This is a genomic window from Chitinophaga oryzae (genome assembly GCF_012516375.2).
In the GTDB taxonomy this organism is placed as follows: Bacteria; Bacteroidota; Bacteroidia; order Chitinophagales; family Chitinophagaceae; genus Chitinophaga; species Chitinophaga oryzae.
In genome coordinates this window covers 5,535,479-5,593,149 of the sequence record NZ_CP051204.2, presented here as the reverse complement: position 1 = coordinate 5,593,149, position 57,671 = coordinate 5,535,479, and the positions used below count along the sequence as shown (strand labels likewise).

At 51.4% G+C, this 57,671-nt stretch carries 9 protein-coding genes and 2 pseudogenes (2 of these 11 running past the window's edge); 4 read left to right on the top strand and 7 right to left on the bottom strand.

The window, feature by feature from the left end:
* The 7 genes and pseudogenes from HF324_RS22015 to HF324_RS21985 form a co-directional block, all read right to left on the bottom strand.
* On the bottom strand, nt 1-282 hold the 5' portion of the coding sequence (locus HF324_RS22015) for an IS256 family transposase (protein WP_168860844.1). It extends 930 nt beyond the left edge of the window; only the first 282 of its 1,212 coding nucleotides appear in the window; its start codon is at nt 280-282; its stop codon lies off the left edge, out of view.
* 113 nt (nt 283-395) lie between these two features.
* Nucleotides 396-1,169, bottom strand: a complete 774-nt coding sequence (locus HF324_RS22010; RefSeq protein ID WP_168860843.1) for a hypothetical protein — start codon at nt 1,167-1,169, stop codon at nt 396-398.
* Nucleotides 1,170-1,356: 187 nt separating this feature from the next.
* A pseudogene (locus HF324_RS33425) lies at nt 1,357-1,443 on the bottom strand (hypothetical protein); the annotation flags it as partial.
* A 193-nt stretch (nt 1,444-1,636) separates the two neighbouring features.
* Nucleotides 1,637-2,290: a hypothetical protein gene (locus HF324_RS22000; protein ID WP_168860841.1), complete on the bottom strand. Its 654-nt coding sequence runs from the start codon at nt 2,288-2,290 to the stop codon at nt 1,637-1,639.
* 12 nt (nt 2,291-2,302) lie between these two features.
* On the bottom strand, nt 2,303-3,289 hold the full coding sequence (locus HF324_RS21995; protein WP_220101220.1) for a thrombospondin type 3 repeat-containing protein: 987 nt from the start codon (nt 3,287-3,289) through the stop codon (nt 2,303-2,305).
* 931 nt (nt 3,290-4,220) lie between these two features.
* Nucleotides 4,221-5,323 (bottom strand): IS3 family transposase gene (locus HF324_RS21990; protein ID WP_168802981.1). Its coding sequence is split into 2 segments (ribosomal slippage): nt 4,221-5,057 and nt 5,060-5,323, totalling 1,101 coding nucleotides; the frame shifts between segments, so codons are not numbered across the junction.
* A gap of 83 nt (nt 5,324-5,406) precedes the next feature.
* Nucleotides 5,407-5,937 (bottom strand): annotated as a pseudogene (locus HF324_RS21985) (transposase); the annotation flags it as partial.
* Between the two features lie 727 nt (nt 5,938-6,664).
* Between HF324_RS21985 and HF324_RS21980 the strand changes: the two are divergent.
* The 4 genes from HF324_RS21980 to HF324_RS21965 all read left to right on the top strand — a co-directional run.
* Entirely contained in the window at nt 6,665-32,767 is a 26,103-nt protein-coding gene (locus HF324_RS21980) for a non-ribosomal peptide synthase/polyketide synthase (RefSeq protein ID WP_168860840.1), read from the top strand.
* 17 nt (nt 32,768-32,784) lie between these two features.
* Nucleotides 32,785-40,086 carry a non-ribosomal peptide synthetase gene (locus HF324_RS21975; RefSeq protein WP_168860839.1) on the top strand — a complete coding sequence of 2,434 codons (7,302 nt, stop codon included), beginning with the start codon at nt 32,785-32,787 and terminating at the stop codon, nt 40,084-40,086.
* Between the two features lie 5 nt (nt 40,087-40,091).
* The gene (locus HF324_RS21970) at nt 40,092-42,161 is read left to right on the top strand and encodes a penicillin acylase family protein (protein ID WP_168860838.1); all 2,070 of its coding nucleotides are present in this window, start codon (nt 40,092-40,094) and stop codon (nt 42,159-42,161) included.
* A gap of 744 nt (nt 42,162-42,905) precedes the next feature.
* Nucleotides 42,906-57,671 carry the 5' portion of a non-ribosomal peptide synthase/polyketide synthase gene (locus tag HF324_RS21965; RefSeq protein ID WP_168860837.1) on the top strand. It continues 3,684 nt past the right edge of the window, so the window shows 14,766 of its 18,450 coding nt (coding positions 1-14,766); it begins with the start codon at nt 42,906-42,908; the stop codon falls past the right edge of the window.

Genomic DNA, 57,671 nt, shown 5'->3' with positions numbered 1-57,671 from the left:
GGGAATTATCTCAGGCTCGAATGTCCCATTACGATCGCGTGGCGGGTTAATATCTACCGACCCAACGGCGGTCTTTACCTGTTTACGCCCTTTGCCGTTCTTACGGTTGGCATCTCCTTCATCTTCAATATGCGCTTCCAACTCACCATCCAGGGCGCCTTCAAGAAACTCCTTTAGTAACGGCGTTAGCACGCCGTCCTTACCTAAAAGCGTATCCCCGTTCTTCAAACGGCTCGCCGCTTGCTTCTTGAAGGCTTCGAAATCAAAGTTTTGCTTTTCCATATTGTCAGTTTAAAGTTAAAAAACTTTTTACTGACACACTTTATGTAATAGTCTCGATATTGTAAGTTCCGAAAAACTCTTTGAGTGTAAATTGCGAAAAAAGGAAATTATTTTTACGGACTAATGACCTGTTTATAGTAATTGGATAACCCATAACTTATTTGTGGCGGCATTCCTGAAGCTGAACGCACTCTCCAAGATAATATTCTTACTGAAGGAGGAAAGTCATCAGGTATTCGCTCTTCTGTAGGATAAGTCATTAAATACCTTAAAAGCGATGGTTCCATCCACAATACAAACGTGTAAATATCGTCCAGGTTGCGTTTTACACCAATGGTTCTTTCAAATCGAGGTTTTGCAATTTCAGCTCTTAGGAACTGAGTAAGGTTACCTCTATCCTTCAATACTTGTATAGTTAGAAATAAATTGCTTACTGTAACAAAACGTCGGCATTCTGTGTTTGGCTTTTCTAACACTAATTCAACTTCGTTGTGGCTCCATCCAGTTGGTGGTTCCATACAAATACAATTGTAAGACTCACAACTTGTCATATAATTCAACGTGATTAGTTGACCTACCAATCCACAAACATTTTTTCCCTTTCCTTTCAAAAAGGAGCAAAATGCTTTATCTACAATTGTAAATTTATCAGGATCGAGATTTTTCTGGGCATCGAATAGCAGTCTATTTAATAGTATGAGTATTTTAAAACAAAGCTTGTCTCCATCTCGCCAACCAGTGAAAAGATCCATAATTGACATTTCAGACAAAACAGGCTTGTTTCGATACCGTGGGAAAACCTTTGGAAACTGGAACCCTTGTTTACGAAGATAGTAAAAGAGGGTTCCAAGTTCATTAAAGAATAAATGTGAATTAAGAGATTGCATAGGAGAAGTTATAAAACACCATATACTGCCTGACTATATGATGATCAAAAGGATTGCGTAGAAACTAACGCATTGGGCAACCATTTGTATTCACCGGGGTACCCAGAGGAGTATTAGGGCATATATCGTACCATTCTGGCACTCCATCATGATCACTATCAACCCAACCATTCTCTTCTGGGTCTAATGGACATCCATTTGCATCTACAATAACGTTTGCGGGTGTGTCGGGACATTTGTCAACATTATCTTCTACGCCGTCTCCGTCTCTGTCAAAACCAATTCTTTTAATTGAAGACTTTTCAAAATTAGATAGAGACATCGGATGTCTTAATGCTAAATCGGCAAATGTTAGCTTTTGAGTATTTTCCAACATTTCCGGAAAATTATTCATAAACCAGGCCATAATCAGTAAAAGAAAGAACACCGCGAGACGTATAATAAATTTAGTTTTCATGTGTTTTTATTTAGCTGAGAATTTCTAAATTTTTATAGTTTATCGAATCGTCGAACAAATAAGAGAAAATAGGATATGGGCCAGGCACAAGCGCACCTTCTAGTTGTAGTTCGTTTTCTGAAATTATATGTGAAAATGGAATTCTGTGATGTAAAAAAGTATGACTTCCAAAATGGGAATTAGTCGTTTGCTGTATAAATGAAAATAGTTCCTCCTGGCCAAAGGAAAATTCCGGCAGTAATTTTTGGTAAAATATTCTGAATTTCGGCCCTATTTGTCTAACCTCAGTCTTAACATTATTTACTGTATACTCATTCTCAAAGAAAATTGTATAGAATGGACAAAGAAGAGAAACAATTAAAATAAGATGTCTGGAAAAACTAATGTTTTCAAAAGGATTACCTATTTCCTGAATTTTAATTTTTAACATAAAACTTGGAAATTGTGTATATGCCATATCAAATATCTCAAGTTCTTTTCTCTTGAGGTCATTAATCAATTCCATCCATGGGGTACGTACATCATTGATTATATCACTAATTTTTTTTTCAACGATCAAATCTCTTTCAAGTTTTATTCGGGGATGATTGTATACAGAAGGCATTCCAATCGGGTAATATTTATGAACATAATGTAATAATTCGTAAGGAATGTTAGCGCTCATTTTGAATTCAATTTATTCACAATTACCGGTAAGAGGATTATATAGTTTTGCTGCAGTTACTGGAACGGTAACGCCTAATAAACATGGCCCGTCTGTAAATTTACTTCCTGGACAACTTCTTTCCAGTTCTTCGACTGTATATTGTCTAAGCTTTTCCTTCACTATTGAGGGTACAGGTGACAACACTCCGTCATTGAGATTTTGGACAACTCGCCAGGCTGCATAATTAAAGGCATCGACAAATTCGTTTGATGATGCAATTGCCGTATTCTTAAGAGTAACAGTAATGCAAGCATTAGGCCAACTAATAATGAAATTTTGGCCAGTTGTTGGATTTACAAAACCCTCTCTTAGATTGGTAATTTGTCCTGTAAAAGCATTGCCTACTTTAGCCATGCCATAAGTACCACAAAGATCTCCAAAAGGTCCTACTGATCTATTATTATAAGTGACAGTATATCCACCGGCCGGGGGAGGGTCTACGGGATATGATTCCAGCTCTATTGGGCCAGGAGGTGTCGGCGATAAGGTATAGAACTGGGGAAATCCTACAAATCCACTATTAAAATTTGCAGTAACTGTAACCACGTCAATATCCATAGTCAATATACAGCCATCAGGACCAACCCACAAATTTGCAGGTGTACCAGGGCACTTATCCACCCCATTTGGTACTCCATCGTTGTCATCGTCTTTATCTTTCCATTCGGGATCGGATTCTCCTGCTAAGGTTGATTGGAGAGGTTTGGACGAAGAAGTTTTTTGTAAGGGCTTTGAGGATGTACTCTTTTGTGCTATAGATGTTCCTCCTCCAACAGGAATTTCACTAATTGCTAGTCCGTTTTGTACATTGTAAGCTTTAAATAAGGTGCCATAGGAATTAAAAATTCTTAATGTACCTGTCATTTCATCATAGTTGCCATTTCCGCTGGTTTGAAACCAAGCTGCAGTAGGTTCTTTCTCAACAAAGGCAATTTTTTTGTATTTGTTTTCTTTCAATACAACCATTTTTAAAATTCGACCGCTCATCCGATCTATCCCCACAGGTACAGTTAGCTGAACTCTTTGATCATTTAGGAAATATAGTTGAGCTAAGTCATATTTGGGCCTTATAAAATTATATCGATTACTTAGGGCATTTGTCATGCCTCGACCTACTGAAACTTGAAATAGGGAATCAGCCTCCCTTATGTGAACTGTGTCCCATTCCGGATCATAGTTTAGCGTATGGGTAAATGATTTAGCATTTTTTAAATTTGACAAATTGGCCTTGTCTAAGGCTTGTAACTTTGGATCATTTTCTTTTTTCTGGCATGAAAATATAAATAAAACAATGAAGAGAATAGAGAAAGTGCCTCCTATAAAAAAAGCTTTTTCATTTTGATGGGTTAAATCTAGGTGAAAGAATATTTATATTTTGGGTTTTATTTTAAACGTAAAATTTTTTTACGGCTAGCACTCTCGAGGCAGGGCGATTCTCGCTAAATATATAAAAAAATAATGAATAAACAATATTAATTTTTTTTTTACGGCTGTGTTCGCCTTTGCGTTCTTTTGCCTAATGAAGAATAAAAAAAAATAGAGTTGGCGGGAAGTTTAAATCCTACATATACTACAGTACTGAACTTTCGTAATTACAGAAAAACTTTAGGTCTGAATCCTTCTGGAACGCTAGTCCAAAATGAAACAGTTCGTTGTTTGGCTGCTTTTGTAATAATAATCTCCTTAACACCGGTCTGCACTCTGTGAATCGTCCTTCCGTGGAAGTTGATTTTACTAACCTGACTATTTCTGCCATGACCTTGTACCGAAAAATCGGGCAGTTTAAAATTAGAGAAAATGGGCAATTGAGCTTGTACCCAATCCTGGACACGGTAAATTAGAGATTTTGGGCGTTTTTGAGCTTGTACCCAATCCTGGACACGGTAAATTAGAGATTTTGGGCGTTTTTATGTCTTTCAACGACCTCGTTCGGCGTTAGGTTATTAAGCGAACTGTGGGGGCGAAAATTGTTATACTCCCAGCGCCAATGTTCGATTTTCTCCTGGGCATCCTCAAGGGATAAGAACCAGTTCACATTCAGACACTCATCCCGGAAGCTACCATTGAACGATTCTATAAAAGCATTATCAGTGGGCTTTCCGGGCCGGGAGAAATCCAAAGTTACGTTATTTTCATAAGCCCATTTGTCAAAATCCTTGCTGATAAATTCACTCCCGTTATCAACCTGGATTCGCCGGGGAATGATATTTTTTTGACGTTTTAAATCTTCCAGAATTTTCACCACATCGATGCCTTTTATCGATTGCCCAACCCCGATTGTCAGGCATTCGCGACTAAAATTATCCACTAAAGTTAAGGTCCTGAATTTCCGTCCGTCAAACAGCTGATCTGCCACAAAATCCATCGAACAGCACTGGTATATTCCAGTTAAGCCAGGCCGTTCCAACCGATGTGCTGCTGCTTTACTTCTGCGCGGACGCTTACTTCTGAGATTAAGCCCCTCTTCCTTGTAGATACGATGTACGCGCTTACGATTGTCTTTCCAGCCTTCTCTACGCAACAGTATATGAATCCGGTTATAACCATATCTTACCCGGGTCGCGGCAATCTCCCTGATTCGCTGTCTGACCGGCAAATCACTCTTCCGTTTCGATTTGTAATACCACTTCGAACGGGCATACTTCACCACCGAGCACGCACGCTTTACAGCCACCTTATAACTGGATATCAGGTACTGCGCATGTTTCTTTATCTGAATACGCGTTAAACACTTTTTTTTAGCACATCCTGTAACATTTGCTTGTCCAGGCTTAGATCTGCGACAATCTGTTTCAGCTTGAAGTTTTCCTCCTCCAGCTGACGCAATCTCTTAAGCTCGGTGATGCCAAGCCCTCCGTACTTCTTTTTCCAGTTGTAAAAGGTAGCTTCACTCACTCCCATCTTTCGACAAACCTCTTGTACCGCTACCCCTGTTTCTGCCTGCTTCAGCGCAAAAACGATCTGTGCCTCCGTAAATTTGGATTTTTTCATGGCAATTACCTCCTTTTTAAAGTTATCAATAATTGCCCATTTTCTCTAATTTTAAACTGCCCGATTTTTCGGTACAAGGTCACTTTGACTTTATAAAACATGGCGTCCAGCCAGACAATGCAATACAGTGGTTCCAAAGGACGGGCCTGCCACTCTTTGACCAGAGGGATAACTTTATCGGTTATGGAAGATAATGTCGCAGCTGAAATCTCTGTATCGTACATATCTTTGATATGAGCAGAGATGTCCCGTAAGCTCATGCCATGCCCATACATACCGATGATTTTGCTCTCCAGACTCTCTGCAAGAATAGTCTCCCGCTTTTTAATGATCTGCGGCTCAAAGCTGCTCGCCCGGTCACGGGGTGTCTCCAGGTCAATAGTACCATCTGCCGTTTTAAGCTGTTTACGGTTTTTACCGTTCTTTCGGTTCCCATTTGCCCTCTCTTCATCGTCTAAATGAACTTCCATCTCACCCTCCAGGGCTGCTTCGAGAATATCTTTCAGCAGAGGCGCAAAAGCACCATCTTTGCCAAACAGGGACTTACCAGAGCGCAGTTGCTCCAATGTCTTCCGTTTGAGTTCTTCGTAGTCAAATTTTCCTTTTTGTTCCATAAAAAACTGTGTTAAAGGTCTTGATTTTTTAGCCTTTGACACAGTTTATTTTACAGTCTCAAAAAATAAAATATACGGCCGGTTCAAACTCCGGCCATACACACAAAATCCCACACCCGCCCAGCCGCTCCATCGTACTAATCCCCGCAATAGTTCACCGCCATCATCCCCCCAACACCGAAATTTATCATGAAACTTTCCCCGCTGATGTTACATTGCATTTCGAATAATTTATTTTGCAGGAAAGTCAGGGATTATGCACCAGCCACCGGTGTCACTGAAGAGGATGGCGAACTAAATCTAAATTCTATATGCTTTACCATAGTCTTATGAAAGATATACCCATTACGGAAATAGATCGTACCTGCAACGTTCAATGCTGTTGTATGAGCGCAGCTTTCTGATAAGTGCATTTATTTAGCAGTTGAAATTGAATAAGACCCTTTTTTGAACCACCATGCGGAGGTTACTATTCCTATGTTGACGATAACTGTCAGGGAGCCCCGGAAACTTTCTTATTCAGTCGACTGACTGAAATACTTGCAGACACTTATGAAAGCTGCTGTGAGAGCTGTATTGCTTCGATGAAGCAATTAATTTTATTTACCATCAACTCAAAATAACCATTCTGCTGCTGCGGATTATATACCGCATTTGCCGCTACTTCCTATCTGTCACAGGTTTCAATTACATTTTTACACCCATTTAGATAGTAAAAAGAAAGACTATGTCAAGAGTATTATGCCCATTACATCCGTCTCAGTACGATGTATACAAGGATCAGCTGATTAATACAGATAGTACTTATTATAACATTGGTGGTTATACGAAAATAACCGGATGTCTTGATGTTGAAAAATTCACCGCCGTTGTTTGTTCCTTGCCTGAAGTATTTGACGCATTCCGTATGCGTTTTGATCCCTCGCAGGAAGCGTCCGGTGTATATTTTGCGGATGACTTCCGTAAGGCGGACCTGCCTGCATTGGATTTTAGCGATAAAGGTGCTGCCGCCGCTATGCAGTGGATGGAAGCACGTACCCATGAGCCTTTCATTATTAATAAGGATAGCCTGCTGTTCGAGCAATATCTCCTCAAGATATCCGGGGAAGAATACTGGTACTATTTTAAATACCATCACCTAATCACGGATGGTTTCGGTATCTCCGCGAAGCATCAGTACATCAGTAGCCGGTATAATGCATTGATATCAGGCAAAGAGAGATCGTTTAATTACCCTTCCTACAGGGAGGAGGCCATCAATGCGGACACTTATTATCACAGTGCCGCTTATCAAAAGGATGCCGCCTACTGGAAAAACAAAATAGCCGAAGCTCCGCGGAAATTATTTCAGCCACGATATCAGCAGCCGGCGACAGCCGGCAGTAGAAGTGGTACTTTGATAACAGACCCCGATGCCGGTATGATGGCAGTATTGGAGAGCTTGCTCGCACAAACCGGCTGCAGCCTGCAACAGCTCAGCATCGCGGCCTTAATGGTGTATTTCGCGCGTACCTCCGGCGCCACAGAATTGCTTGTCGGTACACCGCTGCATAAACGCAGGAACAAACAGCTGCGAAGCATTGTAGGCATGTTTACCAGTATATTGCCTTATAAGGGAACGTATAATCCCGAGCTTACCGTCCTGGAAATGATCAAAGAGATTGCGGTTGCACAGCGGGAAGACTACCGCCACCAGCAATACCTGATAGGTGACCTGAGCCGTCATTTTAAAATCAATGCTGCCGATGACCACCTGCTGGAAGTGGTGGTCAACTATGCGGCGCTGGACCTGGGGCTTGATCTGGGAGAGGAGGTGCAGGCAGCTACCTATGACATACCGGTGGGTTACGGCAGGTACCCGCTCGAGCTCTGGTGGCGGGATTATGGCAAACAACAGGCATTACAACTCAGGATAGATTTTAACAGGCAGTACTTTACTGCAGAAGATATAGAACTACTGACGGAACGTTTGTTCTTTATTCTCCGGCAATTCAACGATCATCTGCACGGGAAGGTCGCTGACATAAATGTGGTACCGGAAGCGGAACACCGGTTATTGGATAGTTTTAACGCCACTACCGTACCTTATGAAGATGTTACCCTGGTAGACCTGATCGCTGCACAGGTATTGCGGACGCCTGAAGCCTCCGCAGTATTGCTGGATGATGAATTGCTGACTTACAGGGAACTGGATAAACGTACTAACCAGCTGGCGCATTACCTGCGCACAAAAGGCGTAGGGCCGGACGTATTGGTGCCTGTCTGCCTGGAACGCTCACTGGATATGATCATCAGCATAGTAGGTATCCTTAAGGCCGGCGGCGCTTACGTGCCCGTGGACCCGGACTACCCGGCTGAACGCATCCGGTTCATGATAACCGACACGGGAGCCGGTTTGTTACTAACGCATCGTAAGCATGAGGGAGTGCTCACGGAGATGAACATATCGCCGGAAATACTGTTGCTGGATGAATCGGCGGAGATACTGGACCGTTTCCCATCAACAGCCGTGGATGCAGGACTTCAGCCCCATCATCTGGCTTACGTGATATATACGTCAGGATCTACCGGCCAGCCCAAAGGAGTAATGAATGAACACAGGGGTATCGTTAACAGGTTACTGTGGAAACAGTCCCGCTTTGGTTTGAATAAAGGGGAAGGGGTGCTGCAGAAAACCACCTTCAGTTTTGACGTATCTGTATGGGAACTGTTATGGCCGCTGATCACAGGCGCGCGTCTGGTGTTTGCACGTCCTCAGGGACAAAAAGATACGGACTACCTGAAAGACGTGATCCGGCATTATAATATCAGTACGGTCCATTTTGTACCGTCGATGTTGCAGGTATTCCTGGACAGCCTGGCTGATGGGGAATCATTACCCCTCACCAGGATTATATGCAGTGGCGAAGCCCTGAAGCCTCAACAGGTGCAGGACCTGCAGTTAAAGTTGCCTGGTGCGGAGTTGTATAACCTTTATGGCCCCACGGAGGCCGCGATAGACGTTACCTGCTGGCATGCTCCCCATCATTATAAAAACAACATCGTACCGATAGGTCAACCGGTATCGAATACACAGATACATATACTCAACAGTGAGGGCGCGCTGCTGCCGGTGGGCATTGCCGGTGAACTGCATATAGGCGGCGTGCAGGTGGCACGGGGCTACCTGAACCGCCCGGAACTCACGGAAGAAAGATTTATTAACGGACCACGCGGCCGGCTGTACAAAACCGGCGACCTGGCACGCTGGCTCCCTGATGGCAACATCGAATATCTGGGCCGTATAGACGACCAGGTGAAGATCCGTGGTTTCCGTGTGGAGCTGGGTGAGATCGAAAATACCCTGCTGCGTTATCCGGGTATCCGCCAGGCGGCCGTGGTGCTAAACGAAGACCGGCAGGGCAATAAACGTATTGTCGCTTACATAGTGCCGCTAACCCTGGTTGATAAGGATGCGTTGACGACTTTCCTCAAAAAGCTGCTGCCGGAATATATGGTGCCGGTATTGTTTGTGGAAATAGCGGAGATTCCGCTGACTGTCAATGGTAAAACAGACAGAAAAGCCCTCCCGGACCCGCATATCGAAGCCCTGCAAATCAATGATTATGTAGCGCCACGGAATGACGTGGAAACAACACTGGTAAGCATCTGGCAGGAGCTGCTGGGCATACAACGGGTGGGCATATACGATAATTTCTTCGAATTGGGGGGTGACTCCATCAATACATTGCAGATCGTCAGCCGGCTGAAACGCCTTGGTTATGAGCTGCAGCCCAAAGATATATTTGCCGCCCAGCATATTTCAGCGCTGGCGGCTATTGTAAGCAGCCGCCGTCAACAGGCATCGACTGCGGAGCAGGGCGTGCTTGCCGGTGAAAGCGGATTATTGCCCGTACAACAGTGGTATCACGAACTGTCCGGTAACGGCACTGACCCTTTATATCAATATGTGATTGTAAAGGTGGACAAACACCTCACTGCAGCGGATCTGGGCCTTGCGGTCAAAGGCCTGCTGCTCTGGCACGATGCACTGCGTTTCAGCTATAACAACGGAAAACAGGTTTATGGCACCTATAGCGGGGATATCGAAACATTATCCCAGCCGGCAGCAGAGGAGAAAGCTGTTATACAGAAGATCGTTACTTTCTCCCGTAAACTTGCATCCGGCCTGGATATACAAAGAGGTATACTGCTGAAGGCGGCCCTATGTACCTCCGGGGATAAAAGCAGCAATCACCTGCTGCTGGTGGTGCATCACCTGGCGGTAGATGGCGTTTCATGGCGCATCCTGCTGGAAGACCTGCAATTACTGCTGCAACATGCTGATATTCCCGGTACTAAGACAGCCTCTTATCGCCAATGGTATAAGGCACTGGAACAATACAGCACCCTGCCCGCGCTCCTGGAGCAACAAACCTGGTGGGAACAGGTGATACAGCAATACCACCCTTTACCGACGGATAATAACTACGCAGGCGAGATAACGGTGAAGGATATGGCTACCGTAACAAGCTCGCTCGATATTAGCCGTACCCGTCAGTTTTTACAGGAAGTGCCCAAAGCTTATCACACCAATAGTAATGATATCCTGCTTTGTGCGTTGCTGCTAACGCTGCAGGAGTGGCGTGGCGTCAGCAATGTAGTAATCGGCCTGGAAGGCCACGGCCGGGAAGACGGAATCGCGGAACTGGATATCAGCCGCACGGTAGGCTGGTTTACCAGCATTGCCCCGGTAGCGTTATCGTTGCCAGCGGAAAAGCAGGTGGCGGATGTGTTGAAAGAAGTGAAGGAACAACTACGCAGAACGCCTGACAAAGGGCTGGGTTATGGCGTATTGCGTTACCTGAACGAGACCCCCTCCCTGCAGCAGGAGACGCAATGGGATATCCTCTTTAACTATCTCGGTCAGCTTGATAATGAAGTAATATTTGGCGCTCATGCCGGCGATGGACTCTTGGTGAAAGAGAAGCTTGTCCTAAACTGTGTAGTGATGGAAGGGGTACTGCAAATGCAGTGGCAATATAGCTCCCGCCATTTTAAAGAAGATACTGTTAGATCCCTTGCGGAGATCTTCCTGTCAAAGTTATCCGATCTGATTGCTCATTGTGTGGAGCAGGCGGCAGCAGGAGCTGTATTTACTCCTGCTGACTACGGCCTGGAAGGGGTGATGACCAACGAGGAGCTGGACCGTTTCCTGGATGCGCCGTTTAATGGCGCCGTAAGGCGGTCACAGTTGGCAGACCTGTACCGGCTGAGCAGCCTGCAGGAAGGGATGCTGTTTCATAGTCTCTACCATGAGCAGGGCGGTGCTTATATCGATCAGTTCATAGCCACCGTTTCCCGGGTGGATATCTCATTGTTCCGTCAAAGTTGGGACGCGCTCCTCCGCCACCATACGATATTCCGGACTGCATTCTGTCACGATGTCTGCAGTGTGCCGGTGCAGGCGGTGTATCGGTCATCAGTACTGCCGTTCATCCTGCTCGATTATCGTAAAACAGCCGATCAGGAGCAGGCGATACAACAATACATCGAAAACGACCGCCGGCAGGGATTCGACTTTAGCGAAGCGCCCCTGATGCGTATCTCGCTGATACAGGTGGACGATAACGCTTACCGCCTGATATGGACATTCCATCATATCCTGCTGGATGGCTGGTCCGTTCCGGTGTTGCTGGAAGAATTACTGCAAACTTATGAGTTGCTGTCAGCGGGCAAAACCATCGATTTACAAAAAGAAGACCGCTATGCTGAATACATCCATTATCTCCGGCATCGTGATACCGGTGCGGAAGAGAAATACTGGAAAGCATATCTGCAGGGGGTGTCTTCCCCCGGATTACTGCCTTTTATTTCCGGGACGGCTAACCGTACCCGCAGTACCGGGCAATTCCGGCAGCTCACCTTCGAAGCGGATGCCACATTCATGGCGCAGATCACGCGTTACGCACAACAGCACCGTGTTACGCTGAATTCCCTGATACAGGGCGTGTGGGCGTACCTGTTATTCCGTTATACGGGCAGCGAACAGGTTGTTTACGGCGTTACCGTCTCTGGCAGGCCGGAAGGATTAGCGGATATAGAAAAGCGCGCCGGGTTGTTCATCAACACGATACCATTATATACCACTGTTAATAACAATATACCTGTCGGTGAATGGTTGCTTGACTTGCAGGAAAGCCAGTTGCAGAGCCGGCGTTACCAGCACGTTGAGCTAAGTGATGTACAGCGATGGACAGGTATCGGCAGCGAGTTGTTTGACACCCTGCTGGTGTTTGAAAATTACCCGGTGAACAGGGTCCTGGATTCGCACCACTGGCTATTGCAGATGGATAACCTGGAGATGAAGGAACAATCCAACTACCCGTTGACCATTGTGGTGATGGCAACTGATACCCTGCAGGTACAGTTCAGTTATAATGAAACTTTGTTGGATGGCGCCTATGTGCAGGCGATCGCAAAACATACTGAACAGGTACTGCGGCAGATTGTTCTTGCCAATACTGCCACACTGCAGGACATTGACCTGATCACTGCTGATGAGCGGATAACATTACTGGAAGATTTTAATGCAACGGCTGCCTCCTATCCGGACGTGACGATGGTAGACCTCCTGTCCGCGCAGGCTTTGCGCAGGCCGGATGCACCGGCGGTGCTGTTTGAAGAAGAAGTGCTGACATACGGTGAGCTGGATAGCCGTACCAACCAGCTCGCGCATTACCTGCGGACGAAAGGCGTAGGACCGGACGTGTTGGTGCCTGTCTGCCTGGAACGCTCACTGGATATGATCATCGCCATAGTGGGCATCCTGAAGGCCGGCGGCGCCTATGTACCGGTGGACCCCGATTACCCGGCAGAGCGTATCCGGTTTACGATAGAAGATACAGGCGCCCGGTTCCTGGTAACACACCGTAAGCATGAAAGCTTGTTTACCGGTGTGGACCTCTCACCGGAGATCTTGTTGCTGGATGTATCGGGGGAGCTGCTGAACAGTTTCCCGTCAACCGCTGTGGAATCAGGCCTCCAGGGACATCACCTGGCCTATGTGATATATACCTCCGGCTCTACCGGCAAGCCCAAAGGCGTGATGATAGAGCATAGAAATGTGGTGAGGCTGTTTGAGACAGATACCCCGCTGTATGATTTTAATGAAAACGATGTATGGACGATGTTCCATTCTTTCTGTTTTGACTTTTCCGTATGGGAAATGTATGGTGCATTGTTCTACGGCGGAAAGGTGGTGATAGTGCCGAAGAATATTGCGCAGGACACCGCCGCTTTCGGTGAACTGATAAAGGCCCGGGGCGTGACTATCCTGAACCAGACGCCATCTGCTTTCTATGTGTTGCAGGATTACCTGGTGCCAAACACGGACGTCATACCGGTCCGTTATGTGATCTTTGGCGGCGAAGCGCTCAACCCGGCAAAGGTAAAACCGTGGATGCAGCAATATCACTCATGCAGGTTGATTAACATGTACGGCATCACAGAAACGACGGTGCATGTCACCTATAAAGAACTTTTCCCGGACCAGCTGAGCAGCAGCAGTGTGATAGGTAAGCCCATTCCAACGCTGAGCCTTTATATACTGGATGCCGACGGATATTTATTGCCATTGGGCGTAGCGGGTGAAATGTACGTGGGAGGCGCAGGGCTGGCGCGCGGTTATCTCAACCGACCAGCGCTTACTGCTGCTAAATTCATTGCCAGTCCGTTCCGGCCGGGCGAGCGGTTGTACCGTACGGGGGACCTCGGCCGCTGGCTGCCTGACGGTACGCTGGAATATCTCGGCCGCATAGACGACCAGGTGAAGATCCGTGGTTTCCGCATTGAGCTGGGAGAGATTGAAAACGTACTGCAGCAATGCGAACTGGTGAACCAGGCCGTGGTGCTGGCGATATCAGACGGAGCTGATATGAAGCGACTGGTGGGCTATGTGGAGCCACAGGGTGCCTTCGATAAAGAGGGTATCCTGGACTGGCTGAAAGCAAGACTGCCGGAATACATGGTGCCCAGGTTACTGATCGAATTATCGGAAATTCCGCTGACGGTGAATGGAAAGGTGGACCGTAAAGCATTGTCCGGGCCGGCCGCGCTGCTGCCCGAGCAAGCGTACGTTGCCCCGCGGAATGCCACCGAAGCCAAACTGGCCGCTATATGGGAACGGCTGCTGAATGTACCACGGATAGGCATATACGACGATTTCTTTGCCGCCGGCGGACATTCGCTGCTCTCTATGAGGCTGGTGGCAGCATTGCGTAAGGAATTGCAGGTGACGTTGTCTGTAAATACCATCTTCAGGTATCCCACGGTTATACAGCTGGCTGCCTGTATCCGGGAACAGGCGCAGCCCGGCGACATTACGGCTGTCCGCACATTACCGCGCCCTGAACGTATTCCGCTTTCGTATAACCAGCAGCGTTTGTGGTTCATTCATCAGCTGGAGGGCAGCGTACATTACCATATATCCGGCGTATTAATACTCGAGGGTACACTGAACAAGGCTGCATTGCAGGCTGCATTACAGGATATCGTCAACAGGCACGAGGTGTTGCGTACGGTGGTGGAGGAAGCAGAAGGAAATGACTACCAGCGCGTGCTGGAAAAAGATGCCTGGCAGTGGCAAGAGACAGATCATGCATTGTCGGCAGCAGAGATGAAAGCGCTGACGGATCAGCCGTTTGATCTGAAGAAAGACCATATGCTGAGGGTGCACCTGGTCCGCCACCACGATACCCGTCATACATTGGTGCTCACTATTCATCATATCGCCGGCGATGGCTGGTCAACGGGCATTCTCATAAAGGAGCTGCAGGAATTGTATAATGCCTATGCCACTGGTACCAGCATACAACTTCCTCCCATTGAATTACAATATGCGGATTATACGCTTTGGCAGCAGGAGTACCTGTCAGGGGATGCTATTCAGAGACAATTGGGCTATTGGAAAGATCAGTTGACCGGTACTGCGTCGCTGGACTTACCCATAGATCATGTAAGGCCTGCGGTACAAAGTACGCGTGGCGCTACCCGTGTTTTCCTGCTGGACAAAACGCTGCATACCGATTTGCAAACGCTGGCCCGCCAGGAGGGCGTAACGCTGTACATGCTGCTGCTGGCTGCTTTCAAGGTGTTGTTGCACCGCTACGCCCGCCAGGAAGATATCTGCGTGGGCACGCCGGTGGCCGGAAGAACAACTGCAGAGACAGAGCCGCTTATCGGTTTCTTTACCAACACGCTCGCTCTGCGTACCAGTCTTCGTCCGGACCTTCCTTTTGCTGTTTATCTGCAACAGGTGAAGCAGGTTACGCTGAACGCCTATGACAACCAGGATGTTTCCTTTGAAAAAGTAGTGGAAGCACTGGGGCTGGAAAGAGACCTGGCCCGTCATCCATTATTCCAGGTGCTGTTCACGCTGGAGAACACGCCGGAGCTGAATGCGCTCCGGCTGGACGGTTTGCAGGTTACGGGCGCTGAAGTAGAAACCCATACCGCCAAATTCGATCTTACTTTCTCTGTCCGTGAAGTGCAGCAGGGATTGAAGCTGGCAGTGGAATATTGCACCGATCTTTTCGAAGCGGCGACCATTGAACGGATGGCCGGTCATTTCCGGCAGCTGTTGCATGCCGTGGTGGCTACGCCGTCCGCCACGGTAGGAGCTTTGCCGATGCTGGAGGAGGAAGAGAAGCAACAGTTGTTGTTGGGCTTTAATGCCACCGCTGCCGATTACCCTTCTGCCGCTACTATACCGGACCTCTTCCGGCAGCAGGCTGCTCTTCGCCCGGAGGCGACGGCAGTCGTGTTTGGAGATACCACACTTACGTACGCAGCGCTGGATGAACGTTCCGATAGGCTGGCGGGTTATCTCCGGGACAAGGGCATTGTCACCGAAACACTGGTGCCTGTATGTATGCACCGTTCTCCGGACATGATCGTGGCACTGCTGGCGATCCTGAAGGCTGGCGGCGCTTATGCGCCCATAGACCCTAACTATCCGGATGATCGTATCCGCTATATCCTGTCTGACCTGGGAGGACCGGTGCTGATCGCCGTCAGTGATCAAAGCGGCAGGCTGGCATCGCTGCAGCCTGATCAGGAGATAGTGTGCATTGACGCCCTGGCGGATGTTCCGGCATCCGTGGACCTCGCATCCGTGGAGCTACATGCAGATAACCTGGCATACGTGATGTATACTTCTGGTTCTACCGGCCGCCCGAAGGGAGTGCTGGTAGAGCATCATAATGTAACCAGCCTGGTATGTAATCCCGGTTATATTTCACATACGCCGGCAGACGCTATCCTGTCGGCCGGGTCTGTGTCTTTTGATGCAACGACCTTTGAATACTGGGGCATGCTGCTCAATGGCGGCCGCCTGGTACTAAGCCGGGAGCATGAGCTGCTGGATGTGGCTATGTTGAAGGAAGAGCTGCAAAGCAAAGGGGTAACACAAATGTTCTTTACGACCAGCTGGTTCAATCAGCTGGTGGATACCGATATTACCGTTTTTTCGGGCCTGGAAGTCGTCCTGGTAGGAGGCGAGAAGCTGTCGGAAAAACATGTGGAGAAATTACTGGCCGCATACCCATCGATAGGGGTGGGTAATGGCTATGGCCCGACGGAGAACACCACCTTCTCCCTGAGCTACCGTGTCGACGCCAATGATCTGCGGGCGATTATACCGATAGGTGTACCGCTGTCAAACAGAACGGCGTATATCCTGGACAGTTCAATGCAGCCGGTGCCGTTAGGCGTAATCGGCGAATTGTATGTGGGTGGCGCCGGGGTGGCGCGTGGTTACCTCAACGATCCGCAGTTGACTTCGGACCGTTTCCTGTCATCACCATTTGTGAAAGGGGAACGTATCTACCGGACCGGGGACCTTGCCCGCCGGGAAGCAGATGGTCTCGTCACCTACATGGGCCGCATCGACGACCAGGTGAAGGTCCGCGGCTATCGCATAGAACCCGGGGAAATAGAGCATGTGTTGCAGGAGCTCTCCGGTGTAAAACAGGCTTTGGTAACCGTACGTACCCATGCCGGAAGCGGGAAGCAGTTAGTGGCTTACATCGTGCCCGCTGAAGATTACAGCCAGGAATATATCCGCTCTTCTCTCAAACAGCGGCTTCCTGATTATATGGTCCCCTCGTTTATCGTTGAGCTGGACGCATTCCCGCTGACTGCCAACGGAAAATTGGATAGAGGTGCATTCCCATCGCCTGATCCGGGCACAGGAGGCCAACGGGTATACACAGCGCCGTCTGGTCCGCTGGAAACCCTGCTGGTGGACATCTGGGAAGAATTGCTGGGTGTGGGTCATATAGGCGTTCACGATAATTTCTTTGAGCTGGGTGGTCATTCCTTGCTGGCGATGCGTGAAGCAGCGGTATTGCGTAACCGTTTACAGGTGGAACTTCCCATCCGATCGTTATTCCAATATCCGACAATAGCGGAGCTGGCATCGTTTATATCAGGGCTTACACAGGAGGACCGCTTACCTGCTATTACAGCAGGCGGGCGTCCTGACCGCATACCGCTTTCGTATAGCCAGGAACGCTTGTGGTTCATTGACAGGCTTAGCGGAAGCACACAGTTTCATATGCAGGCCATACTGGAATTGAAAGGCGATCTTGATATAGCTGCCCTGGAACAGGCGCTCCGTGCTATCGTAGACCGGCACGAAGTATTACGCACCATAATGACAGAGGAAAACGGGACCGCTTTCCAGCAGGTCCTGCCTGGCGGCAATTGGCTGCTGGACCGCATTGACGGACCATTGAGCAGCACCGCCATCCACGATATCATCCATCATCCTTTTGATCTCTCGGCAGATTATATGCTACGGGGACATCTTGTCCGTATGCCGGAAGATACGCACATACTGGTGCTAACCCTGCATCACATTGCCGCCGACGGCTGGTCGGTAAGCGTTATTGTGAAAGAACTGGTCGCCTGGTATAAGCGCTATACCACCGGTACGCCTGTACAACTGCCGGAGATACCCGTACAATACGCCGATTACGCATTGTGGCAAAGAAAATATCTCACCGGAAAAATACTGGAAGAAAAAGCAGCCTACTGGAAACAGCAGCTGGCCGGGGTGGCGGTACTGGAATTGCCCACTGATTATCCGCGCCCGGCAGAACAGAGCACCCGCGGAACGATTTATCAGTTCCGCCTGAAAAAGCCTTTGCTGGAAAGTTTGAAGTCTGTTTCCCTCAAGGAGGGCAGTACTTTATTCATGACATTGCTGACAGCCTTTAAGGTATTGCTCCATCGCTACAGCGGCGAAACGGATATCTGCGTAGGTACGCCTGTCGCCGGCAGAACGCACCAGGAAACAGAGCATCTGATAGGCTTCTTCATTAATACCCTTGCCCTCAGGAGTAACCTGTCAGGAGATCCGTCATTTGTATCCCTGCTGCAGCAGGTGAAAAGGACCACCCTCAATGCCTGGGAGCACCAGGAAATACCATTTGAGAAAGTGGTGGATGCGGTGGCGGTTGCCCGCGATATGAGCCATAGTCCGGTATTTCAGGTAATGTTTGTATTACAGAATACGCCTGAGGTGCCTGAAATACAGTTAGGTGCGCTGAAATTAAAAGAGCAGCCTGTGGAAAGGGCTACTTCCCAATATGATCTGACTTTATCCGTCAATGAAGAGGCAACAGGGTTGTCTGTCAGCCTGGAATATTGCACGGATCTGTTCCGTCCTGATACTATCCGCCGGATGGCAGCACACCTGGAGGTTTTGCTCGAAGCGATCGTGCAGGACCCGCATGCGAATATCAGCGCGCTGAATATATTGCCTCCTGAAGAAGAAAAAATGCTGCGCTGGCAGTTCAATGATACGGAAGCCGGCTATCCGCTGCACCAGAATATCATTGATACGTTTGAGCAACAGGTGTTACGCACGCCGGAAGCGGTGGCGCTGGTGTATGAATCGCAGCTGCTGACCTACCGGGAACTGGATGAACGTTCGTCGGCGCTTGCGCGTTATTTGTGCAGCGAGGGCGTGCAGCCTGAGACGTTAGTGCCCATCTGTACAGAGCGTTCTCCGGAAATGATCATCGGTATATTAGGGATACTCAAGGCGGGCGCAGCATATGTGCCTGTTGATCCGGAATACCCGGATGAACGCATCCGTTATATACTGAAAGATACCGCTGCCGGTATCGCCGTTAGCAGCAGCGCCTGCAGGCATCGTTTCCCGGAGGCCATGGAGGTAATATGCCTGGATGGAGATATCCGGCAAACGGCGGCGACAGCAGCTATTACCTTGCCGCTGTTTGGTTCGGGGCAACTGGCTTACGTGATCTACACTTCTGGTTCAACCGGCAGGCCCAAAGGCGTGCTGGTGGAACACCGGGGAATTGTAAACCTGGCGTATTCACAGCGGGATGTGCTGAACATCAGGACAGGTACGCCCGTGCTGCAGTTTGCATCCTTCGGCTTCGATGGCAGCTGCTACGAGATATTCAATACGTTATTGAATGGCGGCATACTGGTACTGCCGAAGAAAGACGACCTTTTATCCGCCGAAAGCTTTACCGCCCTGATACACAGGCATCATGTAGCGGTGGCCGCTTTACCACCTTCCTACCTGCATATTATCAGGGATATGCTTGGCCCCCTGAAGACAATTATCTCGGTAGGAGAGGCATTCAATAAGGAAGACGGTCTGTATATCAGTGCTAAAGGTATCCGGGTGCTGAACGGTTACGGCCCTACGGAGAATACGGTTACCGTGACCATAGCACGGCAGCCGGTAATAGATGGCCGGGTAGTCATTGGCAAGCCGATTCACAATGTGCAGGTGCATATCCTGGACGGGAACGGAAGGTTGTGTCCTATTGGTATACCCGGTGAGATCTGTGTCAGTGGCGCCGCATTGGCCAGAGGTTATCTGAACCGGCCGGACCTGACAAAGGAAAAATTTATTAAAAACCACTATAATACAAGATTCAGTGGCCGGATGTATAAAACCGGTGATCTTGGGAGATGGCTGGCGGATGGAAACATCGAATACGCCGGCAGGAAGGATGACCAGGTAAAGGTACGCGGATTCAGGATTGAGCTGGGAGAAATAGAAACCGTTTTGCAGGAATGCGAATGGGTGGAGCAGGCAGCTGTAGCGGTGAAAACGGATGAATTCAATAACAAACGCCTGGTCGCTTACGTGGTGCCCCGTGCCGCCTTTGACCGTGAAGCTATCCTTACGCACCTGAAGGCAAGGCTGCCGGAATATATGGTGCCGGGCATCCTGCAGCAACTGGAGAAACTGCCGGTCACCGTCAACGGGAAGGTAGACCGTAAAATGCTCCCGGACCCGGACGCCAATGAGCTTTCCCATAATACCTATACCGCGCCCCGCAATGAAATGGAAGCTGTGCTGGCAGGCATCTGGCAGGACCTGCTGGGCATATCACAGGTAGGTATACACGATAATTTCTTTGAACTTGGCGGTGATTCAATTATCACCATCCAGGTAGTCAGCAGGGCTAAGCGCGCCGGCTATATATTACAGCCACGGGACCTTTTCCGCAGCCAGACGATAGCCGCGTTGAGTGAGCTGTTACAGGAGAATGCCCAACAACAGATTACTGCCGAACAGGGACAACTGACCGGCGCTGCCGGACTGTTGCCGGTACAGCAATGGTACTTTGATACCAACGGACAAAGCGGCGCGCATTTTAACCAGCATTTACTGCTGGAAGTATCAAAAGACATCTCCGTTAAAAAACTGGATAAAGCCATACAACAACTGGCCGTCTACCACGATGCCCTCCGGTTTATGTATACAGATCATGCCGGCGGCATACAGCAGATTTACGGAAATTATATCGCCGGGCTGGAAACGGTAGATGTCTCAGATTCCCCGGACAGTGAGCTGGCCACCAGGATTAATACCCTGGGCGATAAGTACCAGCGTAGTCTTGATCCCGGGGCAGGGGTGCTGTTCCGTGCATTGCTGTTACAGACAGCACCCGGAACAGAAAACAACAGATTGTTGTTAGTGGTCCATCACCTGGCGGTGGATGGCGTTTCCTGGCGTATTCTGCTCGAAGATCTTTCGTTATTGCTGAATAGCGATGTTCACGTTTCTCCCGAAATCACACTGGGCCCCAAAACAAGTTCCTACCGGCAGTGGTATGATGCCCTGGCAGATTATGGACAGTCGCCGCAGTTGCTGCGGCAGCGCCAGCATTGGGAGGAAATCAGGCAATTCCATACGCCGCTCAGGGTAGACCGGGAGGTGAAAGCGCCGGTGACCATGAAAGACACCGGGACCTGCGAGGTCCGTCTGGATGCCGTGCAAACGAGATATCTGCTGCAGGAAGTGTCCCGCGCCTATCACACGGATATCAATGATGTCCTGCTGGCCGCCCTCGCGGCTGCGGTATGTGACTGGAACAAGAGCCGCAGCGTCGTCATCGGGCTGGAAGGCCATGGACGTGAAGATATTCTTCCTGGTATCGATACCAGTCGTACCGTGGGTTGGTTCACCAGTATGTACCCCGTGTTGTTACGGCCTGACAGTACCACAGATATTGCTTCCCTGGTAAAATCAGTGAAAGAGCAGCTGCGTAAAGCGGAAGATAACGGCGTCGGATATATGGTGCTGAAATATATCAACCGGGCAGACAGCCTGCAGGGGAAAGACCCATGGGAGATCGGATTTAATTACCTGGGGCAATCAGACAACCTGGTGCAGGAATCCGGCTATCTCAGGATGGCGAAAGAAGCTGCCGGTAATCCGGTAGGAGAAGGGTTTATTCTTCACGATAAAATATTTATCAATGGCGCCGTGCAGAACGGAGAACTCATACTGCACTGGGGGTACAGCAGTCTGCATTATGATAGGGCAACGATCGCCGCGCTGGCAGACGCCTATCTCGCCATCCTTAAAGCTGTTGTCCACCATTGTATTGCGCAGGCGCCAGCCTATACACCATCTGATTATGGCCTCGAGCGCTGGGTGGATTACCGGGAACTGGACAGTTTCCTGGATGCCGGTTACAACGGTATGCCCAGAAGAAGCCAGGTGGCTGCTTTATACCGCCTGAGCGGCCTGCAGGAGGGAATGCTTTTCCATAGCTTGTATGATGAGGGGGCGGGAACGTATATAGAGCAGTTTAAATGTACGTTGGAGAATGTAAACGAAGAAGTATTCCTGCAATGCTGGGATTACCTGTTGCAGCATCACACCATCCTGCGCAGCGCTTTTTACTATGACGCCTTTAATGTGCCGGTACAGTGCGTGTATCACCAGGTGACGCTGCCGGTAGCGATACATGACGCCGGAACGGCATCGCAGCTACAGGCCATTGAGGAAGCCGATCTGCGGCAGGGATTCGATCTCGGTACCGCGCCGCTGATGCGGATTACGCTTGTCCGCCTTGGTGACGGCCGTTATCGTTTATTATGGACTTCGCATCACCTGTTGCTGGATGGCTGGTCATTCCCCGTGCTGGTGCAGGAGCTGCTGGAAGTGTACGGATCTTTACTCAAGGGAGAACAACCGGTAGTAGTACCTGAAGACAGGTATGAAGATTATATCCGTTTTATTTACCGGCAGGACAAGGCTGCTGAAGAACAATACTGGCGCCATTACCTGCGGCATCAGACGGAAGGCACGTTGTTGCCTTTCATCGATGGAGCGCAGAGTACTAAAGGGATCGGCCTGTTCCGGGAAACCGAAGTGGACCTGGATGCGGCGGTTACGGCGGTGTTGTCGCAGTATGCACAACAACACCGTATCACGGTCAATACGCTGATGCAGGGAGTGTGGGCGTTCCTGTTATATAAATACCTCGGCAGCCGGCAGGTGGTGTATGGCATCACGGTGTCCGGCAGGCCGGAATCCTTGCCGGGCATAGAGCAGCGGGTAGGCATGTATATCAATACGGTACCGTTGCAGGTGACCGTCAGCGGAGAGCGGGAAATCAGCGCCTGGCTGCAGGAACTGCAGGCAGACCAGCTGAATAGCAGGGAATACCAGTATGCATCGTTAAATGATGTGCAGCGGCTCACCGGTATTACCGGCGATATGTTTGACAGCGCCCTGGCATTCCAGAACTACCCCGTGAGCGATGTACTGGCGTCGCAGAACTGGTCCTTACGGATCAGCGAAGTAGCGGCAGACCCGATATCCAATTATCCGCTGACCATCATCGTAACAATGGGTGACAAGACCCGCCTGGCGTTCAACTATAACAGTGATCTGCTCAGTGATGATGATGCATCCCGCATCGCTGCCCATTTTAAACAGGCATTGCTGCAAATCATTCATAAAGCGGCAATACGCCTTGATGCCATCAGCATATTGACCGCCGAAGAAAAAAGCCAGCTGCTGTATGGCTTCAATGCTACTGTCGTGGATTATCCCGCAACGGCCACTATACCGGACCTTTTCATGATACAGGCGGCACAAAGGCCGGAAGCTACTGCGGTGGTATTTGAAGACACCTCGCTTACCTACGCTGTGCTGGATGAGCGTTCGGATAGGCTTGCCCGTTATCTTCACAGCAAGGGCGTGACCGTTGAAACCCTCGTGCCGGTATGTATGCACCGCTCGCCGGACATGATAGTGGTCCTGCTGGCCATCCTGAAGGCCGGCGGCGCTTATGCGCCGATAGATCCGGACTATCCGGACGACCGGATCAGCTATATCCTGTCTGACCTGGGAGGCCCGTTGCTGATCACCAACAGCAGGAACAACGCGCGGCTTAACGCACTGCAGCCGCAACAGGAAATAATATGCATAGACACACTCACAGATGTTCCGTCATTGTCAGGCGGCCCTGCTGTTGACGTACGTGCAGACAACCTGGCGTATGTGATGTACACGTCCGGGTCTACCGGCCGCCCCAAAGGGGTGCTGGTGGAGCATCGGAACGTCACCAGCCTGATTTGTGATCCTGGTTATATCACCTTTGAGCCATCGGACGCTATCCTGTCGGCAGGATCGGTGTCCTTTGACGCTACCACTTTTGAATACTGGGGCATGCTGTTGAACGGCGGCCGGCTGGTGCTGAGCCGCGAACATGATCTGCTGGACGTCGCTGTATTGAAAGAAGAACTGCAAAGCAAAGGTGTCAATAAAATGTTCTTCACCACCAGCTGGTTCAATCAGCTGGTAGATACCGATATTACCGTGTTTGCGGGCATGGATGCGATATTGACAGGGGGAGAGAAGATGTCCGAAAAACATGTGGAAAAACTACGGGCGGCTTATCCTGCTATTGCCATGAGCAATATCTACGGACCGACAGAGAATACCACCTTCTCGCTGAGCTACCGCATAGACCTGTACGGCCTCCGCACAGTTACGCCGATAGGAGTGCCATTAAGCAACAGAACGGCCTATGTTCTTGACAGTTTGATGCAGCCGGCGCCGGTAGGCGTAACAGGAGAACTGTATGTCGGAGGAGCCGGCGTGGCGCGTGGTTATCTGAACAATGAAGAACAGACTGCCGCCAGGTTCCTGGCGGATCCGTTCGTCGAAGGAGGACGTATTTACCGGACGGGAGATCTGGCCCGCCGTGAAGCGGATGGCAACATCACCTTCATGGGCCGTGCAGATGACCAGGTGAAGATCCGTGGCTACCGCATAGAACCGGGAGAGGTTGAAAGTGTGCTGCTGCAGTGCCCGCAGGTGAAACAGGCCTTTGTAATGGCTGTTTCTGACGCCGTGCATCAGCATAAGCACCTGGCAGCTTACGTCGTGCCTCAGCATACATTCGACAGGACAATCATCCTGGACTACCTCAAAGAGCGCCTTCCGGATTATATGGTGCCCTCTTTCCTTATAGAGATGGAGTCCCTGCCGCTGAATGCCAATGGGAAGATTGACAAGAAAGCCCTGCCTGCACCGGAAAAAGAGATACCCGTTGCTTCTTCTTTCGTGGCGCCGCGTAATGCGCTGGAAGAAACAATGACCGGCATCTGGCAGGAATTGCTCGGTGTACCACAGGTAGGGATACACGATAACTTCTTTGAACTGGGCGGCGATTCCATTATTGTGATCCAGATGGTCAGCCGTATACGGCGTGCGGGCTTTGAACTGAAGGTGGGCGATATTTTTGAAAATCAGACGATTGAAAAGATTTCCGCACAATACTATTCACAGGAGGGAGCGACCAGTAATGCTGAGCAGGGCAAACTGACCAGCAGCAGCGGGTTATTGCCCATACAGCAATGGTACTTCGGGAATATTTCAGATACGCGGATACCTTTTAACCAAAGTGTTCTGCTGGATATAGATAAATCCATTACCGCCACGGCGGTCGACACAGCGATCAAACAACTGCACCGGTACCATGATGCGCTGCGGTTTACTTTTAACAGAAACGGATCTGAATGGGAGCAGGTGTACGGTACCTATGAAGGACAGTTGGTGATAGCAGATTTACGGCATATTACCTCAGCGCAGCTACCGGCAGCTATCAGGGATATACACGATAGCAGCCAGTATAGTCTTGATATTGCCCGGGGCATACTGTGTAACGCGGTATTTATACAAACGCCGGCTGAAACAAGCGGGAACAGGCTGCTGCTGACTATTCACCACCTCGTCATAGATGGTGTATCCTGGCGTATCCTGCTGGAAGACCTGGCCCTGTTGCTGCAGGGCGGCGACATCGGCGCAAAATGCAGCTCCTGCAGGGAATGGTACCAGGCGCTTACCCATTACAGCGGCAGCAGGCGGTTGCTGGGCCAGCAGTCCTACTGGACACAAACAGTGAAGAGGAATGTACCGTTACGTACCGATAAAGTCACCGATGCGCCCGTTACCATGGCCGATATGAAGGGCCATACGGTTCGCCTGGATGCCCATCGCACCAGGCAGCTGCTGCAGGATGTTCCGCAGGCATATCATACGGTGATCAACGACCTGCTGCTGGCAGCGCTGGCACATACATTGTCCGGATGGAATAATAACGGGCAGGTAATGATAGGCCTGGAGGGGCATGGCCGTGAGCATATCAGCGAGGCGGTAGATACCAGCCGCACGGTGGGTTGGTTTACCAGTCTGTTCCCGGTATTGCTGGAAGTGGACCTCAACGGTTCGTACGAGCAACTGTTGAAAGATGTGAAAGAACAGCTGCGTAAAATAGCGGACAAAGGGCTGGGTTACGGCGTACTGAAATATATCAACAGGCTGGAACCCTTACAGGAAAAGGATCCCTGGCAGGTGGTGTTCAACTACCTGGGCCAGTCGGATAATATTGTTGAAAGAGAAAGCTTCCTGCGTATTGCCGGCGAGCCGCTGGATACTGTTGCGGGCGGGGACTTACCGGTACAGCATCTGTTGGCCGTGAATGCGGTGGTGCAAGGCGGGGAGCTGGTATTGCAGTGGGGATACAGCCGGCATCATTTTGAAGCAGATAGTGTTCATCTCCTGGCGGAAAAATATTGCCTGTGCCTGGAAGCATTGATAGATCAGTGTTTATCAGTAGAAACCCCTGTATTTACCCCTGCCGACTACGACCTGGGAGACGTGATCAGCAATAAAGAGCTGGACAGTTTCATGGACGCACCTTACCAGGATGCCACCAGGCGCTTTTACATGAGTGGTATGAGCAGATTGAGCAGCCTGCAGGAGGGTATGTTGTTCCATAACCTGTTTGATGAAGGCGTGGGAGCTTATATCGACCAGTTCGCCTGCGAGCTGACAGACGTGCAGCCGGACCTGCTCGAACGAAGCTGGAATGAAGTGCTGCTCCGTCACAGCATTCTGCGTACTGCCTTTTACAGTGACGCCTTCAGTATTCCCGTACAATGTGTATACAAGGATATACGTATACCGGTAACCGTTATTGATTACCGGCATATGTCCCCCGGCGGGCAGCAGGAGGCGGTAGCAGCCTTCAGCGCGGCAGACAGGGCCAGGGGCTTCGACTTCACCGCGCCGCCGCTAATGCGCATCACCTTGCTGCGGCTTAGTCATGAGAAATACAGGCTGCAATGGACTTTCCACCATATTCTGCTGGACGGCTGGTCTATCCCCGTATTGATGGAAGCATTGCTGCAAACCTACGAAGCGCTGGCCACCGGCAGCCAGCCGGCGCCTGTGGCGGAGGACCGCTATGAGGATTATATACGTTATCTGCATCGCCGGAACAGGCAGACCGAAGAGCTGTGGTGGAAAGAGTATTTATCGGGCATGCACGAAGGCTGCCTGTTGCCGTTCATTGGCACTACCGCAGCAAGGAATAAGGGTACCGGCGAATACAGGGAGCATATCATCTACATGGAAGCGGCTGCCGCAGAGCGTTTTGCGCATCACCACCATATTACGCAGAATACACTGATGCAGGGGCTGTGGGCCTTCCTGCTGTACCGTTATACCGGTAACCGGCAGGTGGCCTACGGCGTGACGGTATCAGGCCGGCCGGCTGACCTGGAAGGTGTAGAACAGCGGGTGGGACTTTACATCAATACACTTCCTCTGCATGCCGCCGTAGACGAATCCCGGGAAATTGTTCCCTGGCTGCAGGAGCTGCAGGCTAAACAAACACAGGTGCGTAGCTACCAGTATACTTCCCTGATAGACATACAACGGTGGGCAGGCATCCCCGGCGATCTCTTTGATACCTTGCTCGTATTTGAAAACTACCCGGTGAACCATCTGCTGGCCGTACAGCCGTGGAAGCTGAAAGCCGGCAATGTAGAGATGGATGAGCAGACCAACTACCCGCTCAGTATCGCCATCTCCACCGGTGAAAAAATAACGGTACGCTTCAGCTATAATGCCTCCCTGCTGGAGGATGGCTATGTAGGCGCAATTGCCGGCCATTTTGAACAGGTGTTTACACAAATAGTAACACAGCAGGCCAGCCACCTCGGCGCCTTAAACTGCATTACGCCATCAGAAAGAATACAGCTGACTGATACGTTCAATGATACGATAAGGGAATACCCGGCAGACAGCAACCTGGTTGAGCTGATAGGTAAACAGGCTTCCCGGAGGCCGGATGCCACAGCCGTCATCATGGACGGGCGACGCCTGTCATATGCTCAGCTGGACGCGCATTCTAACCGGTTGGCGCATTGCCTGCGGGAGCTGGGCGTTACCACGGACACGCTGGTTCCGATATGCCTCGAGCGTTCACCGGAAATGCTCATCGCCATACTGGGCATTATGAAAGCGGGAGGGGCTTATGTGCCAATGGATATTGATTACCCTGCCGACAGGATACAGTATATCCTGGATGATACCGTTGCGGGGATCGTCGTAACGGGTAGGAACAGAAAGCATGATATTTCCGGGGGAATAACTGTTATTTCAATAGATGCCGAGGGAGATACGCTCGACGGGTATCCTGCGGGACCGGTGTCCCATACGATAGCTTCGCATGACCTGGCATATGTCATCTATACTTCGGGATCTACCGGTCGTCCTAAAGGTGTTATGGTGGAACATGGAGGCATGCTCAACCACCTCTATGCCAAAATAAACGACCTGCATATGACCGATACTTCCGTGGTCGCCTATACCGCTTCGCCGACATTCGATATTTCTGTCTGGCAGATGATGTCGGCATTGCTGACAGGCGGTACTACGGCTGTTTACAGCGAGGAGGCAGTGTTACAGCCTGCGTCGCTGCTGCAGGCAATTGACCGCGATGGGGTAACTATCTGGGAAGTAGTGCCGTCTTACCTCGGCGCGTTGCTGCAGGAGCAGGCCGGGGTCGCATTACAACAGCTGCGATACCTGCTGGTGACCGGCGAAGTGCTGCCACGGCACATACTGGCGCAGTGGTTCGAACATCCGCTGTATGGACATATTCCTGTTGTAAATGCTTATGGTCCTACAGAGGCTTCCGATGATATCTGCCATCATATGATGCATCACACGCCGGAGAGCCTGAATGTGCCACTCGGTAAGCCTTTGCAGAATATGCGTATATACATTCTGGATAGTCAGAACGGCTTATGCCCCGTAGGGGTGCCGGGAGAAATATGCGTGTCCGGCATTTGCGTGGCGCGCGGTTATCTCAACCGGGCTTCGCTGACGGCTAAATCTTTTGTTACGGACCCCTTCCGTCCGGAGGTGAGGATGTACCGCACCGGAGATGTTGGCCGCTGGCTGCCTGACGGTACCATTGAATACAGAGGCCGCGCAGATGACCAGGTGAAAGTTAGAGGATACCGCATCGAACTGGGCGAAATAGAAAATGTATTACAGCAGTATCCCGGTATTAAACAGGCGGTGGTGCTGGTGAAAGACACGGCCACCGGTAAACAGCTGGCAGGCTACATCGTCTGCCACGGTACATTTGACAGGGACAGCGTTGCCGCTTATCTTAAAGCACAGCTGCCTGCCTATATGGTGCCTGCAATATGGATAACGCTGGATAGTTTCCCGCTTACTCCTAATGGTAAAATAGACAAACAGGCACTGCCTGCTCCCGGCGACTCCTGGCGTGCGGACAACTACATGGCGCCCCGCAATGAGCGGGAACAGTTGCTGGCGGACATCTGGGGAGAATTACTGAATATAGAGGCGGTAGGCATCCACGACAATTTCTTTGAGATTGGCGGGCATTCCCTGCTGGCCATGCGCCTGACAGCTGCCCTGAGGAAACATGAACAACTGGAGATCCCCGTAAGGCAGATATTCGAACATCCCACTATTGCCGGGCTGGCAGCGTATATGGCCGGTCTGGCAAAAGCAACGTTGCCGCCGGTGACCAGGACGCCGGAATATCCGCAGCACCTCCCGCTGTCGTATAGCCAGGAACGTTTATGGTTCATCGACCAGCTGGAAGGAAGCGTGCAGTATCATATACCTGCCGTCCTGCGCATGGAAGGCAGGTTAGACAGGAGCGCGTTGTGGAGTGCCTTGCAGGAGATTGTCAACCGCCATGAAGTGCTGCGCACTGTTATCCGTACCTACGGCGGACAGCCTTATCAGCATATCCTTGAAAAAGATAACTGGGACTGGACGGTCATCACCGGGGACTATGACGTGGATGCACTGGTACGCATGCCTTTCAACCTGTCGGCAGATTATATGTTACGCGCTCACCTGCTACAGGAAGGAGAGGAAACACACCTATTGGTGCTGACCCTGCATCATATTGCCGCAGATGGTTGGTCAATAAGGGTTATCGTAAATGAATTGACAGCTTTGTACAAGGCCTATAGCACGGCGGGAAAATCATCGCTGCCGGCATTGGAGGTCCAGTATGCGGATTATGCTATCTGGCAGCGCCACTATCTCTCCGGTAAAGTACTTGAAAGGAAGCTGGATTACTGGAAAGATAAATTAACCGGCACTACTCCGCTGCAGTTGTCGACAGATTATCCCTATCCCGCGGTACAAACGGGCCGGGGGGCCTCCAGCCATTTTCATCTCAGTAAGGAGATGACGGACGCGCTGCAGGGTTTTTCACAGCAACAGGGCGTTACGCTCTTTATGACGTTGCTGGCTGCCTTCAAAGTGCTGTTATATCATTACAGCGGCCAGGAGGATATATGTGTAGGCAGTCCCGTGGCAGACAGAACACAGGCGGAAACAGAAAACCTGATCGGCTTTTTTGTAAATACACTGGCGCTCAGAAGCAGCCTGGCGGACAACCCGGCCTTCACAGCGCTGCTCCAACAGGTGAAACAAACCACCCTGGATGCTTATGAGCATCAGGACGCACCTTTTGAGAAAGTGGTGGAAGTGGCGGTAAAAGAGCATGACCGGAGCCGCAGCCCTCTCTTCCAGGTGATGATGGTATTGCAGAATATGCCGGAAGCGTCCGCGCTGGAGCTGGAGCACCTCCGCCTGTTGCCGGTGGCCGCTGAACAAACTACCTCCAGGTTTGACCTTACATTCATCTTGTCGGTTACATCACAGGGGCTGGAAGGTAATATAGAATACAGTACCGATCTCTTTAGCGGGAATACGATCAGCCGCATGGCCGCTCACTTTGAGCAATTGCTGGCGGATATACTCCGGGCGCCTGAAACACCGGTGGCTTTATTGTCGGTGTTGTCGCCGGCTGAAACGCACGAAGTGACCGTTGCCTTTAATAATATTGCTGCCAGTTATGTATTACAGCCGGGCCAAACGGCACTGGACCTGTTTGCCGCATGGGTGGCCGGCAGTCCGGATGCGCCGGCCGTGTTGCATGGAGACAGCGTGCTGACCTATAAAACGCTTGATGAACGGTCTTCACAGCTTGCATATTACCTGCGCGATAAAGGCGTGGAAGCAGAGACATTGGTGCCGGTATTCATTAACCGTACACCGGAAATGATCATTGCCGTTATGGGGATCCTGAAAGCCGGCGGAGCTTTTGTGCCTGTTGATCCGGAATATCCTGCGGAGCGCATACAGTATATGTTGTCTGATACACGTGCTGCATTACTGATCAGTAACAGGGCCACCATACAGCGTTTGCAGGTGGAGCAGCTGCCGGATATTATCCTGCTGGATGATGAGCAGCCTGTTATTGACGCTTATCCTGTCACCGGGCCAGGTGCACGTCCTTCCCCTGGTCAACTGGCTTACGTGATCTATACGTCCGGCTCCACAGGTCGTCCCAAAGGGGTGATGGTAGAACACAAAGGGTTATACAACCTGGTGCAGAGCCAACGGGACGCATTGCATTTACGGCCTGGTATGAGGTCATTGCAGTTTGCTTCTTTCAGCTTTGATGCGGCCTGTTATGAAATATTCAACACGCTGATGAGTGGCGGTACGCTGGTATTGCCGGAGGAAGATGACCTGTTGTCGGTCGCCCGTTTTGCCTCATTGCTGGAACGCCGGCAGGTGGAACTGGTAACATTGCCGCCTTCTTATCAGCGCGTTGTGAAAGATGTGCTCGGACCGGTGAAAACAGTGGTTTCCGCTGGTGAAGCCCTGCGTGTGGAAGACGCCCGTCATATGATGAAAAAAGGTATCCGCGTGGTCAATGCCTACGGGCCTACAGAGAATACCGTGTGTTCTACGCTCACCGGCGACCCGGTAAGGCCGGATAATACAGTCGTGATAGGACGGCCTGTTGCAAATGTGCAGGTATACATTCTGAATACCTGGGGCGGATTGTGCCCGGTAGGCGTGAAAGGAGAGATATGTGTAGCCGGTCCGGGGCTGGCGCGTGGCTACCTGCATCGTCCGGACCTCACAGCAGCCAGTTTTGTCACGACGCCGTCCGGTTACAGGATTTATAAAACCGGCGATGTCGGCAGATGGTTGCATGATGGTAACATAGAATACCTCGGAAGGGTGGATGAACAGGTGAAGGTCCGTGGCTATCGTATTGAGCTGGAAGAAATTGAAAAAGTGATAGAAGAACACAGTGAAGTAAGCCAGGCGGTGGTGCTGGTCCATCCTGCCAACCAGCATGATAAGGTGTTGACTGGCTATATCGTTCGTCAAGGCAGTATAGATCAGGATGGCCTGTTGTCATGGCTGAAGAACAGGCTGCCGCAATACATGGTCCCTGCCATGCTCACGTTCCTTGACGAACTGCCGCTGACACCCAGCGGGAAAATAGACAAGAAAGCCCTTTTACGGTTGGACCTGGGTATTGCGCGCACTACGGACTACGTAGCGCCTGCCGGTGAAATAGAGCAAAAGCTTGCCTTGATATGGGAACAATTGCTCAACGTACAACGTATTGGTGTACACGATAATTTCTTCGAGACAGGCGGCCATTCTCTGTTAGCGATGCGTGTCCTGGCGGCCGTACACGAAACCTGGGAAGTGAACATTCCGGTAAGTACATTCTTCCAGCTGCCTACTATCAGCGCGCTGGCGGTGCATGTCCAGGTAAACCGGCAGGACGTGCAGCTGAAGGAAGCAGATACCAGATCTTTCAATTTGTAAAGAATAAATTATTACACATGACTAATAGCAGGTTAACCGATACCATCAGTTTATTGAAACGTGCCAATGATAACGGTATAAAGATCATCTACGATGAGGGTGAGCTGGTGGTGCAAATGCATAGAAATAATGAAATAGACCCTTCGCTATTGAAAGAGCTGAAGCATAATAAACCACACCTGATTGAATATTTTCAGCAGCATACAAAGGGCAGTACAGATATACCGCTTACTGCGCACCGGCCGTCAGGGCCGGTGCCGCTGTCGTTCAACCAGGAACGTTTGTGGTTTATTGACCAGATGGAAGGGAGCGTGCCCTATCATATCAATGTGTTGCTGCGTTTGCGGGGCAATCTCAAAAAAGAGATGCTGACAGATGCTTTACAGGAGATCGTGAACCGGCATGAGGTATTGCGCACCGTGATCACATCCACTGCCGGGGTGCCTCATCAGCAATTGCTGGACCGGGATAAATGGACCCTGGAGATAGCAGACATTCCCGGTATTGCAGACGATGCGGACAAGCTGAGAGAATACGTGATGAGCAGTACAGAAAAGCCATTCGATCTTTCCAGGGACCATATGCTAAGGGCGCGTTTGATCGTACTGGCAGAAGAAGAACACCTGCTTGTACTAACGCTCCATCATATAGCCGCAGACGGATGGTCTGCAGGTATCGTGGTGGAAGAGCTGGTAGAGCTGTACAATGCGGCCGTTCAGGGCTGCAGGCCACAACTGCCCGACCTGGGGATACAATATGCGGATTATGCCATATGGCAACGCAATTTCCTGAAAGAAAAGGTGCTGGAACGGAAACTGGACTACTGGAAAAAGAAGCTGGCGGATGTAGCCACACTACAGCTGCCCACAGATCATCCCCGTCCGCTGCTGCCGGGGTTCCGTGGACGTGAATATCATTTCAACATTGATAAAGAGGTCACGGATACGTTGAAGGCGCTTTCACAACAGGAAGGAACCACACTGTTTATGACATTGCTGGCTGTTTTTAAAGTATTGCTTTACCGCTATACTTTGCAGGAAGATATTTGTGTGGGCAGCCCCATTGCCGGAAGGCCTCTCCGGCAACTGGAAGGACTGATCGGTTTTTTTGTGAATACCCTGGCTTTGCGTACCGAAGTATTACCGGGCATGTCTTTTACCGCATTGCTGAAAAATGTAAAAGATACCACGCTGGCGGCTTACGACCACCAGGAGGTGCCACTTGAAAAAATAGTGGAAGCGGTAGTGAGAGAACGGGATGTAAGTGTAAACCCGCTGTTCCAGGTGTTGTTTATCTTACAGAATACGCCTCCTGTACCTGATATACGCCTGAGTGGCCTCCATATTTCCCCGGAACCGCTGGAGTCAGACACGGCCAAATTTGACCTGACGTTTTTGTTGCAGGAACAGGGAGGGGAACTCCATGCTTGCATAGAATACAGCACAGATCTTTTCGAAGCGGCGACCATTGAACGGATGGTGCGTCATTTCCGGCAGCTGTTGCATGCGGTGGCAGCCACGCCCTCTGCTACGGTGGCAGCGTTGCCGATGCTGGAGGAAGCTGAGAAACAGCGGCTGTTGTTTGACTTCAACGCCACCGCTGCTGAATATCCCTCTGCCGCCACCATACCGGATCTCTTCAGGCAGCAGGCCGTTCTTCGTCCGGAGGCGACAGCAGTAGCGTTTGGGGATATTACACTGACCTACGCTGCGCTGGATGAACGTTCTGACGCGCTGGCGGGCTATCTCCGGTACAAGGGCGTTACTACTGAAACACTGGTGCCTGTATGTATGCACCGCGCTCCGGACATGATCGTGATACTGCTGGCGATTCTGAAGGCCGGCGGGGCTTATGCGCCCATTGATCCGGATTATCCGGATGACCGTGTCCGTTATATCCTGTCAGACCTGGCGGGGCCATTGCTGATTACCGTCAGTGATCACAGCGCCCGGCTGGCCTCACTGCAAACGGGCCAGGAGATAGTATGCACCGATACACTGGCAGCTATCGCGGTAACAGGGGATCATTCACCGGTGGAGCTGCGTGCAGATAACCTGGCATATGTGATGTATACCTCCGGTTCTACCGGTCGTCCGAAAGGAGTGCTGGTAGAGCATCGTAATGTAATCAGCCTGGTAAGTGACCCCGGTTATATTTCATTTACGCCGGCAGATGCGGTCCTGTCAGCCGGGTCGGTGTCGTTTGATGCCACGACCTTTGAATACTGGGGTATGCTGCTCAATGGCGGCCGCCTGGTACTGAGCCGGGAGCATGACTTGCTGGATGTTGCCGTATTGAAAGGAGAGTTGCAAGGCAAAAGGGTAAATAAGATGTTCTTTACAACCAGCTGGTTCAATCAGCTGGTGGATACCGATATCACTGTTTTTGCGGGATTGGAAGTAGTCCTGACGGGAGGAGAGAAGCTGTCAGAAAAACATGTGGAGAAACTGCAGGCGGCTTATCCTTCGATTGCGGTGAGTAATATCTATGGTCCTACCGAGAACACCACCTTTTCCCTGAGTTACCATATCGATGGGAAGAGGCAGCGGGCGGTTACGCCCATAGGTATACCGCTGTCGAACAGGACAGCGTATATCCTGGACGGCTTGCTGCAGCCGGTACCGTTAGGCGTGACCGGCGAGTTGTATGTGGGTGGCGCCGGAGTGGCGCGTGGTTACCTGAACCACCCGGAGCTGACCTCGGGCCGTTTCCTGTCATCTCCATTTGTGGCGGGAGAGCGTATTTACCGGACGGGGGACCTTGCCCGCCGGGAAGCAGATGGTCAGATCACTTTTATGGGCCGCACCGATGACCAGGTGAAGGTCCGCGGCTACCGCATAGAACCGGGAGAAATAGAGAATGTGTTGCAGGAATTTGCCGGTGTAAAACAGGTGTTGGTAACCGTACATACCCACGCCGGAAGCGGGAAGCAGTTAGTCGCTTATATCGTGCCTGCAGAAGACTATGATCGGGAATATATCCGCTCTGCCCTCAGGCAGCGGCTTCCGGACTATATGGTCCCCTCTTTTTTCGTTGAGCTGGATGCATTCCCACTGAATGCCAATGGGAAAATAGACAGGCGTTTGTTGCCGTCGCCTGATCTGGGTACAGGAGGTCAACGGGTATATGTTGCGGCCTCCGGTCCGCTGGAAACTCTGTTGGTAGAGGTCTGGGAAGAATTGCTGGGTGTGGGGAATATAGGCGTTCACGATAATTTCTTTGAGCTGGGAGGTCATTCCCTGCTGGCGATGCGTGAGGCAGCGGTGTTACGCAACCGCCTGCAGGTGGAGCTTCCCGTCAGAGCATTGTTCCGGTATCCGACAATCGCGGAGCTGGCCGCCTTTATCGGCGGGCTGACACAGGAGGGCCGGCTGCCCGCTATAACAGCGGGTGAGCGTCCTGACCGCATACCGCTGTCCTTTAACCAGGAGCGCCTGTGGTTCATTGACCAGCTCAGCGGAAGTGTACAGTTTCACATGCCCGCCGTCCTGAAGTTAAAAGGTCAACTGAATATTCCTGCCCTGGAAAGGGCGTTGCGTGAAATAGTGAACAGGCATGAAATATTACGTACTACCGTAAAGGTTACAGACGGACGCCCATATCAGCATGTGAAAGCTCCCGGCAGCTGGCAGTTGACGGTCATAAACGGGGAGGTGAATGATGAAGAGGTAAACAGCCTGGCCAATAAGCCCTTTGATCTTTCCCGGGATGATATGCTGCGCGGGCTGCTGATTTGCGCCCAGGGGGGAGAATATACACTGGCGCTCACCCTGCATCATATTGCTGGTGATGGATGGTCTGCCGGAATATTAATTAGTGAATTATCATCCTTGTACAATGCCATTGTTTCCGGCGGAAAAGCAGATCTGCCGCCATTGCCGATACAATATGCAGATTATGCGGTCTGGCAACGTAAGATGTTAACGGATGACATCCTGGGCGAAAAGCTGGCGTATTGGAAACGGCAGTTGCAGGATGTCTCGCTGCTGCAGTTGCCAGCCGATTTCCGGCGGCCTGCAGTCCAACGTAATGATGGCGCCACTTTCCAATATGTGCTGGATAAGGCATTAGCGTCGAAGCTGAAGCAGCTGTCAGTTGGTCACGGTGTTTCACTGTTTATGACATTGCTGGCAGCATTTAAGGTGTTATTGTACCGGTATACCGGACAAACGGATATTTGTGTAGGCTGCTCCGCAGCCGGCCGGCAGCAACAGGAATTGGAAGGACTGATCGGGTTCTTCATTAATACACTGGCGCTTCGCAGCGATCTGTCAGGAAGACCGGCCTTTGCAACGTTCCTGCAACAGGTAAAACAAATGACGCTGGAAGCCTTCGAGCACCAGGAGGTGCCTTTTGAAAAAGTGGTGGAAGCGGTAGTGAAGGAAAGGGATACGACCCGTAATCCGATCTTCCAGGTATTGTTTGGCATGCCTAATATGCCGGTAGCATCCGGGCTTCATCTCAGCGGGTTGAGCTTGTCCGCCGCCCCGGTAGTGCGCAATACCACGCAGTTTGATATTAACTGGTCTGTGATGGAGGCCGGGGATGAGTTGCATATAAGTATAGAATACCGCAGCGATTTGTTCCTGCCGGATACGATCCGGCGTATGGTGGCGTCCTACGGGCTGTTGCTGAATGCTATCGCAAACGAGCCGTTGTCAACTGTCGATGCGTTGCCGCTGCTTACGCAGGAGGAGGAATACCGGTTGCTGCATATTTTCAATAATACTTCAGCCCCCATACCGCCTTCAGCCACTGTGGTGCATCTGTTGGAGGCGCAGGCATTGCGTAATCCTGATGGTATTGCGGTGGTCGCTGCTGCCGGGACAGTCAGCTACAGGGAATTGAATGACCGTGCCAACAGGCTGGCTGCATTTTTACGCCATAAACACAACATAGGACCCGGGATGATGGTGCCCTTGTGCTTTGAGCGCGGGATTGATATGATAACTGCCATATGGGGCATCCTGAAAGCAGGGGCTGCGTATGTTCCCGTGGATCCTGCATTCCCGGCGGCGCGCATCCGTCATGTACTGGAAGATACGCTTGCTGAGGTGGTGGTGTGCAGTGAAGAAGGAGCCCGGGCTTTAGCGGATGTCCATGCGAAAATGATCATTACATCGCAGATTGATACAGCTGCAGAGATGCCGCTGACAGATTATCCCGCAAGTGAGGACCTCGCCTATATTATTTACACTTCCGGCAGTACCGGCGTGCCCAAAGGCGTAATGATCTCACACGCCAGCCTTTTACATTATCTCTGTAATAATAAGACCGCTTATGTCGCCGGGGAAAGTGCTGCGACAGGTAGTTTTATACACCTGTCCTATACATTCGATGCAGCGATAACCGCCCTCTTTATGCCGCTCATATCCGGTAAACCGGTGGTGATAAGTGCGGCGCCACAAACGATGGTGTTTGAAGACGAGTTGTTGTGGAAGCATGCGCCCTATGACTTTATCAAATTAACCCCCGCACACCTGCCGTTGCTGGAAGAAGCCATGCAACGCCGCCAGGCGGCTTGCCCGGCGTCAACGCTTGTGATAGGAGGAGAAGCGCTGTTGCCCGGACATGTGGCTTTCCTGACCGGAATGAATGTAACCGTTGTAAATGAATATGGGCCAACAGAAGCTACAGTAGGCTGTAACACCTATGCATTCCGGCCGCAGGAAGGACAGGTCATTCATATTGGTAAGCCCGTGGATAATATTCAATTATATCTGCTGGATGACCGTCGTCAGCTGGTGCCGCAAGGCGTAACCGGAGAAATATATATAGGAGGGGCAGGAGTGGCCCGGGGATACCTGCGCCGGCCGGAGCTCACAGCGGAAAGATTTACGGATAATCCCTTTCACGGTGGCAAAATGTACCGCACTGGTGACCTGGGCCGTTGGCTGCCCGATGGCAATATGGAATACCTGGGGCGTATGGATGACCAGGTAAAGATCCGCGGTTACCGTATAGAGCCTGCCGAAATAGCGCATGTGCTACAGGCTTCTCCTCTGGTCAGACAGGCCGTTGTAGTGACACAGGAACAACAAATTACGGCTTATGTAGTACCACAAGGCGATTTTGATAACGACGGTATCATGGCCTGGTTGAAACAGTTTTTGCCAGGGTATATGTTACCGGAACATCTGGTCCCGCTGGAAGTCATTCCGCTCACCAACAATGGAAAGATAGACAGGAATGCTTTGCCCAAACCAGGCGATAACCAGGAAGAGGATACGTATGCTCCGCCTCAGACGCCATTGCAGTCATCGCTCGCGGCTATATGGGAAGATTTGCTGGAGGTGGAACGGATAGGGATATACGATAACTTTTTTAACAGGGGAGGGCATTCATTGCTTACCATCAAGCTGATAGCATCCATCCGTAAAACGCTGAAAAAGACCGTCACCATTACCGATGTTTTTGATCATCCCACTATTGCCGGTCTTTCTGATTTACTGGAAAAACAGGATGTATATGCTCCGGCGATGCATACCAGGCATTTGTTGCCGCTTAATCATAACAGGGAAGGCGCACCCCTGTTTATACTTCCGGGTTCCGGCGGTACCAGCGAGGGTTATGGTGAACTGGCGGCTGCACTGGACAAAGCCTTTACTGTATACGGTTTGCAGATGACGGGGATTTATGAAGATGAGCAACTGTTACAGCGCATGGAGCAGATTGCTGAGCAGCACATCGCCTGGATAAAGGAAGTGCAGCCTGTTGGTCCCTATCGTTTTATAGGGCATTCATTCGGCTGTTTCGTTGCCTTTGAAATGGTCCATCAGCTGGAAATAAAGGGGGAGGAGGTAGCTTTTGCTGCTTTCCTGGACACTCCACCGGATGCAAGGAAAGATATACAGGAGCATCAGCATTTGAATGAACAGCTGTTGTCCGGGCTGCAAGAGTTCCTGCTGCAGCATCAACTGATTACAGTGCCTTGTCCCGATTGGATCAATGACTTGAAGGCGGCCACTGCTGACTGTTCACTGGTGGAGACTGTGACAAAGATGAAGACGGCGGTCAGGGAGAATGTACGTGATAATAACGGTATGCTGTCACTGGCTTTCCGGGTATTGGACCTGGAACTGAACAGCATCCGGATACCTTACATTCCGGAAAATAAGATGACGGCGCCTTTACTGGCCGTGAGGGCAGAAAACGGAGCATATACTGCTGACGATATGCTTGGATGGAAACAGTATGCGCCGGAACTGACATTGATGCAAACGCCGGGAGATCATCATACGCTGGTTAAATCGCCGCATGTAGCTATCCTGGCAGAAAATATACTTACATATTGTCATCACCATTATAAAATAAAATAGCCTGTATGAAGTTTGTCCGATTATCCCTTTGGCTGTCCCTGTGTTTCTACGTTAATATTGCCGGAGCGGGAGTGCCGGCGCATCACTCAAAAAAAGCGGATATCTTATGGGATACCTATGGGGTGCCGCACATCTATGCGAAGAATACCAGTGCAATGTATTATGCGTTCGGATGGGCGCAGATGCATAACCATGGTAACCTGCTGCTTCGTTTATACGGTATTGCCCGTGGCCGTTCGGCAGAATATTGGGGAGCTGAATTTGCGGCCGCTGATAAAAAGATAAGGCTCTTTAAAGTGCCGGAGCTTGGCAGGGAGGCTTATGCCAGGCAGGGGCATGAGATGAAAAAATACATTGATGCATTCGCAGCTGGTATTAACGATTATGTGGCTGCCCATCCTGAAACGATTAAAGCTCCGTTTAAAGAGATATTACCTGTCACCGGTGAGGATGTCATGGCACATGCCGTCCGCGTTTTTTTCCTGGAGTTCCTGGCGGCAGAAGACAATGCAGCCCTCAATCCGATCTTAAACCCCGGTTCCAATGCGTATGCTGTTGGCCGGTCCAGGTCCGCCTCCGGCAACGCCATGTTGCTGGCTAACCCGCATCTGCCCTGGTTTGATTTCTATACTTTTTTTGAAGCGCATCTGCAGGCGCCGGGGTTCCAGGCCTACGGCGCTTCGCTGGTAGGTATGCCTGTACTGACAATCGCCTTTAATGAGCATCTTGGCTGGACACATACCGTAAACACTATTGATGCGGCAGACCGGTACGCCTATACGCTTAAAGACAACGGTTTCCTGGTAGACAGTACCATTGTGCCTTTTAAGTACGATACTACCGTTGTTCAGATAAGACAGCCTGATTGTACGGTGAAAAATGATACCACCATCCTGCAGTATGCGGGTGATGAACCGGTACTGGGCGTAAAAGACAACAAAGCGTATACGATCAAAATAGCCGGGCTTGACAGTGCAGGATTTTTTTATGAATGGCACCTGATGGCCAAAGCTGTTGACCGCCGGGAGTTTGAAGCAGCGTTGCAACGTATGCAGTTGCCTTTGTTCAATGTCATCTATGCAGATAAGGCCGGCAATATCGGGTATTTTTTCGGCGGTAACGTTCCGGTGCGTACTTCCGGTGACTGGAACTTCTGGCACGGCACCATTGATGGCAGCCAGTCGAAGAATTCCTGGAGCCAGACGCATCGTTATAACGATATGCCGAAGTTATTCAATCCCCGTACCGGCTTTATACAAAATGCCAATGATCCTCCGTGGTACTGTACCTATCCGTCGGTATTGTCCCCTTCAGCTTATCCGTCGTACATGTCGCCCGTTGGCATGGGATTCCGCCCGCAGCGCGCGGTGAATATGATCAGGAATAACTTCTCCGTTACTTTTGACGACCTTGTGAAGTACAAACTTAATACCGGTGTGGAAGTGGCAGACCGGTTCCTTGATGAGCTGCTTGCGGCGGCAGAAAAATATCCTGATCCTATCGCGCAGGCGGCAGCCGGTGTATTGCGCAACTGGGACCGCACCACAGACGGAGCAAGCATCGGCGGGATGCTTTTTATTAACTGGTATTCCAAGCTTGATGATACCATGTTTAAGTTGTCCTGGGATCCTGCACATCCTACAGAAACACCTGCAGGCCTGAAAGACTCCGTAACCGCGGTAAAGCTGTTATCCATTGCGGCCATGGAGATACATCAAATGTTTGGGTCGTTGCAGGTGCCCTGGGGAGAAATATTCCGCTTTCGCGGAGGAGCATACGATTTTCCCGCAAACGGAGGCCCCGGTAATTACGGTATCTACCGTACGATCGAATTCATGCAGGATGCTGACGGAAGAATGCGTGCGCTGGCAGGAGACACTTATGTGGCGGCGGTGGAATTCGGCAGGAAAATAAAAGCCCGCGTATTGCTCAGCTACGGCAACGCTTCTCAGCCTGGTAGCCGGCATATCGGGGACCAGTTACAGTTGTTGTCGAAAAAGCAACTGCGTACGCCCTGGATAGAACGCCGCGATATTTTGAAACACCTGGAAAAAACAGAACGTCTCGGGCACTGATCAAAGCCTGGATTAGTATTATAACAGGGCCGTGGATATAAAACTACGCGGTGGACTTTTGATTCCGCCGCTTCAACCCTGTATCTCTTTCCGCATATCCGAATTTTTTTGTTCGGATATGAATTTTATTTACCTTCATGCCGCAATTTTAGTCTTAGGCTAAATGCTTGTTATGCCAATTCCGAAACCCGATTAAATTAGTATTAAAAAACTACGGAACCTTGTTTTTTTAAAAGCCTTTGGCTTATGAGAAACGCTATCATTTTAACTTGATTTTTTAACGATGACCTTTTAGTTGGATTAAAAAGTCATGTGCGTTAGTGAAAGAACAGCAGGCTAGTCGTGATTTTATATTGCAAATGCAATTGTAAGATCGTTATGCAGTGATTTTATGATATCATACACCTGATACCAGACACCACGTGTGATGGCATACTTTTCCATGCTTATCAATAGCTAACAGTGAAAATTTTTCCTATTATAAAATACCCTAAAGACATGAACTCAAAATTGCGATCCGGGACCTGTTTATCCTGCCCGTTCGTCTGACTTACCAGCGGCACAACGATTACTATCTCAATAACAATATTCATTGACAATGTAATACGGTTATCCGCGCAGACATTTTATTGCCTTTAACCTGTTGCCAGCGGCTATAGCCTGCCGGGCAGGAATTTCTATTGCCTGTTGTAACAGGTAATACCATGCTGATTTATTTCCTCATTAAATAATGACCGTTAGACCATGCCACTCCATGTAACACCGCTTCATCCTGCTCAGCGGGATATCCTGATGGACTTGTTGATCAATGCAGAAAACTCGACCTATAATGTCGGAGGCGTTACCCGGATCACGGGGCCCCTTGACAAAGAGAAATTCATTGCTGCTGCCGAAACGTTGCCCGCAGTATTTGATGTATTCCGGATGAGGTTCGATCTTAGCGAACAGGCGCCACAGGCCTGGCTGGATGATACCTTTTGCAGGCAGGAAGTCATGTGTATGGATTTTGCCGGTGTGCAGCCGGCGGCCGTAGAGAAATGGATACGTGAACGCCTGGAAATACCTTTTCTCCTGCAGAAGGAAAATGCGCTCTGCGAGCAATACCTGCTATCCATATCGCCGGAGGAACACTATTATTTCTGTAAATATCATCACCTGGTGAATGATGGATACGGGCTGGCCGCTACCTATCAGTATGTGGCCCGTAAATACCAGTCGTTACTACAGGGGACAACGTTGGAGTGGTCGCCGGTTTCCTATGTGGCCGCTGCCGGTGATGCGCTCGCTTATCAGCAGTCGCCGGCATACGAAGAAGATGCGGCCTACTGGAAGAAGATGATCGATAAAAAGCCCGCGCAGTTACTGGAACGCAGATACCAGCATACAGACGCGAATCCGCGGCAATGCCGGACGTTCGTACTGGAGTTGACGGCTGCGGAAAAAGCTGCGCTGGAAGACCTGCAACAAGCTACCCAGGCAAACCTGCTACGCCTGACGCTGGCGGCACTCACCATTTACTTCGCCCGTACTACCGAACATCCTGCCTTTGTATTCGGTACGCCGGTACATCGCAGAAGAGATAAGTCATTACAGCAGATCGCCGGTATGTTTTCCGGTATCACGCCATTTCAGGCGCTATATCAGCAAAACGATACGATCGCTGCACTGCTGGAAAATATTGCGGCCACCAGGAAAAATGACAACCAGCACCAGCAATACCAGGTAGCAGATCTGAGCCGTTCCCTGAAACTTAACGGTACCACGGAACAGCTGACGGATGTACTGGTGAACCACGCCAACCTCAACTTAAACCTCGATTTCGGAGAAAATATACAGGCTGTTACCACAGAACTGACCAGCGAGATCACCCGGTATCCGCTGGAACTGCTCTGGCGCGACTATGGGCAGGGGCAGCCGCTGCAACTGAAAGCGGATTACTACCCGTCGTATTTTACGGAAACGGACATACGATTATTCGTGCAGCGCTTGTTGCATATCATGCAGCAATTTAAAACCGGACTGCAACGCACACTGGCGGAAATCAGCATCCTGCCGGAAGAGGAGCAGGCGTTACTGGCTTCCTTTAATAATAACAATATAAGCGTTGTGCCTTATCCGTATATCCACGCACTCATAGAGGAGCAGGTGCGGATGCAGCCGGCAGCGGAAGCGGTGCTGTTTGAGGATCAAATGCTCACTTACCGGCAGCTGGATGAGAAGGCCAACCAGCTGGCGCATTACCTGCGCAGCAAAGGTGTGCGGGAAGGTACGTTCGTCCCCGTGTGCATGGAACGTTCCGCGGAAATGGTCCTGGGCATACTGGCCGTGCTGAAAGCGGGCGGCGCCTATGTCCCGGTAGATCCTGCCTATCCGCAGCACCGTATCGCCTTCATGTTGCAGGATACACGGGCGGCGGTAGTACTCAGCAATGTGGCTGACAAACTGCAGCCGGGTCAATACACCACCGCGGAAATTATTGATATCCGGCAGCTGGCGGAGGTGATTGGGCAATACCCTGTAACGCCGGTGGAAACAGCCTTACAACCGCAACATCCTGCCTATGCGATCTATACGTCCGGTTCTACGGGCAACCCGAAAGGCGTCAGCATCACTCATGAGAATTTGGTAGCGTCCACACAGGCGAGGATAGCTTGTTACGGCAATACCGGTACGGCATTGCTGGTACCGTCTTTCTCCTTCGATTCCTCTGTAGCGGTGATATTCGGAACGCTCTGTTCCGGCGGCAGCCTGATCGTATGCCGTGAAGAAACACTGAAAGATGCGGAGACCGTCAAAAAACTGCTCACCCGTACGGATATGGTGCTGTGCGTGCCTTCTTACTACCGGTTTCTCCTCGAAGAGGGGCTGTTGCAGAACGCATCGCTATCTACGGTGATCCTGGCGGGTGAAGCGCTGGAAGTAACACTGGCGCGCCGTCACTTCAGAGAAGTGAAAAAAGCGGCGTTGTATAATGAATACGGGCCTACGGAATGTACGGTATGGTCATCCGTGGCGCAGATCCAACCGGGAGACACACAAATCACCATCGGAAAGCCGGTGGCGAACATGCAGATCCATATCATGGACGCGGAGCAACGGGTGCTGCCGGTAGGCGCAACCGGGGAGTTGTATGTCAGCGGCCCGCAGCTGGCCAATGGTTACCTGCACCTGCCCGCCATGACGGCAGAGAAGTTTATTACTGACGCGGCGGGCAACCGGCTGTATAAAACCGGTGATACCGGTCGATGGCTGCCGGATGGCAACATAGAATACCTGGGCCGTATCGATGACCAGGTAAAGATCCGCGGCTATCGTATAGAATTGGGTGAAATAGGTCACGCCCTGCAGGAATGCGAAGGCGTGAAACATGCAGTGGTGACGGCATGGGCGGACGAACGCAATAACAAACGCCTGGTAGGATATGTTACCACAGGCGCGGGCTACAATAAAACTGCGGTGCTCCAACGGCTGAAAGAAACGCTGCCGGAATATATGGTGCCGTCAATACTCGTGGAACTGGCGCAGCTGCCGTTGTCTGTCAATGGTAAGGTGGACAAAAAAGCGCTGCCGGCCCCGGAAACAGCCGATCTTCAACTACAGGAATATGTTGCGCCGCGTAATGAAACAGAACGGCAGCTGGCCGCCATCTGGCAGGAACTGCTGGGATTGCAACAGGTAGGGATATACGATAACTTTATAGAACTGGGAGGCGACTCCATCGTATCCATGCAGGTAGTAAGCCGCGCAAGGCGACTGGGATATGAACTGAAAGCAAAGGACCTGTTCAGGCACCAGACAGTAGCGGCACTGGCACAGCTGCTGTCTGCGGTAAAAGTGGTGAGCGCTGCCGGCGAACAGGGACTGTTGACAGGAGAGAGCGGTTTGCTGCCCATTCAGCATTGGTACTTCGAAGAGGAAGGCATCGATGGACCGGCATTGTTTACCCAGCAGTTGCTGCTGGAAACAGATAAAAAGCTGTTGCCGGCAACGCTGGAAACGGCACTCCGTCAGCTGGTGCAGTACCATGACGCGCTCCGTTTTGTATACCAGCAGGATGCCAACGGATGGCAACAATCCTATGGAACAGCCGTACCCGTCCTGCATATCAGCGATATGCGCAGGAAACAGAAAACATGGCAGCAGCATATTTCCGCTTGTATAACAGAAAGCCAGGCGCGCCTGGATATTCGCCAGGGTGTGCTGTTGCAGGCTACCCTTATACAAACCCCGGCTGCTGAAGCCCATAACCGCCTGTTGCTTGTAGTGCATCACCTGGCTATAGACGGTGTGTCTTGGCGCATCCTGCTGGAAGATTTGAACCGCCTGCTGGCGCAACCCGCAGCAACAGCAGATGCCGTATTGGGGGCTAAAGGCAGCTCCTGCCGTCAGTGGCACGGGGCGCTGGCTGCTTATGCGCAGAAAAATCAGCGGCAGCAAAGGTATTGGGAAACAGTAGTGGCAAAACGTACGCCTTTATATACAGACCTCCTGTATACCGGCAAAATAACGGTATCGGACATATGCAAAGAGACGGTACGTCTCGATGCGACTGCTACCCGCCGCCTGCTGCAGGAAGTACCGGCTGCTTACCGTACGGAAGTTAATGATATGCTGCTCACTGCTTTGGCCATGACCCTGACAGCATGGAACAAAGGCGCCGGCGTGTTGGTGGGCCTGGAAGGCCACGGCAGGGAAGAGATAGCACCCGGCATTACCGTTAACCGCACCATCGGCTGGTTCACCAGCCAGTACCCGGTATGGCTGGAAGCGACCGAGGGCTTATCTGCCGGCCGCCTGGTCCGGGATATCAAAGAACAGTTGCGCCAGGTGCCCGACAAAGGCATCGGCTATGGCGTCAGCAAATACATCGGCAGACAGGCTGCGTTGCAGGGCGCTGTGCCCTGGGAAGTAAGCTTCAACTACCTCGGTCAGGGCGACAACCTGTCGGCAGCACAGGGAGCCGTTACAACTTCGCTGTCGTCACTGGAAGCCGGCGGATCACCACAACGGACCGTTCCCGAAAAGCTGGCAGTCAACAGTATGGTCCGCGACGGCGAGCTCGTTATAGAATGGAGCTACAGCCGGCTGCATTTCCATGCAGCTTCCATAGCAGGCATCGCGGAAGCGTACCGTCATCACCTGGAGACATTGATCGCGCACTGCGCAGACCGCAGCCGGCAGGCGCCGGTGCCTTCCCCTTCAGACTATGGACTGGGCGGCGTAATGACCAATGATGAACTGGACCTGTTCCTGGGCGCCGCAGGGGGCCGGGTGGCCGGAATGTACCGGCTCACCGGACTACAGGAGGGCATGTTGTTCCACGGACTGTATGAGGAAAAAGGAGGGTCTTACGTTGAACAGTTTGGTTGCGAACTTCCTCAATTACAGGTAGACGCCTTTCAGAAAAGCTGGGAATATCTGGTACAGCACCACACTATTTTCCGCAGCGCTTTTTATGCAAAAATTTGCAGCGTGCCGGTGCAATGCGTATATCATCATGTGGAGTTGCCTTTTACGGTACTGGACTACCGGCACATGACGGCAACAGCTCAACAGGAAGCGCTGGACGCCTGGATGATCGCCGACCGCGCGCAGGGGCTGGACTTTGAAAAGGCGCCCCTGATGCGCATCACGCTGTTCCGCCTGCAGGACGATACCTACCGTATGCAATGGACGTACCATCACCTCCTGATGGATGGATGGTCATTGCCGGTATTATTGGGTGAACTGGTAGAAACCTACCAGGCCATCGTGACCCAACATGCCCTGCCATCACTGAAGATGGATGATTTCGGAGCATATGTCCGCTTCCTGGCAGACAGGGACCTGCCGGCTGAAGAAAATTACTGGCGCGGTTACCTGAAAGACGTAACGGAAGGATGTTTGTTGCCCTTTGTAACGACGACAGCTTCCCGCACGAAAGGAGAGGGCCGGTTCAAAGAAACGGCGTTGCGCCTGGATGCGGCGGTCCGCCAGCAATTGGAAAGGTTTACCCAGCAGCAACGCATTACGCTCAATACCCTGGTGCAGGGCGTGTGGGCGTACCTGTTGTCCCGCTATACCGCGAAAGCTTCCGCTATGTTCGGCGTCACCGTCGCCGGCAGGCCCGATGAACTGCCCGGGGCAGATAAAAAAGTGGGATTGTATATCAATACCCTGCCGCTGTATACGATGCTGGCCAATGAACAAACCATTGCCGGCTGGTTGCAGGACTTACAGGCTGCGCAACTGCAAAGCCGCGAACACCAGTATGCCGCGTTGAATGACATTCAGCAATGGACGGGCATCCGGGAGGAATTGTTTGACAGCCTCCTGGTGTTTGAAAACTACCCGGTGAATCCCGCTTTGCAGTCTCCTGACTGGAAATTGCAGCTGCAACATGTCCAGGTGCAGGAGCAGGCCAATTATCCGCTGACGATACGGGTGATGATGGCCGACGGGCTGGAGATAGGCCTTGTATACAATGAAACGTTGCTCGATGCTGCTTACGTCAGGATGATAGCGGCCCATTTTGAGCAGGTATTGTTACAAATGGCTGCGCCGTCTGTCAATACGATCGCGGACATTACGTTGCTCACCGCAGCGGAGAGAACGCAGCTGTTGTATGATTTCAACCAGACGGCGGCTCCTTATCCCGCCGATAAGAGCATCACAGCACTTTTTGAAGAACAGGCGGCACAAACGCCGGATGCTGTCGCTGTGGTATACGATAATACCTCGTTTACCTACCAGGCGCTGGATGCAGCGGCTAATCGCCTTGCTCATCAATTGCGCAGCAAGGGTTTAAAAGCAGGGGCTTACGTGCCGCTATGCATGAAGCGCTCCGCCGGCCTGATGGTGGCGGTATTGGGAATACTGAAAGCCGGGGGCGCCTATGTGCCGGTCAATCCTGAGTACCCGGCCGAAAGGATATTACAATTGCTAAACGACTGCGATAGCCCGCTGGTGATCACTGACACGGAATGGAAGGATACCCTGAAAATTGTTGCTGATAAAGAGATACTTTATATTGATAATAATCCGGACCTGCCGGATTATCCGGCTGATAAGCCGGAAGAACAGCCTGCACCTGCAGCCGTGGCATACGTGATGTATACTTCCGGTTCTACCGGCAAGCCTAAAGGCGTGGCCGTTACGCATAAGAACGTAGTGAGCCTGGTGAAGTCGCAGGAATATATGACGCTGACTAATGAAGATGTTATTCTTTCCGCCGGCTCTCTTTCCTTTGATGCTACCACTTTTGAATACTGGGGCGCCCTGTTGAACGGCGGCTGTGTGGTATTAAGCACAGAACGCAGTCTGCTGGACATCGAATGGCTGAAGCAGGAGCTTGAACAGCGCCGCGTTACCAAAATGTTCTTTACTACCAGCTGGTTCAACCAGCTGGTGGATATGGATATTACCGTATTTGCCGGATTGCAGGAGGTGTTGACAGGCGGAGAGAAGATCTCGGAAAAACATGCTGATAAATTCAGGTGTGCTTACCCGCACATGGCGCTGACTAACATATACGGCCCTACGGAGAATACAACTTTCTCGCTGTATTACCGTATTCATGAGGCAACGGTGAGCGGCAATGTGCCGATAGGCCGTCCGTTGAAAAACAGGACTGCATATATCCTGGACAATGCCGGACAACCGGTACCGGTAGGGGTAACCGGAGAGCTGTATGTAGGAGGCGATGGTGTGGCAAAAGGATACCTGGATGCGGAAATGACCGCCGCGCGGTTCATCCCGGACCCTTTCACGGATGATCCGGAAGCAAGGATCTACCGTACCGGTGACCTGGCCCGCTGGATGCCGGATGGTAACATCGTTTACATGGGCCGCGTGGATGAACAGGTGAAGATCCGCGGATTCCGTATCGAACCAGGGGAAACAGAACGCGTGCTGGAAGGTTGCCCGGTTGTGAAGCAGGCCGTGGTGACCGTTTGGACAGATAAGCTTAATAACCGCTACCTGACCGGGTATGTGGTGCCGGAAAACAACTTCGATAGAGAAGCTGTCATGGCTTATCTCAAGGAAAGGCTGCCCGACTATATGACGCCGTCTTTCCTGGTAGCCCTCGAAGCGCTGCCGCTTACCGCCAATGGGAAGGTAGATAAAAAAGCGTTGCCGGCGCCGGATGCCGCCACGCTGTCAGACGCTGCGTATATGGCTCCCCGTAATGAGCAGGAGCGCTTGCTGGCAGATATCTGGCAACAGTTGCTGGGCCGCGATCATATTGGTATACACGATCATTTCTTCGAAACGGGAGGGCATTCCCTGCTGGCCATGCGGCTGCAATCCGCTATCAGGAAGCAGCTGCGGGCAGAGGTGCCGGTAAAGGCGATCTTCCATCATCCCACTATTGCAGGCCAGGCTGCCTATATACTTCAACTGGTAGGTCCTGTGCAGCAGGAGATCACGGCGGAAACATATACCGGTCCGCAGCCGTTATCCTTCGCCCAGGAAAGGCTTTGGTTCATTGACCGGCTGACCGGCAGCATACAGTATCATATACCGGTGGTTTACCGCCTGACAGGGACGGTCAACAAACAGGCGCTGGAGGCGGCCGTCCGCGGGATGGTCAACCGCCACGCGATATTGCGTACCATCATTGCCGTTATCGACGAGGTGCCGCATCAGCAGGTGATGGATAAGGACGGGTGGCAGCTGGAAACAGTCAGCCGGCACGATCTCCGCGGGAATGTTACGGCGTTGCATGCTTATGTAAAAGACCTGGTCGATGCGCCGTTCAATTTGTCTGCCGACCATGTGTTACGCGGCCAGCTGATTGAGCTGGCGGAACAGGAGCATATCCTTGCCCTGACGCTGCATCACATCGCCGGCGATGGGTGGTCTGTCAGCATCTTTATGAAAGAGTTGATGGAGATGTATGCTGCCTTTGAACGCCTGCAATTACCGGTGTTGCCGTCATTGGATATCCAGTATGCCGATTACGCCCGCTGGCAGCGAAGGTACATGTCAGCAGCCGTACTGGAACAGCAACAAGCCTATTGGGAGCGCCAGTTGGCAGATGTGACAACGCTGCAGCTGCCGCTCGACTACACCCGACCAGCTGTATTCTCCAACCGCGGCGCTATCATGCCGTTCCACATCGACGGTACGCTGCAGCAACAGCTGCAGGCGTTATCGCAGCAGGAGGGCGCTACCTTGTTCATGACATTGCTGGCAGCCTTCAAAGTATTGCTGTACCGCTACAGCGGCCAGGAAGACATCACGGTAGGCAGCCCTGTTTCCGGCCGTACCCGGCAGGAAACGGAAAGCCTGATCGGATGTTTTGTGAACACGCTGGCTTTACGCACACAGCTGCATGATAACCCCACCTTTGCCGCCCTGCTGCAACAGGTGAAAAATACCACGCTGGACGCCTATGAGCACCAGGACGTGCCGTTTGAAAAGGTAGTGGAGGCGGTGGTGAAAGAGCGTGATCTCAGCTACAGCCCCCTGTTCCAGGTCATCTTTACGTTGCAGAACCTGCCCAAAACGGAGGACCTTACCTTAGGCGCTGCAAGCCTGCAGCCCGAAAAGATCGCTTATACCACCGCGCAGGTAGATCTTAATTTCACAGTGGAAGAAACGGCGACAGGATTGTCCGGCAGCGTGGAATACTGCACAGACCTGTTTAAGGAAGATACCATCCTGCGGATGATCACGCACTTTAAACAGCTGTTGGCGGCCATCGTTGCCAACCCGGCCATGGAAGCAGGCTTTTTGCCGATGTTGATGCCGGAAGAAGAAGCGCTGCTGCTGGACGGCTTTAACCAGACGGAGGCTTCCTATCCTGCTGATAAAAGCATCACTGACCTGTTCGCAGCACAGGCGTCCCTGACGCCGGATGCCACAGCCCTGGTATTTGACGGCAAGGAAATGAGTTACCGGGCGTTGGATACAACATCCACACAGCTGGCGCAACACCTCGTTGGCGCGGGCGCAACCCCGGGAATGCGTATACCGGTTTGCATGGAACGTTCAGATATGCTGATCGTCGCTATCCTGGCGGTATTAAAGGCGGGCGGCGCTTACGTGCCGGTGGACCCAAACTACCCGGCAGAACGCATCAGCTATATGTTGGCCGAAAGTAACAGTACGCTGCTGCTCACCACTACCATGCAGCAGGCTTCGCTGGAGCGGATAGGGACTGCTATGGAATTTATCTGCCTGGACGAGGTGGCGGAAACGCTGCAAACAGCGACGATGGCAATACCATTGCCGGTACCCTGCCCGCAGGACCTGGCTTATGTTATTTACACTTCCGGTTCTACAGGCAGGCCCAAAGGCGTGATGGTAAGTCACCGCAACGTGGTGAGCCTTGTAAAAGGGGTAGACTATGTCTCTTTCAGCGCGTCTGACCGGTTGTTGTCTACCGGCGCACCCTCTTTCGATGCGGCCACCTTCGAATACTGGGGCATGCTGCTCAATGGCGGCCGTCTTGTTCTTTGCCCGGAGCAACAGCTGCTGGACAACGAGATATTGAAACGGGAGATCCGCGCGCATCGGGTAAATATGATGTGGTTTACCGCCAGCTGGTTCAATCAGCTTATCGATAATGACATCAGTATCTTTGAAACACTATCGGTGGTGCTGTCCGGCGGGGAGAAATTATCGGAAGAACATATCAGTAAGTTAAAACAACACTATCCTGCCCTGACCGTTATCAACGGCTACGGCCCTACGGAGAATACCACTTTCTCCCTTACCTATACCGTAGAAGCAGGCGCGGTGAAGATACCTGTGCCCGTAGGCCGCCCGCTGGGCAACCGGAAGGTGTATATCCTGGACAGCCGCCGCCAGCTGGTGCCGGTCGGCGTTACCGGCGAAATATACGTAGGTGGCGACGGCCTCGCTGCAGGTTATCTCAATTTACCGGAGTTGACAGCGGAGCGTTTCATCTCTCACCAGTTTAGCAAAAACAGGATAGAGAAACTCTATAAGACCGGCGACCTGGGCTGCTGGCAGGCCGATGGGAACGTACTTTGCCTGGGCCGTACAGACGACCAGGTGAAGATCAGGGGATATCGTATTGAACCCGGCGAAACAGAGAGAGTGCTGCAGCAATGTGAATGGGTAGAACAGGCGGTGGTGATAGCGCGCACGAACGAACAGGGCACCAAATATCTGGCCGGTTATATTGTGCCGGCAGGCGCCTTCGAAAAAGAGAAAATTCAATCCTGGCTCCGGCAGCTGTTGCCTGACTATATGGTGCCTGCTGTTCTGATGCCATTGGACAAACTTCCGCTGACGGGCAATGGTAAAGTGAACAAACGTGCGCTGCCGGAACCGGACCCGGCGATGATGCCCGCAGCTGCGTATATGCCTCCGCGTAATGCCACCGAGCTGGCGTTGACAGGCATCTGGCAGCAATTGCTGAAAGTTCCGCGGGTAGGCATATACGATAACTTCTTTGAACTGGGCGGACATTCACTGCTGGTAACCCGTGTGGTATCTGCCATACGCCGTGAGCTGGAAGTAGAGATTCCGATACGAGACTTATTCACTTATCCGGTGGTAGCCGCGCTGGCGGACCATATCCGGCGGCAGCAACCAGGAACGGTGCTGCCGGCTGTTACCGCATCACCGCGGGAAGGAAAGCTGCCGCTCTCTTCTGCGCAGGAGAGGCTTTGGTTCATCGACTGGATGGAGGGCAGCGTAGCGTACCACATGCCGATGGTGATGAAACTGGATGGCGAGCTGGATGTGCCGGCACTGGAGAATGCTCTGGCAACCATTGTAGACAGGCATGAAGCGCTGCGTACTGTTTTCCGGGAGGAAGACGGAGCGGTGAGTCAGTATATCCTGCCCGCGGGGGGATGGCAGCTGCAAGTGGTGGACAGGACCACGGAAGCTGACCGGGAGAAGATATTGGAAGAAATGACGCATTGGTGTAACCGGTCATTTAACCTGGCAGCGGATTACATGTTGCGGGTATGCCTGGTACAGCTGGCGCCCCGGGAACATTTCCTCGTAATCTTACAGCATCATATAGCATCTGATGGATGGTCGGTGTCCATATTGCTCAAAGAACTGATATGGCTGTACGAAGCGGCGCACCGGCATCAGGCGCACCGGCTGGAGCCATTGCCTGTGCAATATGCCGATTATGCGTTGTGGCACCGGCAGCATCTGCAGGGGGATGTGCTGGACCAGCAACTGGCTTACTGGAAAGAAAAGCTGGACGATACGGCCACATTACAGCTGCCCACCGATTTCCCGCGCCCTGCCACACAAAGCACCCGCGGCAATACCTTGTATTATGAGGTGGACAGTACGCTGACAGCTGCTATACATCAATTGTGCAGGCAACAGGGAACGACCCTGTTTATGACGATGCTGGCTGCTTTTAAAGTATTGTTATATCGCTATAGCGGGCAGGAAGATATCTGCGTGGGCAGTCCTATCGCCAACCGTACCCAGCAAACCATCGAACCGCTGATTGGGTTCTTCGTCAATACCATCGCACTGCGCAGCAACCTGGCCGGCAATCCGGACTTCCTTTCCCTGCTGCAACAGGTAAAGGCTACTTTGCTGGAGGCCTATCAGTACCAGGACGCGCCGTTCGAAAAAATAGTGGAAGCGGTGGTGAGCGACCGTGATATGAGCCGTACCCCGCTGTTCCAGGTGATGTTTATCTTGCAGAACCTGCCGGAAGTGCCGGATTTACAGCTGGATGACGTACAGGTAACGATGCAGCCGGTAGCTAACAGCACTTCCAAGTTCGACCTGACAGTAGATGTTACTACAACTGGCAGCGGGCTGCGTTTCCGTGTGGAATATTGCAGTGACCTGTATGAGGAGGCTACCATCGCGAGGATGATGGAGCACTACCTGGTACTCCTGCAAGGCATTGTGGAAGCGCCCTCCCGGCGGATAGGGGCATTGCCCATGCTTACGGCCGCGGAAGAACAACAGCTGTTGCATACGTTTAACAATACGGCGAGTATGTATCCTGCCGGCAGGGCGGTGATAGACCTGTTCGAGGCCCAGGTGCAGCAAACACCGGATGCTGTTGCCGTTGTTTTCGGAACAGCACACTATACCTACCGTCAGCTCAATGAACGGGCTAACCGGCTGGCGCATTATCTCCGGGAAAAAGGAGTGGTGGAAAATACGCTGATACCCGTATGCATGGCGCGCTCGCTGGGGATGATCACCGCAATTGTGGGCATCCTGAAAGCCGGCGCCACTTATGTGCCGGTAGATCCCGCTTATCCGGAGGTGCGTATCCGTTATATCCTCACCGATACCCACTTCTCCCTGATGATTACAGATGCACACAGCCAGAAGCTCCTGCCGGCGGATATTGCGGCGGAGCGCATCCTGGTGTTGCCGGCCGATGGGGGAGAAGACGTGCTGTCGGTGCACCCGGCGACAAACCCCGCCAGGTATACTTCTCCGGAAAAACTCACTTACCTCATTTATACTTCCGGCTCCACCGGGCAACCGAAAGGCGTGGAAATGCCTGACAGGGCACTGTTTAACCTGCTCTGCTGGCAACAGCAGCAGATCGATACCCGGACGCCTAAACGGATACTTCAGTTTGCCAGCATCAATTTCGACGTGAGCTTCCAGGAGATATTCTTCACGCTCAGTTTTGGCGGCAGCCTCCACCTGGTGGACGAACAACGCAGGAAAGACATGGCTGTCCTGATGGAACAGATCAACACAGAAAAAATCAATTGCCTCTTCCTGCCTTATGTGGTGTTGAAAAACCTGGTGGAATATGCACAGGAAAGTGGTATCTATCCGCAGTGTCTGCAGGAGGTGATCACCGCCGGCGAACAGCTCAAACTGAGCGATGATCTCCGGCTTTTCCTGGAAAAAGGCAACACACGGCTGCATAACCAGTACGGCCCTACGGAGGCGCATGTGGTGAGCGCTTACACTGTACAGCCTGAAGATTATATACAACGGGTATTGCCGCCTATTGGCAAACCCATTGCCAACACCCGGTTGTACATCCTGGATGCGAACGGTCATCCCTGCCCGGTGGGAGTACCGGGAGAACTGTTTATCGGCGGGGTACAGGTAGCAAAAGGATACCTGCATCTGCCGGAGTTAACAGCAGAACGTTTTATGGCCGATCCGTTTGATATGACCGGGAAAGGACGTTTGTATAAAACCGGCGATATCTGTTGCTGGTTACCCGACGGCAACATCAATTACCTGGGGCGGAAAGACGACCAGGTGAAGATCCGCGGAAACCGTGTGGAAATAGGGGAGGTAGAGAGCGTACTCGGACAATGTGAGCTGGTGGCGCAATGTGTGGTGCTGGTAAAAGAGGACCAATACGGCAATAAACGGCTGGTGGCCTATGTGGTGCCGCAACGGCGCTTCGGGAAAGATGAGCTGCGTACCTGGATGCAGTCCAGGCTGCCGGACTATATGGTCCCCTCGCTTTTCATCACGTTGCCTGAGCTGCCATTGACCAATAACGGTAAGATCAATAAACGCGCGTTGCCGGAAGCGGACCTGAGCGCGCTCGGCGGCGCTACGTACGTGGCTGCACGAAATCTGACGGAACAACAACTGACAGATATCTGGCGCGGTTTATTACAGGTGGAAAAAATCGGTATACACGACAATTTCTTTGAACTGGGCGGCCATTCGTTACTGGCCATGCGCCTGCAGTCTGCCCTGCGTAAACAGATGGAAGCGGAGGTAGCGGTGAAGTCCATCTTTGCGCATCCAACCATCGCACGGTTAGCGGCATTTATCCGGCAGAACGGCGAAGGATGGCTGCTGCCGGCGGTAACACCGCAGCAACGGCCCGAATTGATCCCGCTGTCGTATAGCCAGGAACGTTTATGGTTCATTGATCAGATGGAAGGCAGCGTACAATATCATATGCCGGTGGTATTGCGCATGGAGGGCGCTCCTGATAAAGATGCGCTGGCACAGGCGTTCGGGGACCTGGTGGCCCGCCATGAGGTGCTGCGGTCTGTCATTGTACAGATAGACGGACATTCCGGCCAGCAGGTATTGCCGGCAGGGAAATGGCAGTTGCAATACATCGATCTGGGCGATCGTCCACAGGCGGCAGCGGATTACCGTACCCTCGTGCATACGCTGATAAGAAAGCCTTTTGATCTTACCAAAGATCATATGTTACGGGTGCACCTGATAGCCCTGGATCCCGCTACGCATATCCTGGTGATGAACATGCACCATATTGCTTCCGACGGATGGTCTGTCAGCGTGCTGTTCCGGGAACTGATTACCCTTTACAATGGTTATACTGCCGGAGAAAAGGTGAAATTGCCGGCACTCGAAATACAATATGCAGACTATGCCATCTGGCAACGCAGGTTCATGTCGGATGAAGTGCTGGCGCAACAACTGTTGTACTGGAAGGAAAACCTGAAGGACGTACAGACGCTGCAACTGCCGACAGATAAAAGCAGGCCGGCAGTAAAAGGTAAAAACGGCGCCGTGGAATACCTGCATCTCGACAAGGAACTGACGGACCAGTTGCTGGCCTTGTCGCAACAGGAAGGCGTAACGCTTTTC

What these genes read in the sequence shown, in the direction of transcription:
- HF324_RS22010 (WP_168860843.1), bottom strand. Translation starts at nt 1,169, where the DNA reads ATGCAATCTCTTAATTCACATTTATTCTTTAATGAACTTGGAACCCTC.
- HF324_RS22000 (WP_168860841.1), bottom strand. Translation starts at nt 2,290, where the DNA reads ATGAGCGCTAACATTCCTTACGAATTATTACATTATGTTCATAAATAT.
- HF324_RS21980 (WP_168860840.1), top strand. Translation starts at nt 6,665, where the DNA reads ATGTCAAGAGTATTATGCCCATTACATCCGTCTCAGTACGATGTATAC.
- HF324_RS21975 (WP_168860839.1), top strand. Translation starts at nt 32,785, where the DNA reads ATGACTAATAGCAGGTTAACCGATACCATCAGTTTATTGAAACGTGCC.
- HF324_RS21970 (WP_168860838.1), top strand. Translation starts at nt 40,092, where the DNA reads ATGAAGTTTGTCCGATTATCCCTTTGGCTGTCCCTGTGTTTCTACGTT.